This window comes from Streptacidiphilus jiangxiensis, assembly GCF_900109465.1.
Classification (GTDB): domain Bacteria; phylum Actinomycetota; class Actinomycetes; order Streptomycetales; family Streptomycetaceae; genus Streptacidiphilus; species Streptacidiphilus jiangxiensis.
Genome location: NZ_FOAZ01000013.1, coordinates 217,601 through 264,909 on the forward strand (window position 1 = coordinate 217,601; position 47,309 = coordinate 264,909).

Annotated in this window: 20 protein-coding genes, 3 pseudogenes and 2 riboswitches (1 of these 25 cut by a window edge); of the genes and pseudogenes, 6 read left to right on the plus strand and 17 right to left on the minus strand. The window is 74.1% G+C overall.

Annotation, left to right across the window (positions count from 1 at the left end; all coding sequences use genetic code 11):
* The 10 genes and pseudogenes from BMY61_RS24710 to BMY61_RS48460 all read right to left on the minus strand — a co-directional run.
* A protein-coding gene (locus tag BMY61_RS24710) for a nuclear transport factor 2 family protein (protein ID WP_042444324.1) crosses the window boundary here: on the minus strand, positions 1–102 show its 5' end (the start). Its footprint begins 297 nt before the window's first position; 102 of the gene's 399 nt are visible here — the first part of the coding sequence; the start codon lies at positions 100–102; its stop codon lies beyond the left edge, outside the window.
* 12 nt (positions 103–114) lie between these two features.
* A complete protein-coding gene (locus BMY61_RS24715; protein WP_042444326.1) occupies positions 115–549 on the minus strand; it encodes an ester cyclase in 435 nt (144 codons plus the stop codon).
* Between the two features lie 43 nt (positions 550–592).
* The gene (locus BMY61_RS24720; protein WP_042444328.1) at positions 593–1,375 is read right to left on the minus strand and encodes an SDR family NAD(P)-dependent oxidoreductase; all 783 of its coding nucleotides are present in this window, start codon (positions 1,373–1,375) and stop codon (positions 593–595) included.
* A pseudogene (locus BMY61_RS24725) lies at positions 1,372–7,611 on the minus strand (type I polyketide synthase); the annotation flags it as partial. The pseudogene BMY61_RS24725 and the gene BMY61_RS24720, both read right to left, overlap by 4 nt.
* Positions 7,612–8,060: 449 nt before the next feature.
* Positions 8,061–20,748, minus strand: a pseudogene (locus BMY61_RS47875) (type I polyketide synthase); the annotation flags it as partial.
* Positions 20,737–20,793 (minus strand): annotated as a pseudogene (locus BMY61_RS48950) (polyketide synthase docking domain-containing protein); the annotation flags it as partial. The pseudogenes BMY61_RS47875 and BMY61_RS48950, both read right to left, overlap by 12 nt.
* Complete coding sequence (locus tag BMY61_RS24735) at positions 20,790–30,044, minus strand: type I polyketide synthase (protein ID WP_082014843.1); 9,255 nt, start codon at positions 30,042–30,044, stop codon at positions 20,790–20,792. The pseudogene BMY61_RS48950 and the gene BMY61_RS24735, both read right to left, overlap by 4 nt.
* Positions 30,045–30,208: 164 nt before the next feature.
* Complete coding sequence (locus tag BMY61_RS24740) at positions 30,209–32,845, minus strand: helix-turn-helix transcriptional regulator (RefSeq protein WP_042444331.1); 2,637 nt, start codon at positions 32,843–32,845, stop codon at positions 30,209–30,211.
* Between the two features lie 301 nt (positions 32,846–33,146).
* Positions 33,147–33,258: riboswitch (SAM riboswitch) on the minus strand.
* Positions 33,259–33,341: 83 nt separating this feature from the next.
* Positions 33,342–33,863: a winged helix-turn-helix domain-containing protein gene (locus BMY61_RS24745; RefSeq protein ID WP_042444334.1), complete on the minus strand. Its 522-nt coding sequence runs from the start codon at positions 33,861–33,863 to the stop codon at positions 33,342–33,344.
* 75 nt (positions 33,864–33,938) lie between these two features.
* The gene (locus BMY61_RS48460) at positions 33,939–34,070 is read right to left on the minus strand and encodes a hypothetical protein (RefSeq protein WP_269083955.1); all 132 of its coding nucleotides are present in this window, start codon (positions 34,068–34,070) and stop codon (positions 33,939–33,941) included.
* 519 nt (positions 34,071–34,589) lie between these two features.
* Here BMY61_RS48460 and BMY61_RS24750 point away from each other — a divergent pair.
* Entirely contained in the window at positions 34,590–35,948 is a 1,359-nt protein-coding gene (locus BMY61_RS24750; RefSeq protein ID WP_042444336.1) for a bifunctional o-acetylhomoserine/o-acetylserine sulfhydrylase, read from the plus strand.
* Positions 35,945–37,186 (plus strand): homoserine O-acetyltransferase MetX, encoded by a 1,242-nt coding sequence (gene metX, locus BMY61_RS24755; RefSeq protein WP_075004057.1) that lies wholly within the window; start codon positions 35,945–35,947, stop codon positions 37,184–37,186. The genes BMY61_RS24750 and metX overlap by 4 nt, the downstream gene beginning before the upstream one ends.
* A 94-nt stretch (positions 37,187–37,280) precedes the next feature.
* Here the strand turns inward: metX and BMY61_RS24760 are convergent, their stop codons facing one another.
* Positions 37,281–38,423 carry an aliphatic sulfonate ABC transporter substrate-binding protein gene (locus BMY61_RS24760; RefSeq protein WP_075004050.1) on the minus strand — a complete coding sequence of 381 codons (1,143 nt, stop codon included), beginning with the start codon at positions 38,421–38,423 and terminating at the stop codon, positions 37,281–37,283.
* Between the two features lie 133 nt (positions 38,424–38,556).
* Positions 38,557–38,637: a putative leader peptide gene (locus tag BMY61_RS48830; RefSeq protein WP_369405942.1), complete on the minus strand. Its 81-nt coding sequence runs from the start codon at positions 38,635–38,637 to the stop codon at positions 38,557–38,559.
* 396 nt (positions 38,638–39,033) lie between these two features.
* Here BMY61_RS48830 and BMY61_RS48835 point away from each other — a divergent pair, with 396 nt between their 5' ends.
* Together BMY61_RS48835 and BMY61_RS24765 are read left to right on the plus strand one after the other, a co-directional pair.
* Complete coding sequence (locus BMY61_RS48835; protein WP_369405943.1) at positions 39,034–39,102, plus strand: putative leader peptide; 69 nt, start codon at positions 39,034–39,036, stop codon at positions 39,100–39,102.
* Positions 39,103–39,235: 133 nt separating this feature from the next.
* Positions 39,236–40,219: a quinone oxidoreductase family protein gene (locus BMY61_RS24765; RefSeq protein WP_042444338.1), complete on the plus strand. Its 984-nt coding sequence runs from the start codon at positions 39,236–39,238 to the stop codon at positions 40,217–40,219.
* Positions 40,220–40,340: 121 nt separating this feature from the next.
* Here BMY61_RS24765 and BMY61_RS24770 read toward each other — a convergent pair whose 3' ends face one another.
* From BMY61_RS24770 to BMY61_RS24790, 5 genes are all read right to left on the minus strand, one after another.
* A complete protein-coding gene (locus BMY61_RS24770; protein ID WP_042444340.1) occupies positions 40,341–41,660 on the minus strand; it encodes a M20/M25/M40 family metallo-hydrolase in 1,320 nt (439 codons plus the stop codon).
* Positions 41,657–42,391, minus strand: a complete 735-nt coding sequence (locus BMY61_RS24775) for a GNAT family N-acetyltransferase (protein ID WP_042444342.1) — start codon at positions 42,389–42,391, stop codon at positions 41,657–41,659. Before BMY61_RS24775 ends, BMY61_RS24770 begins: the two co-directional genes overlap by 4 nt.
* A gap of 128 nt (positions 42,392–42,519) precedes the next feature.
* Complete coding sequence (locus tag BMY61_RS24780; protein WP_042444344.1) at positions 42,520–43,563, minus strand: ABC transporter substrate-binding protein; 1,044 nt, start codon at positions 43,561–43,563, stop codon at positions 42,520–42,522.
* A 51-nt stretch (positions 43,564–43,614) separates the two neighbouring features.
* Complete coding sequence (locus BMY61_RS24785) at positions 43,615–44,427, minus strand: amino acid ABC transporter ATP-binding protein (RefSeq protein ID WP_042444346.1); 813 nt, start codon at positions 44,425–44,427, stop codon at positions 43,615–43,617.
* Positions 44,424–45,464, minus strand: coding sequence for an amino acid ABC transporter permease (locus BMY61_RS24790; RefSeq protein ID WP_082014844.1), 1,041 nt, complete (start codon positions 45,462–45,464; stop codon positions 44,424–44,426). The genes BMY61_RS24785 and BMY61_RS24790 overlap by 4 nt, the downstream gene beginning before the upstream one ends.
* Before the next feature lie 535 nt (positions 45,465–45,999).
* A riboswitch (SAM riboswitch) is annotated at positions 46,000–46,113 on the plus strand.
* Positions 46,114–46,153: 40 nt separating this feature from the next.
* On the opposite strand from BMY61_RS24790, the gene BMY61_RS48635 reads away from it, so the two are divergent.
* Both BMY61_RS48635 and BMY61_RS24795 read left to right on the plus strand, forming a co-directional pair.
* Positions 46,154–46,258, plus strand: coding sequence for a putative leader peptide (locus BMY61_RS48635; RefSeq protein ID WP_342342534.1), 105 nt, complete (start codon positions 46,154–46,156; stop codon positions 46,256–46,258).
* Positions 46,259–46,467: 209 nt separating this feature from the next.
* Positions 46,468–47,309, plus strand: an 842-nt coding sequence (locus BMY61_RS24795) for an LLM class flavin-dependent oxidoreductase (RefSeq protein ID WP_075004051.1), incomplete at its 3' end; no start/stop codon positions are given.

Consider the following 47,309-nt stretch of genomic DNA (forward strand, 5'->3'; position numbering starts at 1 on the left):
CTCGCCGAGCTCCTGGCTCTCGCGGTCGTCGAAGACGTGGGCGAAGCGCGCGAGCAGCTGTCGGATGCGCTCGGCGTCGTCGGCGGGAAGTTCCTTGCTCATGGCGGCTCCTCCTCAGGCCTCGGGGCCGGTCAGCTGGCTGACGATGCCGAGCCGGTCCGGCAGGACGTTGTAGCGGACGACCTTGCCGTCGCGGACCGTGACGGTGCTGATGCTGCGGCCGCTGAAGGCGCGCCCGGTGCCCGGGACGCCGAAGATCGTGCCGGTGTGGACGCCCTTGATGGTCCAGAAGACGATCACACGGTCCCCGTCGCCCTCGGCGACCAGGTCGTCGACGGTGACCTGGAGGTCCTCGACGCTGTTCCAGAGCCACTCGGCGTGGAGGCGGAAGTCTTCGCGGGTTCCGCTGCCGCCGACGCCGACGCGGGTCTCGTCGGCGGCGTCCGCCGCGACGATCTCCGCCAGTGCGTCGAGGCTGCGTCCGTTGACGAAGTCCTCGAAGTAGCGGCGGGCGACGGTCTTGTTGCGGTCCAGCTGTTCGGTGCTCAACTTCGCTCCTCTGTGGGGTGGGGTGGTGGCGTGCGCGGGTGTTTCAGCGGGTGGGGGCCGGCGGCGGGGGCAGGATGCCCCCGTTCGCGGACAGGCCCCCGTCGACCGGGACCGTGGCCCCGGTGACGTAGGAGGCGGCGGGCGAGGCGAGGAACCAGACCACCTCGGCCTGCTCGCGCGGGTGCGACCAGCGCTGGGCGGGGATGCGCCGGGCGATGGCCTGTCCGAAGGCGGGGTCGGCGACCTGGGCGGCGGTCAGCGCGGTGACGGTGCCGCCCGGCGCGATGGCGTTGATCCGGATGTTCTGCGCGGCGTAGTCGACGGCCGTGCCGCGGACCAGGTTGACGATCGCGGCCTTGCTGGCGTTGTAGGCCCACGTGTCCGGGTCGCCGCGCAGGCCGGACACCGAGGAGGTGGCGATGATCGCCCCACCGCCCGCCGCCCGCAGGGCCGGCACGGCAGCGCGGATGCCGAGGACGACGCCGCGCAGGTTGACGGCGATCAGCCGGTCGAACCGCTCGATCGCACCCGGCGACTCCAGCGGCCCCGCGCCGCCGATGCCGGCGTTCAGCACGGCGGTGTCGAGGCGGCCGAACACCGCGAGCGCCAGCTCCACGGCGTCCCGGTTGGCCTGCTCCTCGGCGACGTCGCCGACGAGGGTGACGATGCCGTCGCCGAGGTCGGCGGCCAGCTTGGCCAGGCCGTCGGCCTGGACGTCGAGGGCGACGACGCGGTGTCCGCGTTCGTGGAAGAGGCGCGCGGTGGCCTCGCCGATGCCGGAGGCCGCTCCGGTGACGAGGACGACGGGCTGGGGGTCTGCGGTCACTGCGGCGCTCCTGCCGGGTTCGGTTGCGGTGTTTCCAGGGCGGCCAGCCGGCGGCGGACCGCGGCGGCCGTGGTCGGAGTGTGCTGCTCCAGCAGCGTGAAGTGGTCGCCGGGGACATCGACGGTCTCCTGCGGGGCGACCGGCCAGTAGGCACGCCAGTCGTGACGACCCGTCGGGTCGACGACGGTGCCGCGCAGCGGGGTGTCGGCGCGCACCGAGAAGATGGGCGTGGTGACAGGTTCCGGCTGCCAGTTGGCGAAGACGTTGTTGTAGCCGCCCATGGCGGTGAGGCTGGTGTCGCTCCAGACCATGTCGTAGGCCTCGATGCGGTCGAGCATCCCGGTGAGCATGGACGTCAGCCACCACTCCCGCATGCCCTCACGGACGGCGCTGTCGATCGGGTAGGAGTCGATGAGCGCCAGCGCGCGGGGCGCGCGGCCGTGCTCCTCCAGCCAGGCGGTGACCGCGTGCGCGACGCAGCCGCCCATGGAGCGGCCCGCGATCGCGAACGGGCGTTCCTCGCCCACGAGTTCGAGGACGGTCTCGCCGTGCAGCCGGATGAAGGTGTCCAGGTCCGCCGGGATCGGGTCCTTCGGCGACCAGCCGGTCGAGGGCAGCACGAACACGTCCCGTTCGCCCTGGAAGGCGTGGCCGAAGCGGGCGTACTCGTGCGGCCCGGAGATGGCGCTCAGGGCCGGGAAGCAGAGCAGGGCCGTCTCGGCCGGACCGGAGGCGAGGCGGATCGGTTCCTTGCGGTGGCGGTCGCGTTCCTCGGCGCCGAAGCGGCCGCGGAGCGCGGAGGCGACCCCGATGAGCGCGGAGGCGTCGGCGAACCTTCCGTGGGCGGCGAGGCGGCGGTAGAGGGTGGAGAGGGGGTTGGCCGGGTCGTCGTCGGGTCCGGTCGGGACCTTGGACGCGGGTGTCTGGTCCGTCCCGGCCGTCCGGGCTGTCTGGAGTGCCTGGGCGTTCTCGGGCAGCAGCGTCAGCAGGTGCGTCGTCAGCTGGGCCGCGGTGGGGTGTTCGAAGGTGAGGGTCGGCGGGAGTCTCAGGCCGGTGGCCCGGCCGAGGGCGTTGCGCAGTTCCACGGCGCTGAGGGAGTCCAGGCCGAGGTCGTTGAACGGCCGCTCCGGTCCGACCGAGGCCGGGTCCGCGGCAAGCACCTTCGCCACCTCGGCGCGGATCAGGTCGAGCAGCGCGCTCTCGCGCTGCTCGGGCGGGAGCGTGAGGAGGCGGGCGGCGGCGCCGGTGTCGGTGACCTCGCCACCGGCCCGGCGGCGGGCGGCGCGGGGCGGACGGACCAGGGAGCGCAGCAGTGGGGGCTGCGTCCCGGTGCTCCGCAGGACCGTCAGGTCGAGTGGGACGGGAGCGACCTGGGCAGCGGGCACGCCGGTCGCCCGGTCGAACAGTCGCACGCCGTCCGCGTCGGCGAGCGGTCGCAGGCCGGCGCGCTCGGCGCGGCGCAGGTCGGCGGCGGCGAGGTGCGCGGTGACGCCACTGGGCGTGGCCCACTGGCCCCACGCCAGCGCCTGGCCCGGCAGCCCGTCCGCCCGGCGGCGGGCGGCGAGGCCGTCGAGGAAGGCGTTGGCGGCGCTGTAGGAGCCCTGGCCCGGGCCGCCCAGCAGCGCGGCGACGGAGGAGTACAGCACGAAGGCGTCCAGATCCTGGTCGGCCGTCAGCTCGTGCAGGTGCCAAGCGGCGTCGGCCTTGGCGCGCAGGACGGCGTCGAGACGCTCGGGGGTCAGGTCGAGGGCCAGTCCGTCGTCGACGACACCGGCGGTGTGGACGACGGCGGACAGCGGGTGCTCGGCCGGGACGCTCGCGAGCAGCGCGGCGAGCGCGGCACGGTCAGCGACGTCGACGGCCTCGATCCTGGTCTGCGCGCCGAGCGAGTCCAGGTCCTCGGCGAGCTGCTGGGCGCCCGGCGCGTCGGCACCGCCACGCGAGACGAGCAGCAGGTGCCGCACGCCGTGCTCGGCTGCCAGACGGCGAGCCAGCAGGCCGCCGAGCACGCCGGTGCCGCCGGTGACGAGCACGGTGCCTTCCGCGCTCCAGCGCGGCGCGACGCCCGGCTGCGGAGCGGCGCGGACGAGGCGGGGTACGAGGGCCACGCCGTGCGGCCGGAGCGCGAGTTGCGTCTCGCCTGCGGCGAGGGCGGCTGCGGCGGCGGCACGGATCGCGGCCTCGTCGACGCTTTCCGGGCCGTCCGTGGTGTCCACGAGCACGAGGCGGTCGGGGTGCTCGCTCGCGGCGGAACGCAGCAGTCCGAGCACGGCGGCCGCGACCGGGTCGGGCCGCTCCCCCGGCAACGCCGGGACGGCCGAGCGGGTGACGAACACGAACGGGTGCTGCGCGCCCTCGGTGAGGTGCTCGCGCAGCTGGTCGAGCGTGCGCGCGAGGGCGTCACGCAGCGCCTGCGGGGTGGCCCCGGCCTGAGGGGTGCCTTCGGGCGCCTCGGCGGTGCTGCCCTCGGCGGTGCCGGACAGCACCGGAACGGGCCAGGCGGAACCGGTCCGGGCGGGTGGCGCCGATCCCGGCTCTGCCTGGCTTTCGCCCTCCCGGGCGGTGTCGGCCGGGCCAGGATCGCGCGGCGCAGCCGCAGCCTGGGCGGGGTCGGCCCAGGCGATGCCCGCCTCGGCCGCGCGGCCCGCGTACAGGACCGGGGTGTCCGGCGGGAGCGGGATGACCGTGGGCGCAGCAACCAGTGGGCGCCACTCGACGGTGAACAGGTCGTCGGCCGTCGCGGCGAGCTGCGCCGCCGTCAGCAGGCGGGCGCGCAGGGCTGTGACGGAGACGACCGGCGCGCCGTGCTCGTCGAACCCGTCGACGGCGATCGACTCGGCGCCGGTACGGCGCAGGCGGACCCGAAGGCGCTCCGCACCGACGGCGTACAGGGTGACGCCCTCGTAGGCGAAGGGCAGCCGGCTGCTGCCGGACGGGGTGTCCCGCAGGTCGGCGTGGGCGGTGACGTGGACGGCGGCGTCCAGCAGGGCCGGGTGGACGCCGAAGCGGGCGGCTGCCGCGCGCTGCGCCTGCGGGAGCTCGACCTCGGCGTAGTAGATGCCGTCGTCGGCGCGCCAGGCCGCCTGGAGGCCGCGGAACGCCGGGCCGTAGGCGAGGCCGGCGGCGGCGAGCTCGGAGTAGACCTCCGCCACCGCGACCGACTCGGCCCCGTCGGGAGGCCAGGCGCCGAGGTCCGCGGGACCTGTCTCTGCAGCGGCTTCCAGCACCCCGGAGGCGTGCCGGGTCCACTCGTCCGCCGTGCCTGCCGCGTCTGCCGCGGCGGGACGGGAGTGGAGGGCGACCACGCGTCCGCCGTCCTCCTCCGCCGGGCCGACCGTCACCTGCAACAGGACCGCGCCCACCTCCGGCAGAGGCAGCGGCGCCTCGACGACCAGTTCGCGCAGCCGCGGCGAGCCCAGTTCCTCACCCACCCGGATGGCGAGGTCGATCAGCGCCGTACCGGGCACGATGGCCACGCCCTGGACCGCGTGGTCGGCCAGCCAGCCGTGGCTGCGGCGCGAGAGCGTGCCGCTGAGGGTGAGCGTGTCGGCGTCCGGGAGGTAGCTGAGCGTGCCCAGCAGTGGATGGTCCACGCCACCCGCGCCCGGCGCGGCGCCCGCGCGACGCGGCTCCAGCCAGAAGCGGCGCCGCTGGAACGGGTAGGTGGGCAGGGCGACGGGCCGCCGCGGGGCGTCGCCGAACAGCGGTGTCCAGTCGACGTGGTGACCGCCCGCGTACAGCTCGCCGAGCGCGCCGAGGAAGGTGCTCGGCTCGGGCCGGTCGCGTCGCAGCACGGACGTGACGCCCGCCTCCGGCAGGACGGCGGCGACGTGCGGCGTCAGGGAGGCGTCCGGGCCGAGCTCGACCACGGTGGTGGCCACGCCGTCGGCCAGCGCCAGCACCGCGTCGGCGAACCGGACGGGCTCGCGCACCTGCCGGGCCCAGTAGCGCGGGTCGGCGAGCTCCTCGGCGGTGGCCGGTCGGCCCGTCAGCGTGGAGACCAGCGGGATCGTGGGCGCGCCGAACCTCAGCCCGGCCGCGACCGTGGCCAACTCGTCCAGCATCGGGTCCATCCGGGCCGAGTGGAACGCGTGGCTGACGGTCAGTCGCCGGGTGCGCCGACCGCGCTCGGCGAGGGCGGCGGTGATCCGCGCGACCTCGTCCTCCTCGCCGGAGACCACGACGGCGGTCGGGCCGTTGACGGCGGCGATGCCCGCCCGTTCCCCCGCGCGCGCCAGCAGCTCGCGCACCTCCGCCTCGGTCGCCTCGACGGCCGCCATCGCCCCACCCGCCGGAAGCCGCTGCATCAGCCCGGCGCGGGCGGCGACCAGACGGGCGGCGTCCGCGAGCGCGAGGACGCCCGCGACGTGGGCCGCCGCCAGCTCGCCGACCGAGTGTCCGGCCACCGCGTCCACTCGCAGACCGAAGGACTCCAGCAGCCGGAACAGCGCCACCTCGACCGCGAAGAGCGCGGGCTGCGTCATCCCTGTGTCGTCCAGTCCGGCACCGGTCGCCAGGGCCTCGCGCAGCGAGCCGTCGAGCAGCGGGTCCAGCTCGGCCAGGACCTCCTCGAAGGCCTTCGCGAACACCGGGTGGGCGGCGGCCAGTTCCGCGCCCATCCCGGCGCGCTGGCTGCCCTGCCCGGAGAAGACGTAGGCGAGCCGTCCGCCTGTCGCCGCCTCGGGCAGGGGCGTCTGTCCGGACGCCAGAGCGCCGAGCCGGGCCACCAACTCGGTCCGGTCCGCGGCCACCACCACGGCGCGGTCACCCAGCCGGGTACGGCGGGTGATCAGGGTGTGGGCGACGTCGGCGAGTTCCGGCGCCTGCGGCGCTTCGAGCAGCGCCGCCAGCCGACGCGCCTGGTCACGTAGCGCGGGGCCGGAGCGGGCGGACAGCACGAACGGCAGCGGACCCGTGACCGCCCGCGGTGCCTCGTCCGCGGACGACGGCTCCTCGTCTGCCTGCTCCACGATCACGTGGGCGTTGGTGCCGCTCGCGCCGAAGGCCGACACGCCGATCCGGCGCGGCCCCTCGGTCTGCGGCCAGGTCCGCTGCTCGGTCAGCAGCTTGACCGTTCCGGCGGACCAGTCGACGATCGGGGTCGGCTCGTCCGCGTGCAGGGTGCGGGGCAGCACGCCGGCGCGCAGCGCCAGGACGCTCTTGATGACGCCCGCCACGCCCGCCGCCGCTTGCGTGTGGCCGATGTTGGACTTGAGCGAGCCGAGCCACAGCGGGGTCTCGCGGCTGCGGCCCTCGCCGTAGACGGCAGTGATCGCCTCGGCCTCGATCGGGTCTCCGAGCCTGGTGCCGGTGCCGTGGGCCTCGACCGCCTGCACGTCGCCCGCCGCGAGCCGGGCCGAGGCGAGCGCCTGGCGCAGCACGCGCTGCTGGGCGGGACCGCTGGGCGCGGTCAGGCCGTTGGACGCGCCGTCCTGGTTGACGGCCGAGCCACGCACCACCGCCAGCACCGGATGCCCGTTGCGGCGCGCGTCGGAGAGCCGTTCCAGCAGCAGTACACCGACGCCCTCGGCCCAGCCGGTCCCATCGGCCCCCGCCCCGAACGCCTTGCAGCGGCCGTCCGGGGCGAGGCCGCGCTGCCGCGAGAACTCGACGAAACCCTGCGCGGTCGCCATGATGCTGGCGCCGCCCGCCAGCGCGAGGTCGCTCTCGCCGCTGCGCAGCGACTGCGCGGCCAGGTGGACGGCGACGAGCGAGGAGGAGCAGGCGGTGTCGACGGTGATCGCAGGGCCTTCGAGGCCGAAGGTGTAGGCGATTCGGCCGGAGGCGACGCTGTCGAGGCCGCCGATGCCGAGGTAGCCCTCCAGGTCGGCGGGCGCGTCCTCCAGCCGGGGTGTGTAGTCGCTGCCCGCGATGCCGGCGAAGACGGCGGTGCGGCTGCCGCGCAGGCCGGTCGGGTCGATCCCGGCGCGCTCGATCGCCTCCCAGGCGGTCTCCAGCAGCAGCCGGTGCTGGGGGTCGGCAGCCAGGGCCTCGCGGGGCGAGATGCCGAAGAACTCCGGGTCGAAGGCGGCGGCGTCGACGAAGCCGCCGTGCCGGGTGTAGCTGGTGCCGGTGTGCTCGGGGTCGGGGTGGTAGAGCGCGTCGAGATCCCAACCGCGGTCGTCGGGGAACTCGGTGACGGCGTCGCGCCCGTCGAGGACGAGCTGCCACAGGGCCTCGGGGCTTTGCACGCCGCCCGGCAGGCGGCAGGCCATGCCGACGACGGCGACGGGTTCGCGGCGGGCCGACTCCAGGTCCTGGAGCCGGCGGGTGATCTGCCGGTTCTCGGCGACGGCCCGGCGCAGGTACTCGCGCAGCCGGGTCGCGTCCGCGGGCGGTGCGGTGGTCATGACGGTGGGTCTCTTCCTTCGGTGACGTGCGGGGCGGCGGAGGGTTCGCGGTCGCGGACGGGTTTCGCGCGCAGGTTCGCGGACGGGTCAGAACGGTTCGGCGCTGCGGTCCAGAAACTCGAACAGCTCCTCGTCCGAAGCGGTCTCCAGGTCCAGTTCGTCCTCGGGTGAGAGGCCGCCGGGCGCGTCCCAGCGGTCGACGAGGGTGCGCAGCTGGGCGAGCAGTGCCTCGCGTGCCTCGGTGTCGGCGTCGGCGTCGAGTGCCAGTTCGAGGGCGGCGAGGGAGGCGTTGGTGCCGGGCAGGCCGCCGTTCTCCTCGATGGCGAGGCGTTCGGTGAGCCAGCCGGCCAGGTCCTGCGCGCTCGGATGGTCGAAGACCAGCGTCGCGGGCAGGTCGAGGCCGCTGGCCGCGCCGATGCGGTTGCGCAGCTCCACCGCCGTGAGGGAGGTGAGGCCGAGGTCGCGGAAGGCGCGGTCCGCGGCGACGCCGGAGGCGCCGGTGTGGCCGAGGACGACCGCGGCTTCGGCGCGCACCAGCTCCAGCAGCAGGTCCTGGCGTGCGTCCGGTTCGGGGCGGGCGTCGAGCAGTTCCCGCCAGGGGGCACGGTTGGCCCGCGTGTGGGTGTCGCCGATCCCGCCCGCGACGGTGCTGTTGGACACGACCGCGTCCAGCCAGTACCGCTCGCGCTGGAACGGGTAGGTGGGCAGCGCCACCGGGCGCGGCCGCGCGGTGGCGAGCAGACCGGCCCAGTCGACGCGGACTCCGCGCACCGACAGCTCGGCCGCCGACAGCAGGAACCGTTCCAGGCCGCCGTGGTCGCGGCGGAGCGTGCCGACGACGACCGACGTCTTCGCCGTGCCGGCCCCCTCCAGGGTCTCCTGGAGCGGGACGGCCAGCACCGGGTGGGCGCTGATCTCGACGAAGGCCCGGAAGCCCGCGTCCGCGAGGGCGCGCACCGCCTCCTCGAAGCGCACGGTCTCGCGCAGGTTGGCGACCCAGTACCCGGCGTCGAGCGCGTCGCCGTCCTGCCACTGCCCGGTGACGGTGGACAGCAGCGGCACGGTACCGGTGCGCGGCGCCACCGGGCCCAGCAGGTCCAGCAGTTCGCCTCGCAGCTCCTCGACGTGCGGGGAGTGGGAGGCGTAGTCGACGGCCACGAGCCGGGCACGGACCTCCTCCGCCCGGTACTCGGCGACGAGCACGGCGACTGCCGTCGCGTCGCCGGAGAACACCACGGAGGACGGCCCGTTGACGACGGCGACGGACAGGGCGCCGGCGCGGCCCGCGATACGGCGTTCCACCTCGTCGGCGGGCAGCGGTACGGCGGCCATGCCGCCGCGTCCGGCCAGGGCGAGCAGCGCGCGGCTGCGCAGCGCGACCACGCGGGCGCCGTCCTCCAGGCTGAGCGCGCCGGCGACGACGGCCGCGGCGATCTCGCCCTGGCTGTGGCCGACGACGGCGTCGGGCTCGACGCCGTGGGCCCGCCACAGTTCGGCCAGCGCCACCATGACGGCCCACAGCGCGGGTTGGACCACGTCGACGCGGTCCAGGCCGGGCGCGCCCGGGACGCCGCGCAGCACGTCGAGCAGCGACCAGTCGGTGTGCGGGCGCAGCGCCTCGGCGCAGCGTCGCAGGGCGTCGGCGAACTGCGGGGCGCTGTCGAGGAGCCCGACGGCCATGCCGGCCCACTGCGAGCCCTGACCGGGGAAGACGAAGGCAATCTTGCCGTCGACGTCCGCCGTCCCGGTGACCAGGCCCGGCGCGGGCAGGCCGGCCGCCAGGGCGTGCAGGCCCTCCGGAGCGTCGCCGACCAGGACGGCGCGCTCCGGGAAAGCCGTCCGGGTGGTGACCAGCGCGTGGGCGACGTCGACAGGACGCGGCGCGTCGGGCTCCTCGCCTTCGACCAGATCGGTGATCAGGTCGGCGATGCGGTCGGCCTGGTGGCGCAGGGCCTGCGGCGTGCGGGCCGAGAGCACCCACGGCACCACCGCGGGCGCGTCCGCCTCCGGCGCCGGTGCCGGTGCGGGCTGCGGCGGGGCCTGCTCAATGATGACGTGGGCGTTGGTTCCACTCACACCGAAGGAGGAGACGCCCGCGCGCAGCGGCCTGGTACGGCTGGGCCAGGGCCGCGCCTCGGTCAGCAGCCGGACCTGGCCCGCCTCCCAGTCGACGTGCGGGGTGGGCTCGTCCACGTGCAGGGTCCGGGGCAGCAGGCCGTGCCGCAGCGCCTGAACCATCTTGATGACGCCGACGGCTCCGGCGGCGGCCTGGGTGTGGCCGACGTTGGACTTGAGCGAGCCGAGCCAGAGCGGGTCGTCCTCGGGCCGTTCCTGACCGTAGACGGCGAGCAGCGCCTGGGCCTCGATCGGGTCGCCGAGCCGGGTGCCGGTGCCGTGGCCCTCGACGGCGTCGACCTGGTCCGGTGTCAGGCCGGAGGCGGCGAGCGCCTGGCGCAGCACGCGCTGCTGGGCGGGACCGCTGGGCGCGGTCAGGCCGTTGGACGCGCCGTCCTGGTTGACGGCCGAGCCACGCACCACCGCCAGCACCGGATGCCCGTTGCGGCGCGCGTCGGAGAGCCGTTCGACCAGCAGCACGCCCACGCCCTCGCCCCAGCCGGTGCCGTCGGCGCCGGCCGCGTAGGCCTTGCAGCGGCCGTCGGCCGACAGGGCGCGCTGGCGGGAGAACTCGACGAACGTGGTCGGCGTGGACATCACCGCGACGCCCCCGGCGAGCGCCAGGTCGCACTCGCCGCTGCGCAGCGACTGGGCGGCCAGGTGCAGCGCGACCAGGGAGGAGGAGCAGGCGGTGTCGACGGTGACTGCCGGGCCCTCGAAGCCGAAGGTGTAGGAGACGCGTCCGGAGGCGACACTGCCGGCGCTGCCGTTGCTGAGCCAGCCCTCCAGCTCGGCCGGGATCTCCCGGACCCGGGGCGCGTAGTCGTGGTACATCAGCCCGGCGAAGACGCCGGTGCGGCTGCCGCGCAGGGTGGTGGGGTCGATGCCGGCGCTCTCCAGCGCCTCCCAGCCGGTCTCCAGCAGCAGGCGCTGCTGCGGGTCGGTGGCCAGCGCCTCGCGCGGGGAGATGCCGAAGAACTCGGCGTCGAAATCGGCGGGACGGTCCAGGAAGCCGCCGCTGCGAGTGTAGGAGGTGCCGGGGCGGTCCGGGTCCTCGGAGTAGAGCGCGTCGAGGTCCCAGCCTCGGTCGTCCGGGAAGGAGCCGACGGCGTCGCGGCCATCGGCGACCAACCGCCACAGCTCGTCGGGCGTGGTGACGCCGCCGGGCAGGCGGACGGCCATGCCGACGATGGCGATGGGCTCGTCCTGCGGCCGGTGTGCCGGCGGTGTACTTACGCGGACGGCTTCCGTCCCCGTCCCCGTCAACTCGGTGAGCAGGAACGCGGCGAGCGCGGCAGGGCTCGGGTGGTCGAAGACCAGCGTCGCGGGCAGCCGCAGACCGGTGGCGGCGCCGAGGCGGTTGCGCAGTTCGACGGCGGTCAGCGAGTCCAGGCCCAGGGCGGTGAACGGTCGCTGCGGCGCGACCGATCCGGCGTCGGTGCCGAGGACGAGGGCCACTTCGGCGCGGACCAGACGCAGGACGGCGGTCAGCCGATCGGCCTCGTCCGGCAGGACCTGCAACTCGGTCGCGAGCGTGCCCTGGTCCGTTGTGCGGGCCGAAGTCCCGACGGCCGTGCGGCGAGTGGGCGGCGCGAGTGTGCGCAGCAGGGGCGGGATCTCGCCACGGGTCCGCAGGGCGGCCAGGTCGAGCGGGGCCGGGACCAGAGCCGCCGGGGCAGCCTCGCCGGTGGCGACGTCGAAAAGGCGGAGGCCTTCGGCCGTGGGCAGCGGGCGGATGCCGAGCCGGGCCAGGCGGGCCAGGTCGGTGCGGCCCAGGTGCCCGGTGATGCCGCTGGCCTGCTCCCACTGCCCCCAGGCCAGCGCGTGCGCGCGCAGGCCCTGGGAGCGGCGCAGGGCGGCGAGGGCGTCGAGGAAGGTGTTCGCGGCGGCGTAGGAGCCCTGGCCCGGGCTGCCGAGGACGCCCGCGACGGAGGAGTAGAGCACGAACGCGTCCAGGTCCTGGCCGGCGGTCAGTTCGTGCAGGTGCCAGGCGGCGTCGGCCTTGGGGCCGAGGACGGTGGCGAGCCGCTCCGGAGTGAGCGCGCCCACGACGCCGTCATCCAGGACTCCGGCGGTGTGCACGACCGCGCGCAGCGGGTGGGCGGCGGGGGTCGCCGCGAGGACGGCGGCGAGCTGGTCGCGGTCGGCGGCGTCGACCGCTGCGAAGGTGACCTGGGCGCCAAGCGCCTCCAGCTCGGCGCGCAGTTCGGGTGCGCCGGGCGCGTCGGCGCCGCGCCGGGAGAGCAGCAGCAGGTGCCGGACGCCGCGCTCGGCGACCAAGCGTCGGGCGAGCTCGCTCGCGAGGACGCCGGTGCCGCCGGTGAGCAGCACGGTGCCGTCGGCGCGCCACACGTTCGGGAGGGCCGGGGCGGCTTCGGCCCGCACCAGGCGCGGCACGAGCAACGTGTCACCGCGCAGGGCGAGTTGGTTCTCGCCTGCCGCGAGCGCCGTAGCGACCGCCTCACGCAGAGCGTGGCCGTCATCGTCCGCGTCGACGAGGAGCAGCCGGTCCGGGTGCTCGTTCTGGGCGGAGCGGATCAGGCCCCAAACGGCGGCGGCGGCCGGGTCAGGGCTCTCGCCGGGCAGGGCGACCCCGTGCCGGGTGACGACGGCGAGCCGCTGCCCGTCCGTCGCCGGGTCGGCGGTGAAGCGCTGGATCTCGGCGAGGGCGTGCGCGAGCAGCGCGCGGGTCCGCTGCGGCGGCGTGCCCTCGGTGTCGGGGCAGCGCAGCACGGTGACGGCGGGCGCCTCGGCGGGCTGGGTCGCCTGGCGCAGAGGCTGCCAGTCCAGGACGAACAGCGCGTCGCGGTCGTAGCCCTGGTCGGGCTGCGGAGCGGCGACCGGACGGGTCGTCAGGGTCTCGATGCCGAGCACCGGACGCCCTGCCGGGTCGGCGGCGAGCAGGGTGAACCGCTCGGGTCCGTGGGCGGTGACCCGGACGCGTAGGGTGGTCGCGCCGCCGGCGTGCAGGCGGACGTCGCGGTAGGCGAAGGGGAGCCGCGCGGTGCCGTCCGCGCCAAGCAGGGCCGGGAGTTGCAGGGCGGCGTCGAGCAGGGCCGGGTGCAGGCCGAAGGCCGACGCGTCGGCGGTGGGGCTGTCGGGCAGCTCCGCCTCGGCGTAGGCGGTGTCGCCGTCGAGCCAGATCCGGCGCAGCCCGCGGAAGGCGGGGCCGTAGTCGAGTCCGGCGGCGGCGAGGGCCGCATAGGCGTCCTCGACGGCGTACGGCTCTCCTGCCGGGGGCCAGTCGGCGAGGTCCTGGGGCGGGACGGCCGGGTCGTCGTCGCTGGCCAGGACTCCGCTCGCGTGTCGCAGCCAGGTGCCCGCGCCGGTGCGGGCGTGGACGGTGAAGGGGCGGCGCCCGTCGGGACCGGCCGCCGAGGCCTCCAACTGGAGGTGCAGGGCCTCGTGCTCCGGCAGCGACAGCGGGGCCTCGACGACGAGTTCCTCCAGCACGGTCGCGCCGAGCTCGTCGCCCGCGCGGACGGCGAGTTCGACCAGGGCCGCGCCGGGGAGGACGGCCCGGCCCTGGGCTTGGTGGTCCGTCAGCCACGGGTGCGTGCGCCGGGCGAGGGTGCCGCTGAGCAGCAGGCCGTCGGAGGCGGGCAGCAGGGTGACGGAGTCGAGCAGCGGGTGCGGTGCCGTGCCGTGACCGGCGCGGCGCGGCTCCAGCCAGTAGCGGCGGCGCTGGAACGGGTAGGTGGGCAGGGCGACGCGGGCCGGCCGTGCGGGTGCGAACCAGGCGGCCCAGTCGACCGGGTGGCCGGCCACGTGCAGCCGGCCGAGAGCGCTGAGCAGCGTGCTCACCTCGTCCCGGTCGCGGCGCAGCAGTGGGACGGCGAGCGAGGCGTCCGCCACCGCCTCGACGAGCGCGGTCAGGGTCGCGTCCGGTCCGACCTCGACGAAGGCGGTCACACCGGCCGCGTCCAGCGCCTGGACCGCGTCGGCGAAGCGGACCGGCTCGCGGACCTGGCGCACCCAGTACTCCGGATCCGCCCACAGTTCCGGGGCGGCGACGGTGCCGGTCAGGGTGGAGACGACGGGGATCTGCGCGGGCGCGTAGGTGAGCGAGCGGGCGACGCGCGCGAAGGCGTCCAGCATCGGTTCCATCCGTGCGGAGTGGAACGCGTGGCTGACCCGAAGCCTCCGGGTGCGGCGGCCGAGCGCGGCGAAGTGCGCGGTGACCCGCTCGACCTCGTCCTCGTCGCCGGAGACGACCACCGAGTCGAGCCGGTTGACGGCGGCGATGTCGATGCCCGGGACGAGAACCGCCCGGACCTCGTCCTCGGTGGCCTCGACGGCGGCCATGGCGCCGCCGCGCGGCAGCTCCTGCATGAGGCGGGCGCGGGCGGCGACGAGCGTGGCCGCGTCGCGAAGCGACAGCACACCGGCAACGTGGGCGGCGGCCAGCTCGCCGATCGAGTGCCCCGCAACGGCGTCGGGCCGGACCCCGAGGGATTCCAGCAGCCGGAACAGCGCCACCTCGACGGCGAACAGGGCCGGCTGGGTCGTTCCGGTCTCGTCCAGCTCGGCGCCCGACTCGATCGCCTCGGCGATCGGGAAGCCGAGCAGCGGGTCGAGTGCGGCGGCGACAACGTCGAAGGCTGCCGCGAAGGCGGGCACCTGACGGTGGAGCTCCCCGGCCATGCCGAGGCGTTGGCTGCCCTGGCCGGCAAAGAGGAAGGCGAGGCTGCCGGCGGTCGCTGCGGTGCCGGTGATCGCCTCGGCCTCGCCGGTGGCAAAGGCGCCGAGCTGGTCGGGGCCGCCGAGGACGACGGCGCGCTCCTCCAGCGCGGCGCGGGTGGTGACGAGGGAGTACGCGGCGTCCACGGGACGCGTCGTGTCCAACCCGTCGGCGAGGCGGGCGGCCTGCTCGCGCAGGGCCTGCGGGGAGCGCGCGGAGAGCACCCACGGCAGCAGGGCGGGCGACGGGACGTCCGGCTCCTCCTGCACGGGCGGCTCAACGGGGGCCTGCTCCAGGATGACGTGCGCGTTGGTGCCGCTCACGCCGAACGCGGACACCGCCGCACGGCGCGGACGCTCCCGCTCGGGCCAAGTCTGCGTCTCCTCCAGCACCCTCACCGCGCCGGACTCCCAGTCCACGTGCGGCGACGGCTCGTCCACGTGCAGCGTCTTCGGCAGCACCCCGTGCCGCAGCGCCTCCACCATCTTGATCACACCCGCCACACCGGCAGCGGCCTGGGTGTGACCGATGTTCGACTTCACCGACCCCAGCCAGAGCGGGTCGTCCTGCGGACGCTGGTCCCCGTAGACCGCGAGCAGCGCCTGCGCCTCGATCGGATCACCCAGCGTCGTCCCGGTGCCGTGCGCCTCCACCGCGTCCACCTGGTCCGGCGTCAGGCCGGAGGCGGCGAGTGCCGCACGCAGGACGCGCTGCTGGGCGGGTCCGCTGGGCGCAGTCAGGCCGTTGGAGGCGCCGTCCTGGTTGACGGCGGAGCCGCGCAGCACCGCCAGCACGGGGTGGCCGTTGCGGCGCGCGTCGGAGAGGCGTTCGACCAGCAGCACGCCGACGCCCTCGGCCCAGCCGGTGCCGTCGGCCGCCGCGGCGAACGCCTTGCAGCGGCCGTCGGCGGACATGGCGCGCTGCCGGGAGAACTCGACGAAGATCGTCGGCGAGGACATCACCAGCACTCCGCCCGCGACCGCGAGGTCACTCTCCCCGCTGCGCAGCGACTGTGCGGCCAGGTGCAGGGCGACGAGCGAGGATGAGCAGGCGGTGTCGACGGTGACCGCCGGGCCCTCGAAACCGAAGGTGTAGGCGACCCGGCCGGACACGACGCTGCCCGCGTTGCCGATGCCGAGGTACGCCTCCAGTTCCGCCGGAACCTGCTGGCCGGCGCCCGCGTAGTCGCGGCCGGAAATGCCGGCGAAGACGCCGGTGCGGCTGCCGCGCAGCGCGGTCGCGTCGATGCCGGCGCGTTCGAACAGCTCCCAGGTCGTCTCCAGCAGCAGGCGCTGCTGCGGGTCGAGGGCGGGTGCCTCGCGCGGCGGGATGCCGAAGAACTCGGCGTCGAAGTCGCCGATGGAGTCCAGGAAGCCGCCGTGGCGGGCGTAGGAGGTGCCGGGACGGTCGGGGTCGGCGCTGTAGAGGTGCTCCAGGTCCCAGCCGCGGTCGGTCGGGAACTCGGTGAGGGCGTCGACGCCGTCCGCGACAAGCCGCCACAGGTCCTCCGGGCTGCGCACGCCGCCCGGGTAGCGGCAGGCCATGGCGACGACCGCGATCGGGTCGTCGTCAGGGCGGGTCGACACGACGGGCGCGGCCGAGGCGTGGTCCGGCTCGTCGGCGCCGCCGAACTCGGCGGCCAGCCAGTCGGCGAGGGCCTGCGGGGTCGGGTGGTCGAAGACCAGCGTCGCAGGCAGGCGCCGGCCCACCGCCGAGCCGAGACGGTTGCGCAACTCGACGGCGGTGAGGGAGTCGAAGCCCTGGTGGCGGAAGGCCTTGCCCGGGTCCACAGCCGACGCGTCGGACCGTCCCTGGACGAGGGCCGCCTGTTCGCGCACCAGTGTCAGCAGGGCGCGGCGCCGCTCGGCGGCCGGCAGGGCGGCGAACCCGCCCGCCTGGGCCTGTCCGGTAGAGACGGGCGCGCTGGGCACGGGGGAAGCGAGAGACAGTTCGGCGGCAAGCGGGTGCCGTCGTCCCCGGTAGAAGGCGGACCAGTCCACGTCGGCGACGACGAGCGGTTCCTCGTCGTGGTCGATGATCCGTCCCAGCGCGGCGACGGCCGGCTCCGCCGGGAGGGAGGCGAGGCCATGGCGGGCGAGCTGCTGCTCGGCCCCGTCGGCGGCGATGCCCGCCCCGGCCCAGTGGCCCCAGGCCACGGCGGTCGCGGGCAGTCCGGCGGCACGGCGGCGGGCGGCCAGGGCGTCGAGGTAGGCGTTGCCGGGCGCGTAGTTGGCCTGACCAGGGATGCCGCTGACGCCCGCGAGCGAGGAGAACAACACGAAGGCGTCCAGCTCCAGAGCGGCCGTGCGGCGGTCCAGCAGGTCCGCCGTGCCGGTCTTGGCGCGCAGCGCCCGGGCGAGCTGCTCGGGCGTCAGCTCCGTGATCAGGGCGTCGTGCAGCTCGGCGGCGGTGTGGACGACGGCCCGCAGGGGCAGCTCGTCCGGGACGGCGGCCAGGACCGCGTCGAGCTGCCGCGCGTCGGCGAGGTCGGCGGCGGCGAAGCTCACCCGTGTTCCCAGGGAAATCAGTTCGGTGCGCAGTGCCTCGGCTCCGGGGGCGTCCGCGCCCCGGCGGCTGACCAGGAGCAGGTGCTCGGCCCCGCGTCCGGCGAGCCAGCGGGCGACGTGGCCGCCGAGCGCGCCAGTGCCGCCGGTGACCAGGGTGGTCCCGGTGGGCCGCCAGGGCTGCGGGTCGCCGTCGGCGCCCGTGGGCGGCGCTGGCACCAGACGCCGGGCCAGGACGCCGCTGCCGCGCACGGCCAACTCCGCCTCGCGTTCGGCGCGGCGGTCGGCGAGGCGGGCCGCGGCCTGCCGCCACAGGCTCGCGTCGGCGTCGGCCGAGAGGTCCAGCAGACCACCCCACAGGCCCGGGTTCTCCACGGCCGCGATCTGGCCGAAGCCCCACAGCAGCGCCTGCTCCGGCTCGGGCGCGGTGTCGCCGGGGCCGGTGGTGACGGCGTTCCGGGTGGCGTACCACAGCGGCGCGACGGTCCCGGCGTCGTCGAGCGCCTGGGTGAGCGCGACGGTGGCAGCGTGGGCCCAGGGCAGTGCGGGGTGGTCGGGATGATGGCCGTCTCCCAGGGCGAGGAGCGAGAGCACTCCGCCCAACGGCTCGCCGCCCAGCGCGTCCGCGAGCCAGGCGCGGTCGGCGTCGTGCGGGACGTGGATCCGGCGCACGGCCGCGCCGCGCGCGGCCAGGGAGGTGGCCGCGGCGCCGGCCCAGGGGTGATCGGCGCGGTCCTCGGGCACGACCAGCAGCCAGGTGCCGTCCAGGCGGGTGGCCGGGGGCTCGCTGACGGGCCGCCAGACGACGCGGTGGCGCCAGGCGTCCGCCGTCGACTCCTCGCGGCGGCGCTCCCACCAGGAGGCCAGCGCGGGCACGACCGGCTCCAGCGCGGTGCTGTCCACGCCGATGGCGCGGGCGAGGCGGTCGGTGTCCTGCTCGGCGACCAGCTCCCAGAAGGCGTTGCCGGTGGTGCCCGCTACGGTGGCGGACACCAGCTCGGGAGAGCGGGTCGCGTCGAGCCAGTAGTGCTCGCGCTGGAAGGCGTAGCGAGGCAGGTCGACGCGGCGCGGGGCGGCGTCACGGAAGACGGGCGTCCAGTCGACGCGGACACCGCGCACGTGGAGGGCGGCGAGCGAGGTGAGCCAGCGGCGCGGGCCGCCCTGGCCACGGCGCAGAGTGCCGGTGACGACGGGGTCGATCACGTCGGGGGTGTCGGCGAGCGTGTCCTCGATGGCGCCGGTCAGCACGGGGTGCGGGCTGACCTCGACGAAGACGGTGTGGCCGGTGTCGGCGAGGCCACGCACCGCCTCCTCGAAGCGCACGGTCTGCCGCAGGTTGCGGTACCAGTAGGCGGCGTCGAGTGCGGCCGTGTCCTGCCAGGTGCCGGCGACGGTGGAGTACAGCGGCACGCTCCCGGCGCGGGGGGCGATGCCGTCGAGGACGCGCAGCAGTTCGTCGCGCAGGGCTTCGGTCTGCGGGGAGTGCGAGGCGTAGTCGATGTTGACGCGGCGCACCTCGACGCCCTCGGCCCGGTATTCGGCTTCCAGCGCGGCCAGGGCCTCCAGGTCGCCGGTGGCCACGGTCGCGGCCGGGCCGTTGACGACGCCGATCCCCAGGCGCCCGGCGTATCGGGCGTCCAGGCGGGCGTCGACCTCGGCGCGGGGGCGCGGCACGGAGAGCATGCCGCCGTGGTGCGAGAGCGAGGCCAGCAGGCGGGCGCGGCGGACGACGATCAGCGCGCCGTCCTCCAGGGTGAGACCGCCCGCGACGACGGCGGCGGCGACCTCGCCCTGGCTGTGGCCGACGACGGCGTCCGGGGTGATGCCGTGGGCGCGCCACAGTTCGGCCAGCGCCACCATGACGGCCCACAGCGCGGGCTGGACCACGTCGACGCGGTCGAAGTCCGGTGCGCCCTCGGCGCCCTGGACGACGTCGAGGAGGGACCAGTCGGTGTGCGGGGCGAGCGCGGCGGCGGCGGCGCGCAGGGTGTCGGCGAAGACGGGAGCGGTGTCGAGGAGTTCGCGGGCCATGCCGGCCCACTGCGAGCCCTGGCCGGGGAAGACGAAGACGACCTTGCGGTCGTCGTCGCCCGCGGTGCCGGTGACGGCCTCGGCGCCGCCGGTGGCGAAGGCGCGGAGCTGGTCGGGGCCGCCGAGGACGACGGCGCGCTCCTCCAGCGCGGCGCGGGCGGTGACGAGGGAGTGGGCAGCGTCGACCGGGCGCGGCGCGTCCGGGCCGTCCAGCTGGTCGGCGAGGCGGGCGGCCTGCTCGCGCAGGGCCTGCGGGGAACGGGCGGAGAGCACCCACGGCAGCAGGGCGGGCGACGGGACCTCCGGCTCCTCCTGCACGGGCTCCTCGGCGGGCGCCTGCTCCAGGATGACGTGCGCATTGGTGCCGCTCACACCGAACGCGGACACCGCCGCACGACGCGGACGCTCCCGCTCCGGCCACGCCCTGGCCTCCTCCAGCACCCGCACCGCACCGGAGTCCCAGTCCACATGCGGCGACGGCGCGTCCACGTGCAACGTCCTCGGCAGCACACCGTGCCGCAACGCCTCCACCATCTTGATCACACCCGCCACACCCGCAGCCGCCTGCGTGTGACCGATGTTCGACTTCACCGACCCCAACCACAGCGGATCGTCCTGCGAGCGCTCCTGCCCGTAGACCGCGAGCAGCGCCTGCGCCTCGATCGGATCACCCAACGTCGTCCCGGTACCGTGCGCCTCCACCGCGTCAACCTCGTCCGGCGTCAGACCGGCGTCCTCCAGGGCGGCACGGATCACCCGCTGCTGCGAGGGACCGGAGGGCGCGGTCAGCTGGCTGGTGCGGCCGTCCTGGTTGACGGCCGAGCCGCGCAACACCGCCAGCACGGGGTGCCCGTTGCGGCGCGCGTCCGACAGGCGCTCCAGCACCACGACGCCGACGCCCTCACCCCAGGCGGTGCCGTCGGCGGCGGCCGCGAAGGCCTTGATCCGGCCGTCGCGGGCGAGCCCGCGCTGCCGGGAGAACTCGATGAACATGCCAGGCGCGGCCAGCACCGTGGCGCCCGCCGCCAGGGCGAGGGTGCTCTCGCCGCTGCGCAGCGAGCGCGCGGCCAGGTGCAGGGCGACGAGCGAGGACGAGCAGGCGGTGTCGACGGTGACGGCCGGGCCCTGCAGGCCCAGGGTGAAGGCGATGCGCCCGGAGGCGACGCTGGTGGTGGTGCCGGTCAGCACGTAGCCGTCGGTCTGCCGGGCCGGGAGGTGGTGCAGGCTCGGTCCGTACTCCTGGGCGATGACGCCCGCGAAGACGCCGGTGCGGCTGCCGCGCAGGGCAGTCGGGTCGATCCCGGCGTGTTCCAGGGCCTCCCAGGCGGTCTCCAGCAGCAGGCGCTGCTGCGGGTCGGCGGCGAGCGCCTCGCGCGGGGAGAGTCCGAAGAACGCGGCGTCGAACTCGCCGGCCCCGTAGAGGAAGCCGCCGTGGCGGGCGTAGCTGCGGCCCGGGCTGTCGGGGTCGTCGTCGAAGAGGTGGTCGAGGTCCCAGCCCCGGTCGGCCGGGAAGGGGCCGATCGCGTCGCGCTCCTCGGTGACCAGGCGCCACAGCGCGTCCGGGGTGTCGACGCCGCCAGGCAGGCGGCAGGCGGTGCCGACCACGGCGATCGGGTCGTCGTCCTGGTGGTTCGCCTCCGCGCGGGCCTCGGCCTCGCGCAGGAGCCGGCGGGTCTCGTGGAGCTCGGTCGCGGCCCGGTTCAGGTAGTCGCGGAGCTTTTCCTCGTGCGTGGTCATCGGTCGTGGGCCTCTCGGGACAGTCCGAACTCGTGGTCCAGCAGGGCGAAGATCTCGTCGTCGCTCGCGTCGGCGATGCGCTCGGCGAGGTCCTCCGCGCCGGCGGCAGGCTCCTCGTGGCTCACGGGGAGCTCCGCCGCCGGCTGTTCCGGCGCGGGGAAGAGGCGCTCAAGCAGGTGTGCGGCGAGCGCGGCCGGGGTGGGGTGGTCGAGGGTGACGGTGGTCGGCAGGCGCAGTCCGGTGACCTCGCCGAGCCGGTTGCGCAGTTCGATCACGCCGAGTGAGTCGAACGCGGCGTCCATGAAGCCGACGCCGGGGCGGATCGCCTCCGGCCCGGGGTGGCCGAGGACGGCGGCGGCCGCGCGGCGCACCAGCAGGACGAGCCGCCGTTGCCGCTCCGGCTCCGCGAGCGGCGCCAGCTCGGCCAGCAGGAGAGCGGGACCGTCGGGCTTGACGGCCGTCCGTGTCGGGGCGGGCGCCCTCACGGCGAGCCCGCGCAGCAACGGGGAGGTGCCGCGGGTCGGGTCGAGCACGGCGGTCGCCAGCAGGGATTCAGGGGCCGTCCACGCAGCGTCGAAGAGGGCGAGCGCCTGCTCGTCCGTCATCGGCGCCAGGCCGGTCGCGCCGAGCCGGGCCGTCTGCGTGTCGTCGAGCTCCGCCGCGAGCCCGCCCGCCTGGGCCCAGTGGCCCCAGGCGAGGGAGATCCCGGGCAGGCCGCGGACCCGGCGGTGCTGCGCGAGTCCGTCCAGTTCGGCGTTGGCGGCCGCGTAGTTCGCCTGCCCGGGGTTGCCGAGCAGGCCGACGGCGGAGGAGAAGAGCACGAAGGCGCGCAGGTCGAGACCGGCGGTGGCGCGATGCAGGTGCCAGGCAGCCGTGGACTTGGGCGCGGCGACGGCGTGCAGCCGCTGCGGTGTCAGCGCCTCCAGCGGAGCGTCGTCGAGGACGCCCGCCAGGTGGACGACGGCCGTCAGCGGATGCTCGGGCGCGATGCCTGCCACCAGGCGGGCCACGGCGTCACCGTCGGCGACGTCGCAGGCGACGGCCTCGGCGTGGGCGCCGAGTGCGACCAGGTCGGCCAGGAGCTGCGCGGCGCCCGGCGCGGCCGGGCCCTGACGGCCGGCCAGCAGCAGCCTACGGACCCCGTGCCGCTCGACCAGCCGCCGGGCCACCAGCGCGCCCAGGGCTCCCGTGCCGCCGGTGAGCAGCACGGTGCCGTCCTCGGCGGCAGGTGGCTGCGGCAGGGTGACGACGAGCTTGCCGGTGTGCTTGGCCTGGCTGAACCTGCGCAGTGCGGTGGGCGCGTGCCGGATGTCCTGGGCGGTGACGGGGAGCGGTCGCAGGCTCCCGTCGGCAAAGCCGGTGAGCAGGTCGACGAACATGGACTTGACCAGGTCGGGGTCCACGTCGAAGAGGTCGAACGCCTGGTAGCGCACGCCTGGATGGTCGGCGGCCACCTGGGCGGCGTCGCGCAGGTCGGTCTTGCCGAGCTCCACGAAGCGTCCGCCGTCGCCGAGCAGGCGCAACGAGGCGTCGGTGAACTCGCGGGCCAGGGAGTTGAGCACGACGTCCACGCCCGTCCCGGCCTGCCCGTCCGGCCCTGCATCCCTGAACGCGGTCTCGAAGTCGAGGGTGCGGCTGGAGGCGATGCGGCGCGGCGCGACGCCGAGGCCGCGCAGGACCGGCCACTTGCCAGGGCCCGCGGTGGCCAGCACCTCCGCCCCGGCGCGGTGTGCGAGCTGGACGGCCGCCTGGCCGACACCTCCGGCGGCCGCGTGGACCAGTACCCGCTCCCCCGGTTGCAACCTGGCGAGCTCGAACAGGCCGTAGCGGGCGGTGAGGAACGCCACCGGCACTCCGGCCGCCTCCGCCCAGCCCCAACCCGCCGGGATCGGCGCCAGCAGGCGGTGGTCGGTCACCGCCACCGGGCCGAGCGTGCCCTGGACAAGTCCGAAGACCCGGTCCCCCGGGCGCAGCGCGGTGACACCGGGCCCGGTCTCCAGGACCACGCCGGCGGCCTCGGCACCGATCAGGGCACCGCCCGGGTAGAGGCCGAGCGCGATCAGCACGTCGCGGAAGTTCAGCCCGGCGGCGCGCAGGGCGAGCCTCACCTCGCCGGGCCCGAGGGACCGTTCGGCCTCCGGGGCGGGGAGAAGGGCGAGACTGTCCAGGCTGCCGGGCCGCTCGGTGTCGAGCCGCCACGCCCCTGTCCCGTCCGGCAGGGCGAGGGTGTCCCCGGCGCGGGGACGGGCGAGTACGGGCAGCAGCACCTCGCCGGCGCGCAGGGCGAATTGGGCGTCACCCCGGTCCAGGGCGGTGGTCAGCGCCTCGTCGCTCTCCTGTGTGCCGTCGACATCGGCGAGCAACAGCCGGCCGGGGTGCTCGGCCTGCGCGGTGCGCACCAGGCCCCAGACGGCCCCGGCGCGAGGATCGGGCACGTCCTCGCTCGGGTCCACCGCAACGGCGTTCCGGGTCACCAGGGCGAGCCTGGCTCCCCCGGCGTGGTCCTCGTCCAGCCAGGCGCGGATGCGCGCCAGGGCCTCGTCGGCGTCCGCGACGCGCGCCACCGCCGTCGTCGCCTCGGGTGCGCCCTGGTCCGGGTCGGGCGCGACCGGTGTCCAGGCCACGGCGAAGCCGCGCTCGGGCCCGGGTGTGCCGAGCGCGACCGACTGGCGCAGCGTCAACCGGTCGACGGTGAGCAGGGGTGCCCCGCTCGCGGCGTCGACGAGGTCGAGGGCGACGGCGTCGTCGCCCAGCGGGCGGATGCGGGCCCGCACGGGTCCGTCGAGGGGCCGGTGCACGGTCACCCCGTGCCAGGCGAAGGGGACGCGGGGGCGGGTCAGGCCCTGCGTCCCACCTCCGGTCAGGGCGACGACGGCGTGGAGGACCGCGTCCAGCACGGCGGGCTGGACCGCGAAGCGCCCGCCCGGAGTCTGCTCGGCCGCCGACGTCTCCGCGAACACCGTCTCCCCCGCCCGTCGCGCGGCGGTGAGCAGTCGGAAGGCGGGGCCGTAGCCGTAGCCAGCGGCGGCCAGGTCCGTGTAGAGCGTGTCGACGTCCAAGCGCTCCCCCGCGTCGCCCTCCCACGGCGACGGGGACGCAGGACTGGTCTTGGCGGTGACCGTCGCGGTGGCCAGACGGCGCCATGCCTCTTCACGCGTGGAGCGCGCGTGCAGGGTGACCGACCGACGCGCCTCCGTGTCGGCGGCCCCGACCGCGAGTTGCAGGTGGACCGGCCGCCCGGGTGTGAGCGGCAGCGGAGCCTCCAGCGTGAGCTCCTCCACGTGGGCGGAGGCCGTCTCGGCGGCGGCGCGCAGCACCAGGTCCAGGAAGGCGGTGCCCGGCAGCAGGACCTGGCCGTCGACCGCGTGGTCGGCGAGCCACGGGTGCCGGTCGAGCGACACGGTCCCGGTGAGGATGCTCCCCGCCCCGTCGGGCAGGTCGAGGACGTTGTCGAGGAACGGGTGGTCGGGCGCCTGCTCCCCGGCGGGGCGTGGCGCGGGCGGGGCGAGCCAGTGGCGGGTGCGGCGGAACGGGTAGGTCGGCAGCGGCACGTGCGCGGCCCGGCCCGACGGGAAGGCCGGTGTCCAGTCGACGGGCACCCCCTCGACGTACAGGCGGGCGAGCGCGGTCAGGAAGGCGTCCGGCTCGGGGGTTCCGGCGCGCAGGACCGGCGTGGCGAGCGGCGCGTCCGCCTCCACCCCGTCCGCGTCCGCTCCGTCCGCGTCCACGTCCACGGCCTCGCGGACGAGCGCGGTCAGCACCGCACCCGGGCCGAGCTCCAGGTAGGCGCCGGTGCCCTCGACTGCGAGGGTACGCACGCCGTCGTGGAACCGGACGGCCGCGCGGACGTGGTGCGCCCAGTAGTCCGGGTCGGCCAGCTCCTCTGCCGTGGCGATGCGCCCGGTGAGGTTCGAGACGACCTGAGTGTGCGGGGCGGCGTAGCGCAGTCGCGCGGCGACCTCGCGGAACTCGGCCAGCATCGGCTCCATGTGCGGGGAGTGGAAGGCGTGGCTCACCGTCAGCAGCCGGCTGCGGCGCCCGCCCTGCTGCCACCTGCGGGCGAGGTCGTGCACCTCATCGGCGTCGCCAGAGACGACGACCGCACGCGGGCCGTTGACGGCGGCGAGCGCGACCGACCCGCCGCGACCGGCGAGCAGCGGCGCGACGTCGTCCTCCGAGCCCTCCAGCGCGGCCATCGCGCCGCCGCCGGGCAGCGCCTGCATCAGGCGCGCCCGCGCGGCGACCAGCGTCACGGCGTCGTCCAGGTCCAGCACCCCGGCGATGTGGGCGGCCGTCAACTCGCCGACGGAGTGGCCGAGGAAGCGTCCGGCGCGCACACCGAAGGACTCGGCGAGCCGGTACAGCGCCGTCTGCAGCGCGAACAGGGCGGGCTGGGTGTAGGCGGTGCGGTCCAGCAGCACGGCCTCGGCCGTTCCCGGCGCCGCGAACAGCACTCGGCGCAGCGGCACCTCCAGCTCCCGGTCGAAGCGTTCGGCGACGGCGTCGAGCGCCCGCGCGAACACCGGATACGCCGCATACAGCTCCTTGCCGGCGCCGGGGCGCTGGCTCCCCTGGCCGGAGAGCAGCACGGCGATGCTGGGGGCCGTCCCGGCGACGCCCTGCGCCGCCGCGTCGCCACCGGCGGCGAACGCCCGCAGGCGCTCGGCCCGTTCGTCCGGACCGGCGCCCAGGACGACGGCTCGGTACGGGAAACGGCTGCGTGCGGTGGCCAGCGCGCGGGCGGCGTCGGCGTCGAGAACCAGGCCGGGCGCCTGCGCGAGACGCCGCGCCTGGGCGCGCAGCCCCTCCTCGTCGCGGGCCGACAGCAGCAGCGGGATCGTTCCCGCGGCCGCGGCCGCGGCCGACGGCTCGTCGGACTGTCGGGCGGGTTCCTGGTAGGGCGGCGCCTGTTCGATGACGACGTGCGCGTTGGTGCCGCTGATCCCGAAGGAGGAGACCCCGGCCCGGCGCACACGCCCCTGGTCTGGCCAGGGTGTGGTGCGGTCGAGCAGCCGCACCGCGCCGGCGGTCCAGTCGACGTGCGGGGACGGCGCGTCCAGGTGCAGCAGGCCGGGCAGAACGCCCTCGCGCAAGGCCTGGACGGTCGCGATGACGCCGGTGACCCCGGCGGCGGCCTGGGTGTGGCCGATATGGGACTTCAACGAGCCGAGCAGCAGCGGCCGGCCGGCCGGGCGCGCCGTCCCGTGGACGGCGATCAGGGCGCGTGCCTCGATCGGGTCGCCGAGGGTGGTGCCGGTGCCGTGCGCCTCGACGGCGTCGATGTCGGCGGGCGTCAGCCCGGCGTCGGCCAGGGCGGCGCGGATCACGCGCTCCTGGGCCGGGCCGTTGGGCGCGGTCAGTCCGTTGGAGGCGCCGTCCTGGTTGATCGCGGTGCCGCGGACGACGGCGAGCACCGGGTGCCCGTGGGCCCGGGCGTCCGACAGCCGCTCCAGCAGCACCAAGCCGACGCCCTCGGACCAGGCGGTGCCGTCCGCGGCGGCCGCGAACGGCTTGCAGCGACCGTCACGGGCGAGGCCGCCCTGGCGGCTGAACTCGGTGAACATGCCGGGGCTGGACATCACGGCGGCGCCGCCGGCGAAGGCCAGGTCGCACTCGCCGCGCCGCAGCGCCTGCACCGCCAAGTGCAGCGCGACCAGCGACGAGGAGCAGGCGGTGTCGACGGTCAGCGCCGGGCCCTGCAGGCCGAGGGTGTAGGCCAGCCGCCCGGAGGCGACGCTGGTGAGGCTGCCCGTCAGGGCGTGCCCCTGGTAGGCCTCGGGGGTCTCGTGCAGGCGGGGCCCGTACTCCTGCGCGGTGATGCCGAGGTAGACGCCGGTGCTGCTGCCGCGCAGGTCGGCGGGAACGATCCCGGCCCGCTCGCACAGCTCCCAGCCCGCCTGCAGCAGCAGCCGCTGCTGCGGGTCGGCCGCCGCGGCCTCACGTGGGCTGAGGCCGAAGAAGTCGGCGTCGAACAGGTCGGCGTCGTGGAGGAAACCGCCGTGGCGGGTGGCGGAACGGCCCGGACGGGCTCCGGCCGGGTCATGGAGGGCGTCGAGGTCCCAGCCGCGGTTGTCCGGGAACGGGCCGATGGCGTCACGCCCGGAGAGCAGCAGCTCCCACAGGGCCTCGGGGGTGTCGGCGCCGCCGGGCCAACGGCCGCTGAGCGCGACGATCGCGATCGGCTCACGCGGGTCGTCCGTGCGTACCGGTGCGGGTCGGTTCCCTGGGCGGCTCCCGGTGGTGCCCGTCAGGTGGCGCACGACCTCGCGGGCGGTGGGGTGGTCGTAGGCGAGCGTCGCGGGCAGGGTGAGGCCGGTCGCGGCGGCGAGGCGCTCACGGAACTCCACCGCGGCGACGGAGTCGAAGCCCTGGTCCTTGAAGCTGCGGTCGGGGTCGACCTGCTCCGGCCCGGACTGACCGAGCACCAGCGCCGCGCTGGCCCGCACGGTTTCCAGCAACTCCTCCGGGGACGTCCCCTGCTGCGCCCCGGTCCCGGCTACAGGCTCGGCCACGGACTTGGGCTCGGGCGCGGGCGTGTCCGGTCGGTCCGGGGTGGGCGCGGGAGCGGTGGCTCCGTCGAGCCAGAGGCGACGCCGCTGGAAGGCGTAGGTCGGCAGCGTGACACGCCCGTGAACGGGCCCGAGGAGGCGCTCCCAGTCCACCCGGCCACCGCGGGCGTGCAGTTCGGCCAGCACCGAACGGAAGCGGTCCGGTCCGCCCTGGTCGCGGCGGAGCGTCCCGAGCGCCACACCGTCGTCCTCCAGCACCGGGGCGACGGCGGGGACCAGCACCGGGTGCGGGCTGCTCTCGACGAAGACCCGGTGGCCGTCCGCCCGCGCCGCCCGCACGGCGTCCTCGAAGCGGACGGTGCCGCGCAGGTTGCGGTACCAGTAGGCGGGAGTGAGCTCGGCCGGGTCGATCCGGCCGCCGGTGACGGTCGAGTAGATCGCGACCGAGGTCTCACGAGTGTGCACGCCCTCGAGCAGGGACGGCAGCACCTCGCGCAGGGGCTCCACCTGCGGCGAGTGCGAGGCGTAGTCGACGGGGATGAGCCTCGCCCGCACGTCCTCCGCCGAGAGACCCGCCACGATCTCCCGCACCGCGCCGCGGTCCCCCGAGATCACCGTCGCCTCGGGCCCGTTGACGGCGGCAACGCCGACCTGGCCGGCCCAGGGCGCGATCCGTTGCGCCGCCTGTGCGTGCGGCAGTTCGAGTGACGCCATGGCACCGGCCCCCGGTCCGCCGAGGGCCGCGATCGCACGCGAGCGCAGCGCCACCACGCGCGCCGCGTCGACCAGGCTGAGCGCCCCGGCGACGTGCGCGGCCGCGATCTCCCCCTGGGAGTGCCCGATGACGGCGTCCGGACGCACGCCGTGCGCCTCCCACAGCCGGGCCAGCGACACCATCACCGCGAACAGGACGGGCTGAACCACGTCGGGCCGTTCCAGGGCGGGTGCGCCGGGCGCGCCGGTCAGCACCGCCTCCAGCGACCAGTCGACGTGCGGGCTGAGCGCCTGCTCGCAGGCGCGGATGCTCGCGGCGAACGGCGCCGAGACGCCGAGGAGTTCGCGGGCCATGCCGTCCCACTGGGATCCCTGCCCGGGAAAGACGAGCACGGTCCCGCCGCCCTCGCCCCGGGCCAGGCCGCGGACCACCGCCACGCTCTGGCGCCCGGCGGCGAGGTGCGCGAGCCCGTCCCGCAGACCGCCGAGGTCGGCGGCGTGGACGACGGCCCGGTGATCGAAGGCGGTGCGGGTGGTGGCCAGGGCATGGGCGAGCTCGTGGGGAGCGATCCGCGGGTGGCGGTCCAGGTGGTCGAGCAAGGCCAGGGCCTGACCCTGGAGCGCCTGCGGCGACCGAGCCGAGAGCGGCCACAACAGACCGCCGGGAGGCGCGGACGCGTCGGACCGGTTCGCACCGTCGGCCGGGCCAGTGGCGTCAGTCGGGTTGGCGGCGGGCGGTTCGGCAAGGACGACGTGGGCGTTGGTGCCGCCGACGCCGAAGGAGCTGACGCCCGCGACGAGGCGCTGGTCCGGGCGCGGCCAGGAGCCGTGGCCGGTGCGCAGGTGCAGGCCGAGGGCGTCCAGGTCGATGGCCGGGTTCGGGGTGCGGAAGTGCAGGCTGCCGGGCAGCTCACGGTGCCGCAGGCTCAGCACCGTCTTGAGCAGACCCGCCAGCCCGGCGGCGCCCTCCAGGTGGCCGATGTTGGTCTTCACCGAGCCGACGTGCAGTCGCTGCCCGTCCTTGCGGGCGCCGAAGGCGGCACCGAGTCCGGCCGCCTCGACCGGGTCGCCGACCTTGGTCCCGGTCCCGTGCAACTCCACGTACTGGACCTGGTCCGGCGAGACACCCGCGTCAGCCAGGGCCGCGGCGACGACCTCGGCCTGGGTCGGCGCTCCCGGAACGGTCAGGCCGTCGGTGGCGCCGTCGTTGTTGACGGCGCTGCCCAGCAGCACCGCGTGCACCGGGTCCCCGTCCGCGAGGGCCCGGGCCAGAGGCTTGAGCACCAGCAGAACCGCGCCCTCCCCGCGCGCGAACCCGTTCGCGTCGGCGTCGAAGACCCGGCAGGCACCGTCCGGCGAGAGCGCCCCGAAGCGGTCGAGCGCCGTCGTGCTCTCCTCGGCGAGGTTCAGTTGCACGCCCGCCACGAGGGCGGCGTCCACCTCGCCGGACCGCAGGCTCTCCAGCGCCAGGTGGACCGCCACCAGCGAGGAGGACTGCCCGGTGTCGACGGTCAGGCTGGGACCGCGCAGGCCGAGAGTGTAGGAGATCCGGTTCGCGAGGATGCCCCGGTTCACACCGGTCAACGCGTGCCGGCCCGGCGCCCCGCCACGACGGTGCGTCAACAGCGCCCAGTCCCCCGCCGTGGCACCGACGAACACGCCCGTGCGAGTGCCGTGCAGGGTGCGCGGACGAACGGCGGCGTCCTCCAACGCCTCCCATGCCAGCTCCAGCAGCAACCTCTGCTGCGGGTCGGCGGCGGACGCCTCGGCCGGGGCGATGCCGAAGAACTCCGGGTCGAACGCGTCGACCTGGGTGAGCCATCCGGCCCGCTGCCCCGACGCCGCTCCCCCAGCGGCGACCCGCTCCGGGCCGGGCTCGTCCACGGCGTCGGTGGCCGAGGCCAGCAACCGCCAGAACTCCCCGGGATCGGCCGCTCCGGGAAGACGGCACGCGAGGCCGACGACCGCCACGGGCCCCGCCTGGCCTTCACCGCCGCCGCGCACTCGGGTGGCTGTCTGCTCTGCCATCGCGCCTGACCACTCCTCAACCGGATTCCGTTGGTCTCTTCGGAATCCAGCTTTCGGTGGCACGCGCCCTGAGCTAACCCCTAACGGCCCCCTGCCCGACCCCTATCGCCCGTGCGAGGGCCGGGCAAAGGACCGCGCAGCTGCCGCCGAAGGACGCGGGCAGTTCAGCCGGCGAGTTCGCGCGCCCCGGCCAGGCGGGTCCGCAACTCGATGCGGCTGCGCACGCCCAGCTTGCGGTAGACGCGGGTGAGGTGCTGCTCCACCGTGCTCACCGTGACGTGCAGGCGCCGTGAGATGTCACGGTTGGTCATTCCGGCGGCGGCGAGTTCAGCCACCCGCTGCTCCGCGTCGCTCAGGCGCCCCGCCGAGTCGGCCTGCGCCTGCTCGCCGACCCCGGTGCGCTGGACGACTCCGGAGAAGACGTCCCCGCCCCCGTGCGGTGGATGGCTCCGAGCGGATGAACCGCCCACCAAAGCGCGCTCAAGTGCCCTGGCTCTGCCGGGATCACCGAACGCCCGGCAGGCTTCGGCAAGTTCCGCACGTGCTTCGCCCACGGCGACTACGTCGCCTGACTGCTCCAGCTGCGCGACGGCCTGCTCCAGCGACGCGACCCGCTCGGCACCCCCTGCCGTGGCCGCGCGGGCCCGCAGGGCCAGGCCGCGCGCGCGTGGACTGCCGGCAGCGCCCAGTCTGCCGAGTTGCTCGTCGACGAGCCGGCGTGCGGCGGCGGCGCGACCCATCGCCAGCTCCGCCCGCGCCGCGCCGACCCGCCACAACCCCACTCCGGTCAGCTGGTCGACACCCAGCTGCGCGGCCAGGTGACCGCCGTCACCGAACAGCGCGCGGGCCTCCTCGGGGCATCCCTTCGCCAGCAGGTGCTCGGCGCGGGCGAGCAGGTGGCGCAGTCCGGCGACACTGCCTCGCAGGTCTTCGTCCGTCGGTTCGTCGAGCAGATCACCTGCCTGCTCATGCCGGCCCAGCGCGGTGGCAGCCCCGATCGCGGTGGTCAGCCAGACCAGACGCGCCTCCGCGCTCGTGCCTGGCTCGGCGTCGGCGAGCAGGGTGCACGCACGGTCGAGTGCCCAGCGCGGGTCGCCGAGCCGAAGCGCCGTCTCGGCCTGGGCTGTGCCCAGAATCCCGATCCATCCCGCGCCGCACTGTTCGCGGGTCCGTTCGGCGAGCACGGCCGTCCAGTGTCCGGCCCGGTCGGCCCGGTCGGCGTAGAGCAGGGTCGTCAGCGCCGAACCGAGGGAAGCGGGAGCCAGGCCGCCCAACAGGCCCTCACGCAGGACTCGTTCGGCGCGCGGAACGATCACGCGCGGGTCTGCTCCGGCCAGGAGAGCCTGGAGTGTCCGGGCGCCGGTGTCCTCGGCCTGACCCTCGGCACGCGCCGCCGAGGCCGGGGCGGTGAACGACCCGCTGCCGGAGTCGAACGCGGCGACGAGGGCTCGCAGGGGGCGATGACCCTCCTCTGTGACCCACGCCCCGCCCGAGGCAACCCGCGAGGGCTCCAGGTCGGGCTGGGCCCCGCTCTCCGTCGTCCCGGCTCCGGTGCCGTTCGCGATCACCACGACGTCCGGGCGGTCCTGAGCGACGCCGGACCCCGGGAGAAGGGCCACGGCCTGGTCCCCCGGAACACGGAACACGGTCGGTGCGATCTCCGCCTGCCGTCCCTGGCGGTGTCCGGCCGCGGCGCGACGCGCCTCGGCCACCATCGCGGCCGAGGCGCCGTGGACGCTGAGCAGCTCCGCCGCGCGGCTCTGCAGCACGGCAAGTTCGTCCGCAGGAACGCCCGCGAGCAGGTCGCCGGCGACGGTTCCGTGCCGGAAGCGCCCCTCGTGCAGCAGCCCGGACGCCTCCAGCAGGTACAGTCCCCGGCTGAGCGAGTCCCGGCGCAGCAGGACCAGGTCCGCGAGAAGCTCCAGGTCGCTGGTGCCACCGCCGAGCGCGGCGATGCCCCGGGCGCAGCGCAGCGCCAGCGGGTCGATGCGATGGAGGCAGTTCATGACGGCTCGTCGGTAGTTCTCGCCCGCGTCGAGCATCACTGCGCCCGGCTGCTGATCGTCGATCAGGGCGGACACCAGCAGCGGATTACCTCCGGTCAGCTGGTATGCCTGTGTGCTCAGGGCACCGAGCGCCTCCGGTGCCACCACCGGCGCGAGCCGCGTCGCGACGACCGCCGGTGCGAAGAGGTCCAGGCGGATGCGCTGGTAGTGGCGCTGCCGGGCCAGCTCGACCTCGATCGTCGGATGTTCCGGCGTCATGGTCTCGCGTGAGCTCAGCAGCACCAGGACCTTGGCCCGCACGGTGCGGCGGACGAGGTAGACGAGGAACTCGAGCGACGCACGGTCGGCGTCCTGCCGGTCGTCCACCGCCAGCACCAGCGGGCGGCGCTCTGCGACGCGCAACAGCAGCGAGCTGAGGCCCTCCAGCAGCTCCACAGCCGCGCCGGCTCCTGGCGGGGCCGGCCGCCCGACCAGCCGCAACCCAGAGAGGGCCACGTCTTCGGGCAGGCCCTGGCTCTGGAACAGCTGCCGGACCACCCCGTAGGAGAACGACTTCTCCAGAGGCGCCCCTCCGGCGTGAAGCACCAGCGCGCCCGAGCGGGTCGCGTGACCCGAGAACGCGTCCAGCAGTTCGGAACGGCCGCTGCCGACGGAGCCGTGGATCACCACGACCCGGCCGCGACCCCGGAGACTCTCGTCGTAGGCCTCCTGCAGTCGGCGGAACTCGACCTCCCGTCCAGGAGGGGGGACGATCGGCTGCTCCTCGGTCAGGACGGCTGCGGCAGTGGCGTTCATCTGCTCTCCTAGCGCACGTCGTGAACCGCCGCCGGGCGCCGCTGCGCGTCGGTGGTTCACGGTAAGGCGGGCGATTCCTCTGTTGCCTGTTCGCCCGGGGAACGCCTCGATGCGTCCTCGGGCCCACGAGTTGCACGCGTCGCACCGGCGCCTGGTCCGGCGTCGTGCGGAGGAATCAGCGACAGAGCTGGCTGGCCCGCCTGGCCAGGTCGATGTCCAGCCGAGCGACCAGGCGCAACCGTGCGGCCGCGCCGCCACGGAACCCGTGCACGCCCCCCACGGAACCTCAATTCCCTGTCATTGTCCGCGCTTGCGGCGTGCTGCTCACGCCGCCTGGCTTATCCCCGGGGCACCCCACCGCAGAGCAGGGTTGCCAGTCAGCGGGCCGGGGCCAACCACTGACATTCATCGCCGAGTTGAGTTTAGAAAGACCGAATCGCGCACGTCAATCGGAAACGGGTCGAGCGCGGGCACGAAGCCCACGGCCACCGGCGGTCTACTTGCCCGGCACGAACTTGTAGCCGACCCGACGGACCGTCACGATCTGCTGCCGGAAAGCCGGTCCGAGCTTGCGACGCAGTCGGGCGATGTGAACGTCGACGGTCCGGCCGTCACCGACGTGTCCATACCCCCAGACCGCCTCGACCAGGCGGTCACGCGTGTGCACCCGGTGCGGGTACGCCGTCAGGTGGGCGAGCAACTCGAACTCCAGGTAAGTGAGGTCGAGCAGTTCACCGTCGAGCCGTGCGGTGCGCAGCTCCAGGTCGACCGCCAGGCCGCCGGTCTCCATCGTTTCCGCAATCGGTGGCGTCGGGGCGACCGCCAGGGACGGCGCGACGCCCTCCGGAACCAGGACGAGGTAGCCGACCAGCGCCGTCCCCACCTCGAGTTCGGGCTGGAGTGCGCTGACGACGTGCGGAGGCAGCCGGTAGACACTGGGGCGCGCCTGCTCGTCAGGCTGGACGGAACGCAGCCGGGGGGCCGTGGCACGAACGGGATTCAGAACGGAAACAGACATGACAGGTCTCTCTTCGCGCAGGACGGAAAGGGGAGGCGTCTGCGCGCCGAAAGGCCCGAGCGGGAAAGAGGAGACTCAGGCCTGCGCGCCAGTCGAGCGGCAACAGGTCTGGTCGAAATGGAACTGCTGGCGCGACGGCCAGAACGGCTCGAGGACGGGCAGAGCCGCCTCGGCGCCGAGCGCGTCGCCATCAGTGAACAGATCCATGGCGCACATTCAACCAGATCGCGGCCTCCGGCGGCAGTCCGGGCCCTGCCCCTGCCAGGCCCGGGCCTGCGGGTCCCCGGCGCCGCGGCCGTTCGGGTAGGCGACGCCAGGGCAGGCCGGCCGTGACTCCGGCTCCCGCAGCCGGGGACACTCCGCAGGGATCCGCGGCGGGTTCCGTGTCTCCTGTGTGAACCCGTGTTTCCCGGTGTGCCATCCTCCCTCCCAGGCTGGCACGACGTGTGACTGCCGTGCTTTGCTGGCCACATGACCGTCCTCGCGTGCCGCCGCCACGTCGACCTCGGACGTGTCAACTCCGCGAGCTGTCCTACTCGCTGACTGCACGTCGGAGGCGCGATCCTCGTCGCCTCCCGCAGCGCGGCGTTTCCTGAGCCTCCTGCGGCGTCGCGCTCCGCCTCGCTTGCACGCCGAACCTCCGCTCCCCCGCCATGTGCCGGTCGCCGTCGTCCACGGCGCGCCCCGTGCTCGGTGCGCCCGCACCTGCTCTTCGTCTGGAGTGCCATGAGCAACAACCTCGACTCCCCCGCAACGGACCAGTCCGCCGCCGCCGGATGGTCCTTCGAGACCCGGCAGATCCACGCCGGAGCCCAGGCCGATCCGGCCACCGGCGCCCGTGCGGTACCGATCTACCAGACCTCCTCCTTCGTCTTCCGCGACACCCAGCACGCGGCCGACCTGTTCTCCCTCGCCGAGCCCGGCAACATCTACACCCGCATCCACAACCCCACCCAGGACGTCTTCGAGCAGCGCGTCGCCTCGCTGGAAGGCGGCGTGGCGGCGGTGGCCCTCGCTTCCGGGCAGGCCGCCGAGACGCTGGCGATCCTCACCCTGGCGGGCGCCGGCGACCACATCGTCTCCAGCGCCTCCCTGTACGGCGGCACCTACAACCTCCTCCGGCACACCCTGCCGCGTTTCGGCATCGAGGTCTCCTTCGTCGACGACCCCGACAACCTCGACCACTGGCGTGCCGAGATCCGCCCGAACACCAAGCTGCTCTTCGCCGAGACCCTCGGGAACCCGCGCGGCAACGTGCTGGACATCCGCGGTGTCGCCGACGTCGCGCACGCCTCGGGCGTTCCGCTGATCGTGGACAACACCGTGCCGACGCCCTACCTGCTGCGCCCGATCGAGCACGGCGCCGACGTCGTCGTCCACTCGGCGACCAAGTTCCTCGGGGGCCACGGCACCACCATCGCCGGTGTCGTCGTCGACGGCGGCACCTTCGACTTCGGCGCGGCGGCCGAGCGCTTCCCCGACTTCAACGAGCCCGACCCGAGCTACCACGGCCTGCGCTACTGGCCCGCGCTCGGCCCCGGCGCGTTCGCCGCCAAGCTGCGGGTGCAACTGCTGCGCGACCTCGGCCCGGCGCTGTCACCGCACTCGGCCTTCCTGCTGCTCCAGGGCGTGGAGACGCTGTCGCTGCGGGTCGATCGGCACTCCGCCAACGCGCTGGAGCTCGCGCAGTGGCTGGAGCAGCGCGACGAGGTCGCCGCGGTGCACTACCCGGGGCTGCCGTCCAGCCGCTGGTACGAGGCGACGCAGCGCTACCTGCCGCGCGGCGCGGGCGCGGTGCTCGCCTTCGAGCTGCGCGACGGCGTCGAGGCCGGCAAGCGCTTCGTCGACGGTGTCGAGCTCTTCAGCCACCTCGCCAACATCGGCGACGTACGCAGCCTGATCATCCACCCCGCCTCGACCACCCACAGCCAGCTCGACGAGGCGCAACGCGCCTCGACCGGCACCAGCCCCGGGCTGGTGCGGCTCTCGGTCGGGCTGGAGAACGTGGTCGACCTCAAGGCCGATCTGGAGGCCGGGTTCCGCGCTGCCAAGGGGGCCGAGGGCGGCGCGAGGGGAGCATCCTGACCGGGACCGCGGCGACCGGGACCCCTCCCCTGCCGGCGTCGGGGGCCTGGCGGGAGGGGGACCCGCCGGGCCACCGACGCTGGTACCAGCGGTCCGAGCCGCTCGCCCTGGAAGCGGGCGGCTCCCTGCCCAACGTGCGCGTCGCCTACGAGGCCTGGGGCGCCCTCGCCCCGGACCGCTCCAACGCCGTGCTGGTGCTCCACGCGCTGACCGGCGACAGCCACGCCGCAGGCACCGCCGGGCCCGGTCATCCCAGCCCCGGCTGGTGGGACGCCCTGATCGGACCGGGACGGGCGCTGGACACCGACTGCTGGTTCGTCGTCGCGCCCAACGTCCTGGGCGGCTGCCAGGGCAGCACCGGCCCGGCATCGGCGGCACCCGACGGCAGGCCGTGGGGAAGCCGTTTCCCGTTCCTGACGCAACGTGACCAGACGGCCGTCGAGGCGGGGTTGGCCGACACGCTCGGGATCGAGCGGTGGGCCCTCGTGGTCGGCGGCTCCATGGGCGGGATGCGCGCGCTCGAGTGGGCCGTCTCATACCCCGACCGGGTCGGTGCGTTGCTCCTGCTGGCGACCACAGCCCAGGCGAGCGCCGAACAGATCGCCTGGACGTCCGTCCAGGCGCAGGCGATCCGCTCCGATCCCGGCTGGCACGGCGGCGACTACCACCATCTGCCGCCCGGTCGAGGTCCGCACCTCGGGCTCGGCATCGCACGCCGCACCGCACAGGTCACCTACCGCGCCGAATCCGAGCTGCGCGAACGCTTCGGCCGTACGGCACAGGCGGGCGAGCACCCCTGGCACGACGGCCGCTACGCGGTCGAGTCATACCTCGACCACCAGGCCGCCAAGCTGGCCAGGCGATTCGACGCGGGCAGCTACGTCGTCCTGGGCGAGGCGATGAACAGCCACGACATCGGCCGCGACCGGGGTGGCACCGCATCCGCCCTCGCGCGGATCACCGCGCCGACCGTGGTCGCTGCCGTGGACTCGGACCGGCTCTACCCGCTCACCCAGCAGCAGGAACTGGCGGCCCTGATCCCCGGCGCCGACCGGCCGCGCGTGCTGCACTCCGCCTGCGGACACGACGGATTCCTCCTGGAGACGGCTCAGGTCGCTCCGCTGGTGGCGGAGCTGCTGCCCCCCGCCGCCGCAAGCGGACCATCACAGCGAACACCCCGACTCACCGCTTCAGCGGAGCGGCGCCGGTCCATCAGCCCGATGGGCTTGCCGGAGTGACGCACGAGGCTGCCCCGGGAGCCCCGTCCGGCGGCTCGTGGAGCCGGTGAGGCTGGGGCTCCATGGGCCGGATCAACGACCGGACTGGCGATGGTTACTGCGCGCCGAGTCCGGCGGCGGAGACGGCGGGCTTGCCCTCACCAGAGAGGACCTGGTTGAGCAGGGTCAGGTCGTAGATGCCGGTGAGGTTGGGCTGCTTGATGAAGCCGGCGGTCACCGCGTGCTGGGCCTCCGCCTGCAGTGTGGACGCGAGCGGGTCGTTGGTGACGGTGAGCTCGCTCCAGGCGGCGTCCAGGACCTTGGCGGACAGGGCCTTGCCGGTGAGGGCCTTGAGCGCGGCGTTGGCGTCCTTCTTGGCCTGGTCGGGGTTGGCGAGGATCCAGGTGTTGGTGTCGACGGAGGCCTTCAGGACGGCCTTGACGACGTCGGGGTGGGCCTTCAGGAAGGTCTGGGAGACGATGACGTTGGTGGAGACGAACTGGTTGTTCGGCCACAGGGTCTTCTCGTCGACCAGGATCTTCGCGCCTTCGGAGACCAGCTTGGAGGCGGTGGGCTCGGGGACCCAGGCGCCGTCGATCTGGCCGGCGGCGTAGGCGCCGGGGGTGAGGGAGTTGTCGGTGCGGATGACGGAGACGTCGCCCGCGCCGGTCTTGGGGTCCTCCTTGTAGCCCTTGCCCGCCAGGAAGTTGAGCAGCGCCACGTCCTGGGTGTTGCCAGCCTGCGGGGTGGCGATCTTCTTGCCCTTGAGGTCCGCCTCGGACTTGATGGTGGCGGGGTTGACCACGAGTTCGGCGCCGCCGGAGGTGGCTCCGGAGATGATCTTCAGGGCGCTGCCCTGGGACTTCACGTAGCCGTTGATCGCGGGGGAGGGGCCGACCCAGGCGATGTCGATGGCCCCGGAGTTGAGGGCCTCGATCTCGCTGGGGCCGGCGTTGAAGATCTGCGTGGCGATCTTCGTGCCGCCCAGCGCCGCGGCGAACTTGCCGTCCTGGATGCCGATCAGCGGGGTCGCGTGGGTCAGGTTCGCGAAGTAGCCGATGTGGACGGTGCCCGCCGACAGTGCGGCACCCGAGCCGGAGGCGGCGACGGAGGGGCTGCTGTTGTCAGAGGACGAAGAGGAGCCCTGCGAGCCGTAGCCGCACGCGCTGAGCAGCCCAGCGACGGTCACGACAGCGAGGCCGGCCAGACCGGCACGTCTGATCCGGGCGGTGCGGGGCGTGCGGGTGTGCTGAGACATGGACGTGTCCTCCTGTAGCGGGGTGGGGATCTGGCAGACGTGCGGCGACAAGGCGACCCGGCCGACGCCGAGGACCGCCGCGACTGCGGGCAGGGCATCGGACCGACTCGGCAGACGGCGAAAGGGGCTCGGATCACCGAGAACAGATGGCGCTGGACATGCGGCCGAGGTCGACGTGGCGTCGACCGACCAGGGTGGTTCCGGCACCGGACATGCCCGGAACACTCTCAGTGCCCACGCGTGCAAGTCCAGCTATGGCCGAATAGCGAGATGAAATGTCTCGCCCAATGGGATTAAAGCGGGAAGCAGGATCAACGAGGGTCGATGCCGGGCCGCAGGCGTGGCAGGAATCTCGCCCACCAAGACATAGCAGCTCGAATCATGGACACAGTTCGACCGTGCCCTTCAGTGGTCAAGGGTCCTCCCTCACCACCGCCGACCGCGACTGTTCGTCACCGCACCGCCCGGCGGCCACAGCACCGTGGCTGGATTGTCGAAACCTCACGCTTCGGTCTACCGTGACCCGACAGTAACGTCCCGCCGCCAAAACGCGGTTCACGCTGGACAACACGAGGGGGTGGACGCGGTGCAGGGTTTCCAGGCACGCTTCGTGCGCCGCCACGTCGATCTCCTCCGTGTCAGCAGCGCCCTGTGTCCCCTTTCTCTTTCTGTGGGCTGACCGCACGCGCCCTTTCTTCGCCGCTCCCCTGCGCCGTGTGGCACCCCACGGCCGGGCAGCTACGCAACCCAGCTCCACGCGGTCCGGAGCGACGCACATCCGGTGATCGAACTGAAAGAGTAGGAGCGGGCAGTTGCGCGCATGGGGGTTCAAGTCCAACGGCGACCCGGAGGTTCTCCAGGAGTTCCAGCGTCCCGTTCCCACGCCCGAGGCCGGCCAGGTTTTGGTCCGGGTGGCCTACGCGGGCGTGAACTTCGCCGAAGTACAGCACCGGCGCGGCGAGTTCGGCGAACCGGAGGGCGCGGACGGCTACGACGTCCCGGGGCTGGAGGTCTCCGGCGTCATCGTCGGCCTGGGCGCCGGGGTCGAGGGGCTGGCGGTGGGCAGCAGCGTCGCCGCCTACTTGCCCACCTTCGGGGGTTACGCCGAATACGTGCTCGCGGACGCCGCGTTCGTCCAGCCTGTGGGAACCCTGCCACTCGCGGACGCGGCGGGCGTGCCGTGTGTCTACCCGACGGCCTACGGCGTGCTGACGGATGCGGGACGCTTCCAGGGCGGCGAGACGGTGCTGATCCACTCGGCGGCCGGAGGTGTCGGTTCCGCGGCGGCCAGGATCGCTCGAAAGCTCGGCGCAGCCCACGTTCTCGGCACGGTCGGCTCCACCGAGAAGCTCGCCCTCGCAAAGACGCTCGGTTACGACGCGCTCTTCCTGCGGGACGACTTCACCGGGGCCGCACTGGAGGCCACCTGGGGCCAAGGGGTCGACCTGGTGCTCGACCCGGTCGGCGGTCCGGTCCGCCGAGGAAGTCTGGATGTCCTCGCCCCGTTCGGTCGGGTCGTCGTCTACGGCGATCTCGGGCGGCACGGCGACTGGCAGGCGGACGCCTGGGACATCTGGAAGAACAACCGCGCGCTCGCGGGCTACAACATCGGCGACGTGGCCCGGCGCTCCCCCGACACCCTGGGAGCGCACCTCGCCTTCGCCCTCTCCGCCCTCGCGTCGGGCGAGCTCGCCTACCAGCCGCCCACGGTCCGGCCCATGGACGAAGTCGTCCACGTCCACCGGGCCCTCGAGTCCGGGGCCACGCACGGCAAGGTCGTCCTGGCGGTGTGGTGACGGCCCGGATCGGCACGTGCAAACCGCCACGGCCCCTGCGGCGCCGTCGCCAGGCCGGGTCGGATGAGGACGTGACCGGGGCCGAGGCCCGAGGACGAATGGAGCCGCCCGGCCCACCCGATCAGCAGCTTCGCAGGAACCGGTCCAGCACCCGGGTGCCGAACTCGAGCGCCTCGACCGGCACCCGCTCGTCGACACCGTGGAACAGCGCGGTGAAGTCCAGCTCCGGTGGCAACTTCAGCGGCGCGAAACCGAAGTGACGGATACCCAGCCGCTGGAAGGACTTGGCGTCCGTTCCGGCGGACAGCATGTAGGGCAGCAGACGCGCGCCAGGGTCCTCGGCGCCGATCGCGAGCGCCATCGCGTCGACCAGCGACCCGTCGAAGGTCGTCCGGACGGGCGGCAGACTGTCCCATTCGCGTTCGACGTCCGGGCCCAGGATCTCCGCCAGCTCGGCTTCGAACTCCTGCTCCCGGCCAGGCAGGATGCGAGCGTCGACGGTGGCGCGGGCCAGGGACGGCACGACGTTGGCCTTGTAGCCGGCTTCGAACATGGTGACGTTCGCGGTGTCGCGCAGCGTCGCGCCGATCAGGCGCGAGAGGTTGCCGAGGCGGGCGACCGCCGCCTCCGGGTCCGTCTCGTCGAAGGGGACGCCCGTGAGGTCGGCAACGCCTTCGAGGAACTCACGCACGGGATCGGTGAGGACGAGCGGAAAGCGGTGCGCCTGCAACCGGGTGATGGCCGCGGCGAGTTTCGCGACCGCGTTGTCGTCGTGGAGCATGGAGCCGTGCCCGGCGGTGCCGGTCGTCTTCAGGCGCAGCCACATGACGCCCTTCTCCGCGGTCTCCAGCAGGTAGGCGCGCGTGCGACCGTCGAAGGAGACGGAGAAACCGCCGACTTCGCTGATCGCCTCCGTTGCCCCCTCGAAGAGCTCCGGCCGGTTGTCCACCAGCCAGCGGGCGCCGTGGAACCCGCCGGCCTCCTCGTCGGAGACGAAGGCGAAGAGGAGGTCCCGGGGCGGCACGAACTGCTCGCGCTTGAACTGCCGGGCCACGGCCAGGGTCATGGCAACCATGCCCTTCATGTCGACAGCCCCGCGTCCCCAGACGTAGCCGTCCTTGACCTCGCCCGAGAACGGGTGGACGGACCACTCGCTCGCGTCCGCGGGCACCACGTCGAGGTGGCCGTGGACCAGCAGCGCTCCACGTGACGGGTCCGCTCCGGCGAGACGCGCGACGACATTGCCGCGACCGGCGCCGGATTCGACATACGTCGTCTCGTAGCCCACTTCCGCCAGCTTGGCCGCGACGTACTCGGCGGCGGCCCGTTCGGTGCCCAGCGCGTTCGGGTCGCCGGTGTTGCTGGTGTCGATGGCGATCAGCTCGCTCGCGAGCGTGACGACTTCGCTCACGGCCGAGGTCGTGCCGACGTCGATGCTCATGTGGTGTGTTCCTTGCCGCCCGGCACGCGCAGGAGCAGGAACGCGGTGCGGCGGCGCAGGGTGAAGCCGATGGACTCGTAGAGCCGGATGGCACCCGTGTTGGCGGCGGAGGCGTGCAGGAAGGGGATGTCGCCGCGTTCCCTGATCCCTGCCGCGACGGCGCGGACCAGCCGGGTGGCAAGGCCCCGGCCGCGGTGGGCGGGGTCGGTGCAGACGGCGCTGATCTCGGTCCAGCCGGGCGGATGCAGTCGCTCGCCCGCCATGGCGACGAGCCGGCCGTCGTGCCGGATGCCGAGGTAGGTGCCGAGTTCGATGGTGCGGGGCAGGAACGGCCCCGGCTTGGTGCGGGCGATCAGGTCGAGGACCTCGGGGACGTCGTCGGAGCCGAGGCGGACTGCCTCCGGGGCGGGTTCGGCCCGCAGGGCGGTGTCGACCAGTTGCACGCCCTGCCCGGACTCCACGGTCTCCCACCCTTCGGGCGGGGGAACCGTGCCGCTGAACGGCGTCACGTTGCCGGGACCGACGAGAGTGGCGAGGTCGTCCCAGGCGCGGGGGTCGGCCGGATCGGCGAGGGCGGTGAAAGGGGAGACGTCGGCGCGGTAGCGGGCGGCGCGGCCGACGCGCTCGGCGAACCGGTCGTGCGGACCGGTCAGTGCCGCCCAGGCGGGGTTGTCGAGCACGTGGGGCGTGGCCGGGCTGTGGGACTGCGGCGGGTGGACGCTGGTGGACATGGTGATGCGGGTCTCCGTCACGAAAGGGTGCGGGAATGCGGCGGACCCCGCCGTCGCGACGGGGTCCGCCCCGGCCGTCGGCGCGCCTGGTTCACAGACGCGCCGAGCGGCCGGAAGGAGCCAAGCCGTCAGGAGTTGGTGAGCGGCAGGCCCGGCGGGTTCACCTGTGAGGTGGTGACCGCCTCGTTGGACAGGTTCCAGGCGGCCAGCCACTTCGCGTACTGGCCGTTCTTGATCAGGTAGTTGATGGCGTCGGCGATCGGCTTGGCCAGCCCGCTGTCCTTCTTCGTGGTCGCCGCGATCAGCCCCTGGAGGGACGCGCCCGCCCCGGAGTAGGTGCCGGCGTTGCGGGTGGGGTTGGGTGTCTTGGCGTCCTGGGCGATCTGGTAGGCGATGCCGGGGTTGGGGCCGAAGTAGGCGTCGATCTTGCCGCCGAGCAGGGCCAGGTGCACGGCGTTGCTGTCCGGGTAGTACTTGATGGTGAGCTGCTTGCCCGCGGCCTTCAGCTTGGTCTGCCACTCCAGCAGGATCTTCTCCTGGTTGGTGCCGGAGCTGACGGCGACGGTCTTGCCGGCGAGGGTGGTCCAGTCGCCGTTGAAGTTCCAGCTGCTGGACTTGACGACCTCGAAGGCGAGGTTGTCCTGGCGGTAGGAGGCGAAGTCGTACTTCTTCTTCCGCTCCTCGGTGTCGGTGATGTTGGAGAAGCCGACGTCGGTCTTGCCGCTGTCGATGCCGACGAAGAGGTTCTCCCAGGTCGAGTTCTCCACGACGGGCTTGAGGCCGAGGACGGCGGCGACCAGGCGGCCGAAGTCGGGCTCGGAGCCGGTCAGGGTCTGCTGGTCGCTGCCGACGAACGCCAGGGGCGGGAAGCCTGCAGGCAGGGCCCCCACGCCGATGACCAGTTGTCCGCTCTTGGCGACGGAGGCGGGCAGTTCGGCGTGAAGGGAGGTGACCTCGGTGACCTTGATGTCGGTCTGGGTGCCGGCTCCGTTGGACAGGGCAGCCACGGTGACGGCACCGGTCGCGGCGTTGTCGACGGAGGTGGCGGAGGAGGAGGAAGAGGCGCTGCCGCAGGCGGCGAGGCCCACGGTGAGCGCGGCTGCGGCAGCGCCTGCGGACACGCTGCGGAGGACTCTGCTGCGGGACAGGCTGCTACGACGGATGTTGGACATGTCTGGTCCTTGCTCGTTCGGTGATGGGGGTTGGCTGCTCGGGGGCGGCGCTCAGAGGACCTTGCTCAGGAACTCCCTGGTGCGCGGGTGTTGCGGATGGTCCAGGACCTCGGCCGGCGAGCCCTGTTCGAGGATCCGGCCGCCGTCCATGAAGACGACGCGGTCGGCGACCTCGCGGGCGAAGCCGATCTCGTGGGTGACGATGAGGAGAGTGGTGCCGCCTGCGGCCAGGTCCTTGATGACGGCGAGCACCTCGCCGACCAGTTCCGGGTCGAGCGCGGAGGTCGGTTCGTCGAAGAGGATGACGCCCGGCCTCAGCGCCAGGGCGCGGGCGATGGCGACGCGCTGCTGCTGCCCTCCGGACAGCTGCCGCGGGAAGGCGGCGACCTTCTCGGCCAGCCCCACGCGGCCGAGAAGGTCGCGCGCCAGCTCTTGAGCCTCCGGCTTGCGCAACCGACCGGTCGCGACAGGCGCGGCGGCCACGTTGTCCAGCACCGTGAGGTGCGGGAACAGGTTGAAGTTCTGGAAGACGAAGCCGATCCGGCTGCGCTGCGCCAGGATCTGGCGTTCGCTGAGCTCCCTCAGCCGACCCCGGTGCCAGCGAACACCGATCGGCTCGCCGCCCAGGCTGACGTGGCCGAGCTGCGGCTGCTCCAGATGGTTGATCACGCGCAGCAGGGTGGACTTGCCGGAACCGGACGGGCCGAGGATGACCGTCACCTCCCCCGGGGCGACCGTCAGGTCCACGCCGTCGAGAACGCGGTGCGTCCCGTACCACTTGTGGACGCCGCGGACCTCGACGGCGACGGGTGCTGTGTCCTCCGCCTCTTCGCCAGGTCGCGCCTCGGTGTTCAGGATGCTCATGACGCGGTCTCCCTTCGGACGCGGGCGATCAGGTTCGGCAGGCCTGCGCGCAAGCGCTGCAGGGGAGTCGGCGGCAGGGTCCGCAGCGCGCCGCGCGAGTAGTAGCGTTCGACGTAGAACTGGACCACCGAGATGACGCTGGTGAGGATCACGTACCAGACGGTGGCTACCAGCAGCAGCGGCACGATGTCGCCGGGATAGGTGCTGCCCATGCTCTGGACGGAGCCGAACAGGTCCAGCAGGGAGACGTAGAAGACCAGCGAAGTCCCCTTCACCAGGCCGATCAGCTGGTTGACGTACGAGGGGACGATGGCGCGCAGGGCCTGAGGAAAGACGATGCGGGTGAACTGGTAGCGCTTCGGCAGGCCGAGCGCGGCGGCCGCCTCGTGCTGGCCCTGGTCCACGGAGAGGATTCCGGCGCGCACCACCTCGGCGGCGTAGGCCGCCTCGTTGAGGCTGAGCCCGATCACGGCGATCACCATGTCGGTGGCCAGCTTCGACTCGTCGAAGTGCCAGAACGCCGGCCCGAAGGGGACGCCGAGGCTCAAGGTGCGGTAGAGAGCGCTGAAGTTGTAGAGGAACAGCAGCACCACGATCAGCGGCACCGAGCGGAACAGCCACACGTAGACCCAGCTGATCGCACGCAGCACCGGGCTGCGGGAGAGCCGGGCCAGCGCGAGCACGACACCGCCGAGCAGGCCGAGGACCGCACTGTAGGCGGTCACCTCCAGGGTGATCCAGAGCCCGTCGGTGATCACCGGGCGGGCGAACCAGTACTGGAAACGGTCCCACTGGTAGAAGGGATTGGTCGCCAGCCCGTGCACGATCTGGGCGACCAGAACCAGCGCGACCGCGCTGGTGATCCAGCGGCCGGGGTGGCGCAGCGGGATCACTCGCTGTGCCGAGAGCGGTCCGGCCGCAGGCCCTTGGTCGGCTCTCTGGCCGGTCGACGTGGGTGGCGCGGATTGTGGGGGCAGATCCGCCTCGGGCGGATGGGTCGTGCCCGACGGCACGACGGGGACGAGAGACTCGCTCATTCGAGGACTCCAGCGAATGCCTGTACGGCGTAAGGCGCCGACGCCTCCGGCGTGGCCGCAGGCGTGGCGTAGCGGCCCGGGGCGTGCGGGGACACAGGCCACGGCACGGGCGCGGGACGGAGAGGGGGCACGCAGCGCGGGGCGTGCAGTCAGAAAGCCGTCAGCTCTGACAGAGGGCGCGGCCGGGGAGCGTACACAGCGCGCTGTTCACGCGGAGCAGGTCGACGGCCCGGTCCAGGAACGCCGCAGCGCGACCGTGGTGCCGGCCTGTGGCCGTACCCGGAGCTGCGTTCACGGCCGTCACCCTTGTCTTTTCGCCTGTTCCGTTCCTCTTAGGTCGGTCAACGTAGGGACATCTCCCGGCGGATGTCAACGCCGGACCATTCTTTGAGATAGACCCAAGTTCCTTCTGTTTCTTGAGTGTTGCGGCCTGTTAAGTCCCGCTGCCGTCGGCCGCCGGGGAACATCGCCGCCGTGATCGTTGTTCTTTCAACGGGATTGTGTCGATCGCCGCCGCCGGGTTACGGTTCAGCCAGGTCACGAGTGTCAGCGTCAAGCCCTGGCTGGCTGAACGGCAACCCTCCCACGCGGCGGGGTGCTCCAGGTGAGGACCCGGCGGAGCCGAGAACGGCGCCCGCAAGCGCGAGCTCGAACCGGCACGAACCGATCGGGCAGAGGAGGTGACGTCAGTGCGGGAAGCCACTCAGCAGACAACGCGCATCGTCTCCGCCCCCCTGTCCTCGCGGCTTCACATCGATCTGCAGCGCGTTACCACCGCGCTGTGTCCGGCGTAACCAGGCGCGTCCTCGTGCGACCGCGCGTCACCGCGCCGCACGCTGCCCGCTGACCGCTGACCGCTGACCGGCGGAGCCGACACCCCGTTCACCCTCCCGCCCTGCCCCGGCCTCGTACCGGTGGCGACGTGCGGTGCCGTGGTCGGCGTGCCGCGATCCGCCTTCCCAGCCCCCGACACTTCTCCCGCACAGGAAGCGGTCCCTTCTCCATGCCCGAGTCGCCCGAATCTCCCGCCCCTCTGCACCTGGCCGTCGCCCTCGACGGCGCCGGCTGGCACCCCGCCGCCTGGCGCGAACACGACGCCCGACCCAAGGAGTTGTTCACCGCCCGCTACTGGGCCGATCTCGTCGCCGAGGCCGAGCGTGGCCTGCTGGACCTGGTGACCATCGAGGACGGCCTGAGCCTCCAGTCCGCCCACCCCTTCGAACCGGACGAGCGGACCGACCAGGTGCGCGGCCGCCTGGACGCGGTCCTGATCGCCTCCCGGATCGCGCCGCTGACCCACCACATCGGCCTGGTCCCGACCGCCGTGGTCACCCACACCGAGCCGTTCCACCTCTCCAAGGCGATCGCCACGCTCGACTACGTCAGCACGGGCCGGGCCGGGATCCGGGTCAAGGTGTCCGGGCGCGCCGACGAGGCCGCGCACTTCGGGCGTCGTACGGTACCGACGCTGCGCGTCGACGAGTTCGACACCCCGAAGGGGCGGGAACTGCTCGCCGAACTCTTCGGCGAGGGGGAGGACTACGTCGAGGTCCTGCGGCGGCTGTGGGACAGCTGGGAGGACGACGCGGAGATCCGCGACGTGGCCACCGGCCGCTTCATCGACCGTGACAAGTTGCACTACATCGACTTCGAGGGCCGCCGGTTCAGCGTGCGCGGGCCGTCCATCACGCCGCGGCCGCCGCAGGGCCAGCCGCTGGTCACCGCGCTCGCGCACCGCGGCGAGCCCTACCGCCTGGTCGGCCGTTCGGCCGACCTCGGGTTCGTCACCCCGCGCGACGCCGACGACGCCCGCGCGATCGTCGCCGAGATCCGCGAGGCCCAGGC

Excerpts from the sequence above, each read along its gene's own strand:
- BMY61_RS24735 (WP_082014843.1), bottom strand. The coding sequence starts at position 30,044 with ATGGCAGAGCAGACAGCCACCCGAGTGCGCGGCGGCGGTGAAGGCCAG.
- BMY61_RS24740 (WP_042444331.1), bottom strand. The coding sequence starts at position 32,845 with ATGAACGCCACTGCCGCAGCCGTCCTGACCGAGGAGCAGCCGATCGTC.
- BMY61_RS24745 (WP_042444334.1), bottom strand. The coding sequence starts at position 33,863 with ATGTCTGTTTCCGTTCTGAATCCCGTTCGTGCCACGGCCCCCCGGCTG.
- BMY61_RS48460 (WP_269083955.1), bottom strand. The coding sequence starts at position 34,070 with ATGGATCTGTTCACTGATGGCGACGCGCTCGGCGCCGAGGCGGCTCTG.
- BMY61_RS24750 (WP_042444336.1), top strand. The coding sequence starts at position 34,590 with ATGAGCAACAACCTCGACTCCCCCGCAACGGACCAGTCCGCCGCCGCC.
- BMY61_RS24760 (WP_075004050.1), bottom strand. The coding sequence starts at position 38,423 with ATGTCTCAGCACACCCGCACGCCCCGCACCGCCCGGATCAGACGTGCC.
- BMY61_RS48830 (WP_369405942.1), bottom strand. The coding sequence starts at position 38,637 with ATGTCCGGTGCCGGAACCACCCTGGTCGGTCGACGCCACGTCGACCTC.
- BMY61_RS24770 (WP_042444340.1), bottom strand. The coding sequence starts at position 41,660 with ATGAGCATCGACGTCGGCACGACCTCGGCCGTGAGCGAAGTCGTCACG.
- BMY61_RS24775 (WP_042444342.1), bottom strand. The coding sequence starts at position 42,391 with ATGTCCACCAGCGTCCACCCGCCGCAGTCCCACAGCCCGGCCACGCCC.
- BMY61_RS24780 (WP_042444344.1), bottom strand. The coding sequence starts at position 43,563 with ATGTCCAACATCCGTCGTAGCAGCCTGTCCCGCAGCAGAGTCCTCCGC.
- BMY61_RS24785 (WP_042444346.1), bottom strand. The coding sequence starts at position 44,427 with ATGAGCATCCTGAACACCGAGGCGCGACCTGGCGAAGAGGCGGAGGAC.
- BMY61_RS24790 (WP_082014844.1), bottom strand. The coding sequence starts at position 45,464 with ATGAGCGAGTCTCTCGTCCCCGTCGTGCCGTCGGGCACGACCCATCCG.